Raw genomic sequence first — 57671 nt, forward strand, 5'->3', positions numbered from 1 at the left:
CTGCGACCCGCGCAACTCGTTGGCGGGATAGCCGGCATTTTCCAGCGCTTCCCAACTGACCTCCAGCAACAGCCGGTGCTGCGGATCAAGGCTTAAACATTCGCGCTGCGAAATGTTGAAAAAATCAGCATCAAACTGCGCCGCACTCTCTACAAAACCACCGTGGCGACAATACATCTTGCCCGCGGCGTCCTTGTCGTCATCGTGATGTTCAGCCAGATCCCACCGGTCTTTTGGAACCTCCCCAATGCCGCTGCCACCGCGCAGGATCAGCTCCCAGTAATCAGCGGGCGTACTGGCTCCGCCAGGGAAACGACAACCAATACCGACCAGGGCAATGGGTTCACTCATGCCTGGCCCGGGATTTTTTCGCGCCAATGTAGCGCCGTAAGCAAGCTTCAGGGCAGATGAGCGGGAGGACTTGGACTTCATACATCGGTTTCCATCGAAGTTGGCTGTAACAAGGCGCGGTAAAGCTCGTCGTCACTCATGCTGTCGAGCCGTATAAAGGGATCACATTCTTGATGTTCTATCAGAGGTATTACCGGTGGGAGCTCCGGAGCTGCCGCTATGGTCTGCAACTGTGCGGCGGTAAGTTCCAACAGGTGAGCTAACAAAGCGTCCAGATTGGGATAATCAAATGTAATGGTTGAAGATAATTGGCACTGAAGATCGTTCTGCAGGCGATTGCGCAACTCCACCGAGGTAAGCGAATCCAGGCCCAGGTCAAAAAATCCGGTCCTGGTATCGACCGGTGTACCCGGTGCCATGCCGAGGATATCCACCAACTGTGCCCACAAATGCTGTTGCAGCACCCGGTTGCGGCTCGCGCCACGGGTGCCGGCCAAATCCTGCAGCAAACGTGAAGCTGGACGGGCGGAACCCGGGTTGTTAGCGGGAGACAGGGAACTGTTACGCGGCAACACGCGACCGGGGCTATTGCTAACAGAATGGAAAAAGGCATCGCGCGGAGCCGCCTCTGCAACCCACTTGCTCCAGTCCATCGCCATCACAGGATAGTTACCCTCACAGTCCAGCAAGGCTTCCAGAGCGGCAAAATAGTTTGCATCACCGACAGGTGTAATACCGCGCTTCTGTAAGTAATCCTGTGTTCGCTTATCCAGATTGTCGAACAAGCCTCCGGCGCGCCAGGGGCCCCAGGCGATGCTAAGCGCAGGTAACCCTAAGGATTGCCGATATGTGCAGAAACCGTTCAGGAAACCATTGGCTGCTGCATAGTTGGCAGCGCCGGCAGAACCAATCACCGCCGCCAGCGATGAAAACATCACAAAGCGCTGGATTGGATCCTGCTGTGTAGCGGAGTGAAGGTGGAGAACACCCTGTACCTTGGATTGCAGGCTGCGTTCGAAATGGGTTTCACCCAGCTCTGCCATAGGCGCATCACAGGTTGCCCCGGCGACATGGAAGACACCGGTGATTTCCCCCAGGTCTGTGCGAACCCGCTGGAGCGCGCCTTCCACAGCCACTGCATCGGCAACATCCGCCACATAATGGCGGACATCTGCCGGTTCAGGCCATTTTTCCAGTGCCAGGCTTTCGCTCTGGTGGCGACTTAACAACGCCAACTTGGAGAAGCCCTGCTGCAATAGCCAATGGGCGAGTTTTATGCCCAGGGCACCCGTGCCGCCGGTAATAACTTGTACTCCGTTGCGCGCTGGCGCGACGCCTGTTTCCGGCAGAATAACGACTTTGCCAATGTGCTTCCCCTGCTGCATTTGGCGGAATGCCTGTTCGGTTTGCTGCTGGGAAAACCGGGTCAAGGGTAAAGGGGAATAGCGCCTGGTTTGTATGTGCTGCAGGATGTCCTCTAGCCGCGCCTTTACCAATTCCGGGTGCTGTTCCCAGGTCGCCATCAGGTTGATAAGGTGATAGCGAATATCCGGGCGCTGCGCCTGCATCATCTCCACGGGCCAACCATTCAACCCTATTTCAATAAAGCAGCCACCTTCTCTGATAAGCGGAACGCTGACATCAATAAACTCCCGGCTGAGGGAATTGAATACCAGATCGATACTGGCGGGCGGTATCTGCCTGGCGAACCCGATATCGCGGGAATTAAGGACATGTGCAACGCCCATCTGCTGCAACACGGGAGTCTTATCAGGGCTACAACTGCCGTAAACCTCCGCGCCGATGGCATGGGCAATTTGCACGGCGGCCATACCCACACCACCGGCGGCACCATGGATTAATACGCGTTGGCCCGCACGTAAATTGCCGGCTAGCACCAGCCCTTCGTAGGCCGTCAGAAAGGCTATGGGGATGGTCGCCCCCTCAGCAAAATCCAGTAGCTCCGGTAGATGAACTACCCGGTTAACCGGTACCACAATGCGATGGGCGAGACAGCCAGTACCAAACGCGAGGACGCTATCGCCAGGTTTAAAAGCCGTCACCTGCGAACCGATATTCACTACCACGCCCGTACATTCAAGGCCCCATTCGTGCAGTTGACGGGGGTGCAATCCCAGGGCATCGAACACATCGCGCAAATTCAAGCCGCAGGCTTCAACGCGGATGTCCACATCGTTTGCGCCAAGGCTTTGTGAGGGGCGCATCGCCCATTCCAGGCTGGACAGGTTGCCTCGTTCACGCAAGGTTAATTTCGAATGCCAGACCTGGCGAACATCCCTCAGGAGGCTAAGCCGGGGAACCTGGATCAAACCGGCTTCACACACCAGATGGCATTCATCGCCCAGCAGCCGGGGTTGGGTCAGATAGGGCAGGAGATTTGCCAGGTCCGCTGTGTCGCTCCACGCCATCAGGTAAAGGGCGCAATGGTGATAGGCATCGCGAGCGCTATATAACAACCCGGCCAATGCCTCGACGACAGGATTATTGGCCTGAACCAGTATCACAAAGGGTGATTGCTCTTCAGCGGACAACTGGGCCAACGCATTGATAATCCGGGTGAGCTGGGTCAGGGTTTGCGTGAGTCGCGCGCTGCCATCATCCTCCGGTGACCAAGAGGGCCAGAGATAAACCAGGGGCCTGCTGCTCGGCTGTACCGGGTCATCGGGATTCACAGGAGCAACAGTGACTCCCTGGCGCTGAAGGGCGTCGGTAACAACTTGCCACTGCGGCGTTTGCGGGTCTCCCAGCAGCGCCACATCATCAGTCGTTGCCAGGGGCTTGGCGGGTAAATTGAGCGGCTGCCGTAAAGTGTGATAGATCCCGACTTCCGCAGGTGGAAGGTGCGACTGCCCACGTTTGACAGTCCGCTTCATGATGTATCCCAGCGTCTCCATGACGATATTACCGTCCTGGTCGTAGACCCTTACATCACCTCGCACGGTGGTGTTCCGTTCATCGCTCCCGGGCAATCGGCGGGTGTGTACCCACAAACTCGATTGGCAAGGTGCGCAGAAAGTTGTGCTTTGCTTGCCAAGGGTGACGTACATCTCGTCCTTCCCCACGTCCGGCAATAACATCAATAACAGCTGGAAAGCCGAATCCAAAATGGCGGGATGGAAATAATAATCGCCCAACATCTGCGCTTCTTCTGCCACCATGGATCGAGGCACTGCGATCTGCGCCAGCGCTTCGCCCTCCCCGACCCAAGCCTCACGGACACCCCGGTGATCCGCGCCGTAGTAATATCCCCGCTCATCCAGGGTTTGATAGAAATGTCCCTCATCAAAAGTATGGCGACAGCGCGATTTCACAGACTGGAGTGCAAGGGGCGGCGAATCCCCCCCATCCAGGTTGCGATGGATACTGCCCTCGGCATGCAAGCGCCAATCACCCTCTTGCGCACCAGCCTGACTGTAAATATGGAAGGCCGCAGAATCGTCTGTGAGGTCAGTGAGGGTAAGTTGCATCGTTGCCACCAAACCCTCCTCCAACACAAAGACTTCGTGATAGATGCAATCCTTTAATACAATTTGGGAACTCGCAAATATATCCCTCGCCGCCGCAAACGCAGCCTCTATATAGACTGCACCGGGTGCGACAACCTTGCCCCATACCGGATGGCTGCGCAGGAAGCCAAAACGAGCGAGCGACAAGTCCGCTTCGTAACACACCCCCGTCCAGGCGGGAGACTTTAGGCGTCGCTGCAGGAATGGATGTAATTCCGCGCCCTGTGCTGCTATCAATGGCTTGGAGGTCAGCCACAGCGATTTCCGCTGAAAGCGGTTGGGCGGCAATTGCCAACGAGGCGCAACAGTTGCGCACTCCGGTGCCGCCTCAACAATGATATGGGCGTTGGTGCCACTGAATCCGAATGCACTGATACCCGCCAGGCGGCGCTCCCCGCAGGCTGGCCACTCCGCCAATTCGGTGGGCAGTATGGCTGGGAAATCGGCCCATGGAATCCGTGTATTTTTGGTTGTGCAATGCAGGTTTGCCGGGATTTTACCCCGGGTCAGGCACAGCAGGGTTTTAATAAACCCGGCAATTCCCGATGCGGCCTCTGTGTGTCCGATTGTGCTTTTCAGGGCACCAATCCACAGTGGTTTGTCCGCGCTACGCCCGGCACCGTAAATAGCGCCAAGCGCACCAATTTCAATCGGGTCTCCCAAAGGCGTACCCGTGCCATGGGCTTCAACGTAGTTCACCTCTCCCGCACCCACGCCCGCATTCTGTAATGCCTGTTCAATCAGCTGCCGCTGGGCAGTGCCGTTGGGTGCGGTCAGGTCAAAACTCTGTCCATCCTGATTAATAGCGGAACCGCGGATCACACCCCACACCGGATCGCCATCAGCCAGTGCCTGGTCCAGTAATTTCAACGCGACCACCCCACATCCCTCTGAGCGCACATAACCATTGGCATCATCGGCAAAGGTTTTGCAACGGGCCTCGGGAGACAAGGCGTTTACATGACAGAAATAAATGTAATTTTCCGGTGAGAGTATGATATTCACCCCGCCGGCGAGCGCGAGATCCACCTCACCATGGCGCAGGCTCTGCACCGCTAAATGGAGGGCAACCAGGGACGATGAACAAGCGGTGTCGACCGTAATGTTGGGCCCCTGGAAATCCAGCACATGGGAAATCCGGCCCGAGGCAATACTGGGTGCGGTACCGGTAAAGGAATAGATATCAATATTGTCCGGATTATGGGAATGCAAACTGAAACGGGCGTAATCCTGGGTGCATACCCCGTTGTACACACCGACCCGCTGGCCACGCAGGCCAGCGGGATCACGCCCGGCATTTTCCAGGGCCTCCCAACTCACTTCGAGCAGTAGCCGTTGCTGGGGATCCATCGCCGCAGCTTCTCGCTCGGAAATATTGAAAAAGCCTGCGTCGAACTGGTCGACCCCATCAATAAATCCACCCTGATTGACGTAGATCCTTCCCTTTTTAGCAGGGTATTCACTGAAATATTGCTTATGGTTCCAGCGATGATCGGGGATATCCCCAATACAATCCTTACCGGCTGCCAGGGTGCTCCAGAAGCTTTCCGGGGAGTTGATACTGCCGGGAAAGCGGCAACCGATACCAATGACGGCTATCGGTGCCCGTTGAGCCTGCTGCTGTTGACTCAATGCCTGCTTAAGTTCGCGGATTTTTAACAACGCGCGTTTTTGCTGGTTGTGCGTGTCGTGCCGCCAAGGTTTGTTATCAGTCATTTAATTCTGCTTCCAACAAATCCGAAAGTTGTTCACTGGTTAAGGTATCCAGATCCTGCCACGACGAGGCCTGCCAACCAGGGGCCACTGCGCGAGACGCTGTGTCATGGCTCGGTACTGGGACGGCCTCAAGGTCATCGGATAGCGGCCACTGGCAAATATCCTGATACAGATAATTAGCCATGTCGTTAAGGGTGGGATGGTCGAACACCATGTTGGTGGGTACTGTTGTGTCCATGTCTTTCGATAACACCTTGCAAAAAGACAGGACGATCAGGGAATCCATACCCATTCCACCAACGGGTTGGTCCAGGGGAATAGCATCAACCGAATCGATCTCCAGCAAGTCGGCCACCTTGCCTTGCAAATAACGCAACAGACGTGTCCTGCGCTCCGACAGTGGCGATTGCACTACTTCGTTGAAACCCTGCAGCATTTGCGGGTTATGGGATCGCTCGGTGGGCTTGCCCATGGCGCTAACGGGAGCAGGCGCTTGCTGCGGCACCAATAAGCAACCATCACTTTGCGCCACCAACACCGCTTGCACAGCCTCTGCTTCGCTGTTCAAACCGGGCTGTGTAAACGCGGTAGGCTCCCGGAATCCCGCTACCGAGAGTATTTCTTTCCAGCGCCCAACGGATAGCAAAGGGGTGTGGGGAATGCGCAAGGCGGCATCGCGGGACAACCACCAGGAATCCAGCAAACCAAATGTGAGTGTCCAGATATCACTGCGCGCGGTTAATTCATTAACAACCAACAGCCCACCTGGCTTGATCAGTTGCTTTAGGTTCATCACAGTTGCGTGAATATCACGACACACATGAATGACATTTGTGCCAAATACCATATCAAAGTGTTGCCGTTCATAACCTTGTCCCCGGATATCCTTTTCCATATCCAGGGTAGAGAAGCTCACAAACGGAAACTCAGCGGCGAATTGCTCCCTTGCCAATTGAGTGAAATGGGGGGACACATCGGTAAAAACATAGTCGACCTGCTGAGCAAAAGGCCGCAATGCCTGTAACAGTAAACGCGTAGTGCTACCTGTGCCCGCACCAAACTCCAGGAGGCGGATCACACAGCCATCATCACGATCCGCGCCGTAACGGGTGACAAGTTCACGCACAACGGCATTGAAAAAATCTGAAGCGGGATTATTGCGATAAACCCCCTCAACCAGGGCTATGGATGATTGGGGAAAAAGAACATCTGTCGCCGGTAATGCGTTGCGCAAAACCCTAGCGAATTGCGCTATGGAAGCATCCAGAATCGCAAACCACGTCGCCGTGGAAGGATATGCCTCGACCAGCGCTTGCCTGGCACAAGGATAATCAGCAACCTGGGCGAATGCGTCTACGCAAGCCTGGGTAAATACCAATTCCCTGTCTTTTTCTGTGGCCCATCCCTGTTCAACACATATCGCCGCGATTGCCTCAATCAGAGGAAGGAGCGATTCGCGCAAAGCCTGCTGGCGCATCCAATCATGCGGTTGCCAGCAATGGCCAACACTGAGGGTAACACCCAGCTGATCCAACACGTCCAGCATACGCACACGCGCCAATACATTCACGCGTGTTTGCCAGGGCTCGTTATGACAATCACGCTCATAACCTGCACTAAACTTATCCACTGCCTGGCGCAGTACCTGCATTCCCGGCGACACATCTGCACAGGATGCACGGTGCCAAAGTGCATCCGTTTTTACGCCCAGATGAGCGGCGATCTGCGGTTGGAATTTGATAGGCATCAGCTGCGGGAGCAACTGCCCCAAGCCGGCTTCCACAACATCCATTCCCTCGTGGGTAGTCATGCCCAGGATACCCTGGTGCTCCACCAACTGGCGTATACGTGCCTGGGCGGCGATGCCGGTTTCGCACCAGAACCCCCAGTTGAATATAGTGGTATTTTGGTCGCGGTCGTGTCGCAGGTAGTGCAGGTAATTGTCCTGGAAAGTACAACCCGATACATAATTCGACAATCCATGCCAACCGCGAATCGCATTTTCAGATGAGAAACTGGTGAAGAAATCCAATCCGTCGCTACGGGTGATGAGATCCAGAATCACACTGGCCTTTACCTTGATATCAAATGCAGCCCGAAATTCCTCTTCGGTCATTTTGGCGATGGATTGATCTCGCAATACCAGGGCGGAGTGGATAACGCCATTGGGCGCACCAATGTCTGCCGTGGTTTCACTATGGAGACGCGCCATCTCAGTAAAGTCACAGGCATCAGCACTGAAATACAGGGCCTTCCCTCCCAGGTGGGCAACCTGGTCGATAGCACCCTGAATCTGGTCATTGAGCGGGCGACGACCAATCCAGACAAGTGTTGCCTGGTAGCGCTCAGCCAAATAGTAACTCAGTGCCTCACCGATTCCTCCGGCGCCACCCAGAATCCAGTAGACACCCTTGTGTCGAAATGCTGACGGCTGCGGGTTATTACCCGACGCGCTCGCAATACTTTCAGTTAATTTTTCTGTCCGATACATGTAGCGCCCATAGCAGGCTCCACCTCGGATCGCCAACTCCCTGATATTGTCGGTTTTAGCCAGGCCTTCAATCAAAGCCAGACTTTCGCCCAATTGATCAGACTGAATACATTCGCGGGCATCCAGATCAACGCAGATACTTTTAATCCAGGAGTTTTCCCGCGCAAACACTTTAACCAACCCGGTCAATGCGCCACTGTAAGGGTTGAGTTGTACCAGGGAATTGCCCGGGTCATAAAGATCCCGGGTAAGTACCACCAACTCCAATGCCTGCCGCTGCGCTCTGGTGGGTGCGCGCGCCAGGGCTGTCATCAGCTTCAGTAACGCAAGGGGCCCCCGTGCTTGCGATTGAGCCAGTTGCGCAAGCACATCCTGCGCCGCGCCATTATCAATTGGATAATAGAGCCCGCCTAAAAAGTAAATACGAATACTGTCCGGTAACAACTGCAACACCCGGGCAATATCCCCTGCCTGTGTACAATCAATTTCCACCAGGTCCGGCGTATGCTCGCAATAGCGACTCCCCAACAGTACCCGCTTGATCGGATGCCCCTGCCAATAACCAGCCAGATGGGTTGCAAAAGGCGAATCATCATCGGCGTCCTGGAAGATCCAGATGGTGTCGGGAACCCGGGCAGATGGAAGTACCTCAGGACTCTCCGGTACCCATTTGGGTAGCAGTATTAAATCGCCAATGCCTTTTTTGGGCGCAAGGTCCTGCATTGCCTGCCGGCTCATACGCCAGGTGCGCAAGCCCTCTACGCTCATGACCGGCTCACCATTTGCACTACAGATATTGAGATCGGCAGCGAAGGAATCCCTGGACTGGCTATCCTGGTTTCGCAACTTCGCATGTACAAACAGCTTGGCAGCCGGCAGCGGTAAACCCGATTGTTGAGAGCACGGTTGTTGGAAAAAAGTAACGCGATCAATACTCAGGGGGATGTAGGGTTCATCGCTTACGCCATAAACCGGGTGAGCCAACACCGCTGCCAGATATGGCTGCAAACACACATCCAGGATCGCGGGATGGATACTGTAATCGGCCAGGCAACCAGCCAAGGCCGGGGAATACTGCACCTCCGCCAATGCCTCACCATCGCAATAATGGATAGCAGTAAGCGAACGAAAATCTTCGCGCCACTCAAACCCTTTATGCCAGCCTTCCTCATAAAACTGCACAACCGGATACTCCGTGGTACAACGGTTGCGGATGGACATCAGATCCAGTGGTTCCCGGTTTACCATCCTTGTCAGGACATCGCCCTGGCTGTGCACTTGCAATTCATCGTTATTGCGCTGACTTACCAGACGATAACGGGATTGCCCCTTGGCAAAATCGTTTTCCTGGCCAGGCTCTATCAGTACCTGAACCGCCAATGTATCCTCGGCCTCCAGCACCAATGCCTTGCCAAAAACCAGGTTTTCAATCGTCAGTGCGTGTTTTTGCGGCACGGGATAACGCAATGCCAGTGACGAAAAAACCAATGATAGATGGAACGAGCCCGGCACTATGGCTACACCAAACACCCTGTGATGATCAAAGTAGGCTTGGCGCGCCAGACTGATCTGGCTCTCAAACACTTCGCTCTTCCAAGCGTAAGCAGAGAGATGGCGATGGATCAGGTCAGGCAAACCATCGTTTGGTTTACCTGATATTCCCGCCACTGGGACAACCGCGCTTTCAAAATTAAACATTTGTCGCTGGAACGGATAGGTTGGCAATACCACCCGCTTTACCCCTTCTGGGATCGGCTCCCCGCTCCAGTCGATAAAAATTCCCGCCATCCAGCAGCGCGCGAGCAGCATCGGCCAGACCCGTAACGGATCCTCATCCTGGGGAATAAAAGGCACCTCCGTCGGGGAGGATGAGTCCAGGCTCACCAGCAACACCTCCGGGGTCAAACTTTCCCTATCAGGCAGCTTTGCATGCGCGTCATCCAACCACAGGCTTTCATCACCAACAAATAGCGCAGCAAAAACCTCCTCCAACGAAAGTTCTCCGCTTACACACAAAGCGGCAAGCGCACCCTTGCCCTCACCCGACATCATTAGCGCATCGCCACAGAGTTTCCGCAGAGCCTTACCCAGGGCGATTGACAGCATCAAGGCAATAACATGGGCCTGAATGTTGCCCGCACGCTTGCTATCCAGTGCCGGGAGAAAATCTCCTTCAGACGCAATGACATCGAGAATAGAATCCCACTCCGTGCATCCCGGCATCAATGGAATAGAACCGGTTTGGGTTGTACTCCATTCGTTCCAGATACTTAAACAAAGCGCCATCTCTTCATACAGGATGGCGTGAGGCTTAAGGCACAGGTATAGCCGCTTAAGCTTTGTGATGGATAACTCTGGAACCCAAAGACAGAGCGCGCTCCTGGCTTCATCTGTCATAACCGGTGTATGGGTGAGTAATTCCGTACATTGGGAAACGTCATTAGCGACAAGCGCCACACGGTAAGGCCAGGCAATTCGGCCATGTTTTAACGTGAAGGCCACATCTGCCAATGACAGGGACGGATGCCGGGCAAGGTGATCCTGCATCCTTGAACACACAGCAGCCAGGGCCTCGGGGGTCTTCGCTGACAACAGCAGTAATTCTGCCGAAGCGTCAGGGGAGTAAGAATCAGGCGAGGTATGGGCTTCGAGGATCATATGCACATTAGTGCCACCCACCCCCAGGGAGGTAATACCGGCCCGTGCCGGGGTATCAACATCCGGCAATGGCTGTACATCGGTATTAACGAAGAACGGGCTACGAACAAAATCAATAGCAGGATTTGCCGCGTTGAAATGTAAGGTGGGAGGAACGGAGTGATTCTTTAACACCAGCAGGGTTTTGATAATGCCCGCCATCCCGGCGGCAACATCCAAATGACCGATATTGGTTTTTACCGAGCCCAATGCACAAAATTGTCGCTTGTCGGTGTAATCGCGGTAGGCCTGGGTAAGCGCAGCGACCTCAATCGGATCCCCCATGGGTGTGCCGGTGCCATGGGCCTCAACAAACAGGATGGTATCCGGGTTCACGTCGGCGATAGCCAGGGCATCGCTGATCACTTCCGATTGTTTATCCAGGCTGGGCGCTGTGTAACTGGGTTTAACCGCACCATCATTATTCATGGCGCTGCCTTTAATAACACCCAAAATATTGGCGCGCTCCGCCAGCGCGTCTTCCAGCCGCTTGAGGACAATAACACCTACACCATTGCCAAAAACGGTTCCCTGTGCGCGATCCGAAAACGTCCGGCAGTGTCCATCGGGCGATACCATACTGCCCTCTTTATGCCAATATCCCTGATCCAGCGGATACATCACGGTGACCGCGCCCGCCAACGCCATATCACATTCGCCGTTAAGCAAACTTTGACAGGCAGTGTGAACAGCAACCAGGGACGTGGAGCAAGCAGACTGCACGGTAAACGCCGGCCCACAGAGATTCATCTTGTAGGCAACACGAGTGGCAATAAAATCTTTATCTCCCCCCTGGCGATCTTCAAGGTACTCCATGAAATCGAGATTTAGGGCGACTTTTTTGCGCAACATGTTATTGAGCAAATAGGTATTGCTGGACGCACCAGCAAACACGCCTACGGGATAATCAAATGCTTTCTGGCTGTAACCCGCATGTTCCAACGCCTCCCATGCGCATTCCAACAGGCAGCGTTGTTGCGGATCCATTCTGCGAGCTTCACGTGAAGAATACTTAAAGAAATCAGCGTCAAACGACTCCACATCAGCAAAGCTGGAGGTAACGGGAATATAGCCGGGATTGGCAAGCCACTCATCCGGAACCCCCGCCAGGCGCAGCTCTTCCCGGGTCAAGGTGCGGATTGATTCCTTTCCAGCCCATAGATTGGTTTCGAATTCTTCCACATTTTGTGCACCGGGGAACCTGCACGCCATGCCGATAATTGCAACATCGTTCAAAGTTTGTCTCCCTCAATTTGTCGAATGTAATCCCATCAGTCAGGTGCAACCCGAGCATTTGCAAACAGGACTTAGAAGAGCAACGCTTGTTCAACAAGGCTCCAACCATCACACCGAATGGCTGTATTACATTGTTTTACTACGCCTGGCCTGCAACGCTTTACGTTTCTCAATACGCTGTTGACTTATCGATTTTTGTGAGTGCTCAGCAGGTGACAACGCATCCAGATAACGTGCAGCCTCTGCAATGCAGGGGTATTTAAAAAATTCCACAGCGGTGTAGGGCTTGGCAAAAGTCTCGGAGATAACCTTTACCAGGGTGGGCACCAAAATTGAGCTTCCGCCCACCTCAAAAAAATTGTCTTCTAGCGAAAAATGATCTGCATCCAGGATCTCTGCCCAAATCCCTCTTAATTGTTTCTCTGTAAAATTTGCCGCGCGCACTGAGCGAGCCATCGGTGTCGAAAGATTCAACGCGTCCACATCAACACTGCCATCGTTACGTCGGGGCAAGCCATTAGTCGGCTTATATATCACTGGAATTTTATTGCCGCGATAATCGCATAAGTCAACATGTGGAATCTCACCCATGGAGGATTCGTAATAAATAGCTACCTGACTGGTCGCCACACAATCACCCACTATTTCTCTGGCAACGTAATTTTTGGTTTCATCCAGGCCGATATAAACAACAGGCTCGTTCACCTCAAGTGCAATCAACAAGGATTGGAATCCCTGTCGCGCAGTCAACGCCAAAAACCCTTTGGCGTCGCTATTTTTGTAGCCCCGACTCATTCCAATATCATCCCAGTTGCTCCAGGCTATACATAGGCTGCGCAATTGGCTGTGCGAATGAAGATGACGGGAAAAGGCTTCAAGTGCCGAGTTGACTGCGGTATAGGCCCCCAGTGTCGCCGCACCGAAGTACCCGAAAATAGATGAGAAAGAGATAAATAATCCTGTGGAATTTTTTTCCTGCAAGCATAGGGCGAGATGTTGTGCGGCATGCAGTTTTACACGCGCCTGTTTTGCAATGGATTCCATGGACTCCTGTTCAATAGTATTGGCTTCATACAGCGCTGCCATATGAATAACACCGTCGAGTGCGGGTATCGATGCAAATAATGCTTGCACTTGCAGGGGGTCGGTAACATCCACGGCATGATAATCCACTCGCGCATTTGCCATCCCCTGCAATTGCGCCATTTTACTACGTACCGGCGCAGCATCCGCCGCTGAGCGACCTATCAGAATAAGCTGGCACCCCACTGTACGCACGAGTGATTGCGCCACTTCAAAGCCAATGCCCCCCAAACCACCGGTGATCAGGTAGGTTCCATCCCGGCGCAATGCAGGTAGCAGTTTTTCTTGCGTAACATGAAGACATTCAAGGGACTTTTTTAACCGCTGCTGCCCGAGAAAAGCCACTGAGTCTTCATGTCCAGTAGAATTGACCTCTTGCAAGATAAGGTTAAGCAAACGGTTAAAGTGCGTATCCGCTTCTATTTTCAGGCATCTGGTGGTAAGTCCAGGAAGTTCGTAACGCGCCGTGCGTAGCAACCCCGAGGCCATTTCCACATCCGCGGAAAACAGTTGACTATCGAATTGCTCAACCAGCAAGTAGGTTATATTTTTTTCTTTCGCCAACCTGAACAAGCTTTTCAAGCTGTTTAAGGTTCCAGGCAAAACCTGGCTGTGGGTATCACTATAAAGAGGCCACAGATTTATTACATCATAGCCAGATGATTCGGCTGTGATCTGCAACAATACTTGATAAAAATCTTCATCCTGGCCAGGGCGTACAGCCCATAATTTTTCGGATAACCTTTCACACTCCGCTCCTGGCACAATACAAAACACATTGGATGTACCAGCTGCCTGCAATAACGTCTGAGCGTTATGCCTATCAGTAAAAAATACGAGGTCATTACGGGTCGCAACAGCATGGCTTTTTGCAACAGGCGCCAACACCCATTTATCTGTAAAAAACCAATTCACCAAGGTGTGCTCGTTGCCCAACAGGAGATCCATATCCTGTATGGCCTTACTATAAGCACCTGCCTCAAATGAAGTTTTTAATTGGTTGCGCTGAATCTTACCGCTGGTGGTTTTAGGGAACTCGCTTTCGTTAAGTGGCAAAATATAGCTAGCAACGATACCAAACTCTGCCGTCACTTTACGTTTAATATCCATTACGGTTTGTTTAACAGCATCTGCATCATCCTTAGCCGCAACAAAAAATAGCGCCAATTGCTCCGTGGCTTGATGATTGGTGCGCACCCCGCAGGCCGCGGCAAAAGTAGGCTTCACCCCCTGGATTTTTTCAATGGCAGCTTCCAGGTCATAACAATAATAATTAGCGCCCTGAATAATGATAACTTCCTTGGCTCTCCCTGTAATAACAAGATTATTATTGGAAATAACACCCAGGTCGCCTGTGTCATACCAACCATTATTGAACGAAATCGCATTCACCGCGGGATTGTTCAGGTAACCGGGTGTTACTACATCGCCTCTCACACATAAATGCCCAACCTCTCCCTCCGCACAGAGAAGATTCTTCTCATTGCGAATACTTATTTCTACTCCGGGGATCAACTGCCCAACAGCGACAAGCGTTTGAGGTTCCTTTATATGATTACCAACGTTTATATGATTGCCAACGTTATGCCAAATAGCATCGCGCGACGAAAGTGAAAAATTATTTTGGTAGGTGATGGCTGTGCAGGTTTCGGCGGAGCCATAACAGGGCCTCATGGCATTTTCCCGAATCCCAAAGGATGCTGTCATCGCCAAAAACTCTGCAATCACCCCCAGAGTCACCTGCTCACCGGCATTGAGCATCTCTTCCACATGGGTTAATTGCCATTGCCTGTGGGGATTTTTTTTCAGGGCATCAATCACCAATTTGAAACCAAAATTGGGAGCCCATGTATGGGTTACCTTGAACGACTCCAGATAGTCGAGCCATGCCAAAGGCTCGGACAAAATACGATTGGTGTGTACCAGGACATGTTCGATCCCCAAATAGAGATCTTTAAAATGCATCATTAATATGGGAGCCACATGATCAAGCGGCAACCAATTCAAACCGACATTATCACTGTTATAATTGCTGAATTGCGCAATCGCATTAATATGGGCGACCACACCTTTGTGTGAAATTTGCACGCATTTCGAGTTTCCCGTACTTCCGGATGTTAATTGATGAAAAACCGTAGCACCCGGTTCTGGAATTTTATATTCAATGACAGGTTCAAGCCATGGGAGAGTGTCATAATCAATCACCTGCCATTGGTTTTCACGCACAACATCCAATTGATGAATGCGCTGGGCCAAACCACCTCCCGCCAGAATTTTTGCTTTTCCCAAAACGGTTAGCGCATTGACCAATTTTTCCTGCAAGCTGATTGTGTGAGTTTGCGCCGCACTCGCAACTGTCAAGGGGATCATTCCCCCCAGGAGACATGCCCAGAAGGCAGTTAGGTGATCACGCAAGTCTGTAAACTGCAAAACAACAAAATCACCACCTTGCAGGGCTTGTGCCTTAAGTGCAGCCAATACACATTGGGCCTCATTCAATAATTCGCTATAGGTCTGGCGTTGCAGGCAACCTTTCTCATCAATATAACAAATACCTTTTTGTGGAAATTTTTCCACTGTCCTCAACAGCGCTTCAACCATATTCAGGGGAGCATCATCTGGTAACTTCAGCTCTGCTCCACGCAAGTAGGCATCCAATCTCCGCGTGTTCCCCACAGGCTTAATCGCATCCCTTGCAGCGGAAATATCCTGGACGCCATTGATTTCTATAGCGGAGGTTTCGAAAAATTGGCTGTAACCGAAACGGTCTATATGAATGCGTGCTGGCTGCAAATTTGTAGCAGCCAACGTGACCGCACAATGCACACCGTACTGAATTTGAACATCTTCTTGCCAGCGCTGTAATTCGCCTGCATTCAACGCAGGCAAGGAGAGCAGGCGATCAAGGTTTATATTTCCATCACTATCACGTGGAATTCGGTTCACCGAACACAAGGCTACAGTACACTGAAAAATATCCGGCACTTCCAGATAAGCCTGAATTTTGGCTAGCAATGCAAGATCGGATAATGACGTAGCTTTTACTACATATAGAATACATTCAGAAGCATTATTCGCTACCCAGACATGAGATTCGTATAGCAGCCCATCTCGCTGAGCCCGTCGGAGACACATCATGTACGCAGAATACAAATCCAAGGCTCCATCCAACATAACTATTAATCTCCGACAATCAACCCAACAAGTTGTCCTTTTTAATAATTGTAATGTAAGCGAAGTTTGGATTAGCTCATTTGCGTGCCGCGAAAAACAGCTCCAATCACATCAATTATTTTTATCCTAAAACGGCTCGGGATGCTATCAACATTTTTAAACAACGTCTAGCTTTGCGCAAAAAACCGCATTCATCATGAGATTGCAAATAAGCGCGCCACAAATGTATTAATTGGCGCACAATTCAAAATATTTACAGAATAATTTTATTTTTTAACCTTAATCAACAAAGAAAAAATTAACGATCAATTATTCAAGTGAAATCCTTAACGATTTTTTGGTGAATACTTCACACAATATTTTGTTGTGCTTTTCTGCCACCCTGAAAAAATGATTACTGCGCCACCACTGAAAAACCCACCAACTTACACAATTCATCCCAAAACGTTTTGGATTCACAAACACATAGACATAGGGAAAACTTTTACAATTGCAGCCGTTCTCAATGCATTCGTAAATAGATTACTGGATATTTTTATGGCCCTGCCGTGCAGCGGCAATTAGCAGCTTCACCTTTAACGCATGAAAAATATTCCCGCACCGGCTTAGCATAACAATTTCTTTTACAGCCCATACGTAAACGGGTGTTCGTTCAAATTTCTCGAAATAGATTAAACACATATTGGTATTGAGGATGGACACGACATAATGCAAGTTGAAAACCTGCTACACGGGGAGGAAAAACGAAGGTGAGACTTTAAGTATGCACGGGCAGGCTTAATCAACCGGTTGAGAATGATATGTAGGCGGCATTCTGGTAGTGACAAAGCACCCTGCGCGGGTGCTGATCGCCATGGCCTAAAAGTAGGTTTTCCAGCCCAACTCCACCACATCATCACGGCGCACATCCAGGGGTAATTTACCGGAGGAATAGCTGACAAATAACCCGGATGGCGAAGTAAGGCTGAAGCTGCGCACGCTGTATTTATCTAGCCCAGCGTTGCTGACCACTGTCGCCGGGTCTATCTCACCCCAGTGGCGATAGTTGATGGTAAAAGCCAGGTTTTGGCCAAAGTGCGATCCCACCGGCATCCACAGGGATAATTCGCCGGTATAGCGATAGAACGCCGAATTATCCCCAGCCATAGCGCGCGGTGTTTCATCATTGGGCTCCACCTTATCCACACCCAGGCGAATCGCCGGTGTCAGCCCCAGTGCCCCTAACAGGCTATTGGTTCCCCAGGCTTCATATTGGCCAAAGACAAAGGCACCAAAGCGGGATTGCTGTGCATCAAAGCGCTGGTCGCTCTCATAGCCTGCATCGATACCCAACTGGTAAAACTGGAAGGCATTCAGGTAATCACTAATGTTGTCGAGCAGGGCAAAACCTTTGCGCTTGGCAGCGCGACAGGCATCGCTATTACCCGCACCCGGCCCGGCACACAGCGGCGCAGCAGCAATGGCCGCTTCGGTTAGCGACTGGCCAAATGCATCGCTCTGGATGGGAATACGCGAAGACCAGGCATAGGCGACCGCCAGGCGGGTATCCAGAAAATTGCGCGGGTTTTTGTCGCTATCGCTGGTGAGGGTGCCATTGGCATTGAAGGCGATGGTAGAGCGTGAATTCCACCGCTCACTGGAAGGTCGATCAACCTTGACCAGTTTTTTATCAATCGCATAGCTCAATCCCAGCAAGCTTTCCCCGTCACTGGCATCGAGGTTTTTGAACTCCAATCCGAGCGGAACATCACGCCCGTAGAGTTTGGTGAGCACATGATTGAGGAATTCAGGTGAGTGTAAATCGGTATCCAGGGTGTCCTGCAGGGCCTTTTTGTCAACCTCGCCACCGGTCACCGATTTAACACCGGCTTCTACCAGAGCCTTGCAGCTATTGATCGGCAGATCGGGAAACTTTTCCTGGCAAAACCCGGATAGCCGCTCCGTATCTGACAGGTATTCATCCACAAAACCATCGACCAGGGGATTGGCCAGGGCCAGGCCCGGCATCCATCCCGAAAACATCACCAACAGCAGACGGCATCTGTTCGGCAACATTAGATTTCTCCCAGGAATTTGTAGTTGGCGTCCACAATATCGGCCAGGTCGGCCATGATTTTGCTGCCGTCATTCAAGACCGCTTCCATCTCTTCGATCGCCGTGGTGCGATCCGCACCCTGCTCATAACACGCGCGGTACAGTGCCGTAAATACGCCATCCAACTTTTCGGCATGGCTGCGTGCCTTGGCCGCTTTCAGCTCAGGACTGCCGCCGACAGTAAATTCGATAATAAATGGGGTATGCCATTCACCCACTTCATCAAAACCGGCATCGCGCTGGTTTTTATCCCAGATTTCAAACAGCCATAAACACGCATGTGCGCGGTTGTTACTATTCCAAGCCATATTCCTTCCTCCACGGGATAGAGACCTTGCATAGTAACTGAGATTGTAGATTGATTACCAAAAGGTTATGGCGAAACTTTTGCAGAACAACCTTTTTAAAAGGTTCTCCTTACGTTGACGAGCGCGCCTGAAATTGTCCGGGTGAGACAAGCGCTTGATAGCGGAAATCGCGCAGTTGAACCTGGCCGGAACCCACGCAGTAAATCGCCGGCTTGAGGCTCAGGAATCCGCCGAACACATTATGGTGCAATCCGGAGACCTCCATACGTGTGGGATGTAATTGCCAGCTGCGACCATTATCGCGCGAATACTCATAGGTAATCACATGCCGGTCGTTCGTCAGGCGAATGCGCAGGTTGCGGTTTTTTAAAGGTACGCGAGCCCAGGGATGCTCCTCGGCATATTGATGGGTTTTAATAAAGCTCCCGTTAAAACCTATTCCCACATACGCCTTGTGGTTGTAAAACAGCAACAGTCCCGCCTCGGCATCCCCACTCAATGACAGGCTCAATTCCACCCGGTAGGCGCGATCCACGGCTGTACAGGTCAGTGGTGAACTGTCGGCGGGCGAATGGCCGGTACCGCTCAACACCAGGGCTTTTTCCAGGTACTTCACGCGCGACATTTCCTGCGCGCGCGGCTGATGGAAACTCCAGTGGATACCTAACCGATTGCGAGAGAAGTCGTCTGATAACGCCATACCGGCAGGCCCGGCTTTGCCTTGTCCGGGCTTGGCCATGGGTAATGACAGGTCACCGCCCCGGGCGCGAAACCAACCATCGTCAGTCCACTCTATCGGCTCCAGCAGGGTCTGCCGCCCCAGTGTCCTGAAACCATTTTCGTAGGCGTGATACACCATCCACCAATCACCTTTAGGCCCCTCTACCAGGGTGGCGTGCCCCCTGGACCACCAGGGCTCTGCCTCCGACAGGGTACGCACCAACGGATTGTGTGGACAGTGTTCCCAGGGGCCATGGATAGAGCGCGCTCGCGCCGCAATAACCATATGCCCGGTTACGGGCCCGGCTGTACCACCCACCGCCGTGACCAGGTAAAACCATTCACCGCGCCGCATCAACTTGGGACCTTCAGGAGCAAAATTTTCCACGATCCAGTGGTCGGGATAACGCCAGGGACTGTAGGCATGCTCCAGCTCACCCTCGGTTGCAAGTCCATCATCGGTCAGGCGGATTTTGCGGATGCCATTAACAAAAAGGTAGCGCTTGCCATCCTCGCCCACAGCATGGCCGGGATCGATACAGCCTTCGATGTGCAAATCAATCGGATCACTCCAGGGGCCGCGAATATCGTCGGCCCAGATCACATAGATCGACCAGGGTTTTCCCTCGGCAGCTGCGGGAATGTAGATGTAATAGCGATTGTTGTGTTTGCACAAATCCAACGCCCAGACAGTGCCGATATTTTTTTGCAGTGCCGCCCCGACAGGTGCCCAGTTAACCAGATCGGTGGAGTGCCAGAGCACTATGCCGGGATAGGAATTAAACGACGAAAAAGTCATGTAATAATCCTCACCATCTTTGAGGATGGTGGGATCGGGATGATCGCCCGGCACGATGGGATTTAAAAAAGTACCATCGCCCAGATCCGCCGTGCGCTGGCCTTCGATACCCTGCCCCCAGCGCCATAGCGGGGCGCGAGTACAAGCACCGACCAGTGTCGCCTGCGCAGCCGCCAGGGCAAAGGGCGAGGCCACAGCACCGGCAACACAGGCTTTAAATAAACCCCTACGGGTTGCATCTAACATAATCATCTCCGTTTAACACCTGTGGGTGAGGTGAACCACCGCCCAGAAACAGTTTTCCTGCACGATGATTACTGTCGCTGCAACTCCAGCAAATACACATCGTTTTCACGCAATGGCAGGCTCAGGTTGAATGCGCCATCTTTGCCCACCCGGATTGCCCGTTGCTGCTGCGGCTCACCGGTAGCCTGCGCCTTCAGGTCGACCACTTGCTGGCGCGTTAACTGCGCGGGAGACCCCATATTGATGTAGGCGGTGTAGGCATCATTTTGGCGATAGCCCACCTGTGAAAGGCTCAGGGTATAGCGACCTCTTTTCAGGCCCTTGACCTGGACATTTACATCGCCCTTGTTGGCGGCGGGCAAATCCTTGATGAAATACTGTTGGTTATTTACACCATCGGGCAGGGTGTAGGTGAAATCCCACAGCAGCACTTGCACATTGCCCTGCGCATCGCGCGCGGCGAAGGATTGCTGATCCGCATTGCGCAACTCATCAGGGCCGAGTTGGTTCAGAAATTGATAGGCAAAATAAGCCGGCTTTTTTATACCCTGGGTATTCATCAAACCGAAACCACCATGGAAGGCTTCAAAGCGCGGGCCAGCCTCTTCAAAAATATCGGTAAATACCCAATAGGACATCGACTGGACGGCATCGCCGACCTGTTTTAATTTTTGCAGGATATAAGCTGCCGAATGGTAACTATCGTGCATGGGGTCAGCAGGGGTATAGGAAGAACTCCACTCGGTGTAATGCAACTCCAGGCCCGGCATAGGTGATGCGGCAATTTCCTGGCGATTTTTCAGTACATCGCCACTCACCGCCCACTCATCTTTGGCGAGTACTGTACCGGTGGTGCCATATTCGTCCAGGAATCCCTGGTGTACGCCATAGGCGTGGGTGCTGACAAAATCCAGGGGCACCTTATGCCGGTTGGCATAGGCAATCATTTCCGGAATCCAGGCTGCGCCGGCAGTCGCTGGCCCGCCGATGCGGTAACGGCTGTCCACACGTTTGATCGCGCGCGCCGCATGGGCATAGAGCTTGAAATATTCCGCTTGTGTGCCCGCCCAAAAACCATCGAGGTTGGGCTCATTCCACACTTCAAAATACCAACTGGCCACTTCCTCGGCGCCATAGCGTTTTGTCCAATGCTCAACCAGGGTTTGAACCAGTTTTTCCCACTTGTCATAGCTGTGGGGTGGTGTGACATTGCCGCGCCACCAGAAAATTGTTTTATCGCCACTGGCCAGTGCCGACGGCATAAACCCCAACTCCACAAAGGGCTTCATGCCAATACTGAGGATATAGTCGTAGAGCACATCGACATATTGGAAGTTATATTGCTCGCGCCCCTGGCTATCGATACGGTAAACCCCCATATCATCCGTGAGCAAACCGTGCATGCGGATGAAATGAAAACCGGCATCCTGTTTGACTTGCGCCAGCTGCTGCTGCCAGTCTGCACGCAATCCTTCGTTAGCGCGGCCGGCGCCGACACTGGTTTTAAAAAAGGTATTCAACGGGCCCTGTACCTGGTTGGCATCAAGGACGATACGGCGCTCCTGGGCAACAGCACCCACCGTCACTGTTAAAACGCATCCCAGCAGAAGACGAAAAATAAGATTGATATTCACGTGGCATGTCCTGTGTTTTTTTATTAGCAACCATGATGTTTGGACAGGGTACCGCTACTCACTAACGTGCCCTGCGACTCGGCAATCACGTGTATCCCATCGATTAACTTGCAGAGATAGCTGGCACTGTTTATATCGCCGGATTCGATACTGACTTCGACGCTAATGTCATGCGCCTGCACCGGGTAATACAGGCTGGTTTCACACTCGGCAATATAGCAACGCCCAATGACGTTATGCCCCGCTTTACGCGCGGCATAATCAATCAGGAAATTGCACACACCGGCAGAGTCCAGGTATTCGACAGGTGCCTGGGAACATCGACTCAGTGCCAGGACTAAATGGCCTCTTTCGCACAACCTGATGTTGATATGAAAGAGCGAGGCCACCGGATGGGAGGCCAGGCCATCGTGGATATAGGCGATGGAGTTGTTCATCATTTATTGTGCTCCTGCGCCCTCCAGGAGCGCGTCCAACACCTGCTGGTCGAACACTGTGTTTTGCTGGCGATTAAAAATGCCCGAGCTGAAATTGTCGTTGCCGCCATTGTCCCAATAGAACGGCAGGAGCCCACGCGCCAGCGCTTGTTGGGTCACGTACTTATGGTAGTAGGCGCGCCCGGCCAAATGCAGTGTGAGTGCATCGCCCGTGAGGTTGGTGCGGCGCATGGCAGAAAACTCGCCCAGTACAACCGGAATCCCCTGGTCGACAAACTTGGTTTTCATCAGGTCGAAGAGTTGATCAATCGTTGCTTCCTCGCCCCAGGTAGGGTTGCGCTCGGTGTCGGTGGTGGAGAGGAAGCCCTCACCCCAATAATAAAACTGCTTGCCCCAGCTTTCGTCCTGGCGCATCAGCGCAAAGTTATAGGGGGTATAGAAATGCACCTCGGCCATGAGCCTGTCCGTCGCCGTATCCGCGGGCATGTGCGTCCAGAGTTCATTGGTTTTTTCAATATCGGTTACCGGTCCCTGTAGCACCAGCACACGGTAGGCATTTTTGCCACCAGTTGAGCGAACCGCATCGACAAAGGTCTGGAGATAGGAATTCAGCACGTCCATCTGCTCGGCATTTTCCGCATTGGGCTCGTTAGTGCCGGCAAAGAGCAGGTGTTCATCAAAGTCGCGCAAATGGGTAGCGATCTGCTCCCAGAAGGCTTTTTGCTTGGCGTTATTTTCATCTTTCTTAGCCGGGGTGATGTTGTTTTCCAACCAGCCGCCATCCCAGTGGATGTTGATAAGCACATAGAGCTCATTATCAATTGCCATCTGTACCACCTGCTTGACCCGGTTGAGCCACGCGGCACTTATCTCGGCGCTTTCCTGGTTGGCATATTGGTCCCAGGCCACCGGGATACGCACGGCATCAAAACCACTGTCCTTGACCAGTTTGAGCAACTCGTTGGACACCATGGGATTGCCCCAGGCGGTTTCACCGCCGATGGCCTCCATGGTATTGCCGATGTTCCACCCCAGGCGGATCTTGCCGGCAAGCTGTACAGCCGTGCTTTGCATACCGGTGCTATCGGGGGCTGCCGGGCTGGTGTTGTAACTGGGATAAAGCCCGGCTGAAGACAGGCTGCTGCTGGACGAACTGCTGGAGCTTAGGCTACTGGCGCTTGAAAGGCTGCTGGTACTTGAGGCGCTGCTGGAAAGACTCGACGTGTCGGACGACGAGGGAGTAATAATGCTGGACGAGGCGCCGCCACTGGAGCCGCCACCGGCGCTACCACAGCCTGCCAACACAACCAGGAGGCAGGAAAAGACCAGGGTATTGATTCTGTTCATGATCGATCTCGGTTTTATTGTTAGAAGCCAATTGCGGATGCAACCCTGCCCCCGGTGGGGCACCGCTGCTCCATTGCCGCGAATAAGCCTATTAAAAACAAAGACCTGGCGATAATGCTTTTCCTAAAAAGCTTATTAACTTGCAAAAAGTTGAAGTTTTTTTCGTTTAAGTTGAAGTTTTTGCCAAGCCTTCAAGGGTATTGGGGGACTAGTCATCGCTCGCAGCGGAGGTTTTATCGTAGAGGGCATTAAAGCTCTTGGGGGTACAACCGTACTCCTCCTTGAACAGTTTGTTGAAGTAGGAAACGTTTTTGTACCCCACCAGATAGGCAATTTCAGCGATGCTGACATCCTCTTTACCCGCCAGTAAGCGCGCGGCTTCGGTCAGGCGCAATTTGTTGAGGTAACCGGTAAAGGTGTAGCCCAATTCCGCCTTTAAGATATCGTTGATCCTGGTTCGGCTCACACCAATGCGGGAAACCATGGTGTCCAGGTTTAATTCTGCATTGGCATATTCGGTAGCCATAAAGCGCAAGATCGCCGCCTGCTCTTTATCGCGCTGGGGTTCTACTGACAACTGTTGGTAAGCCACCAAAGGGCGGTCCTTTTGGATCTTGCTCCTCAGATCGCTGATCAGCGCCTGGGAATGCCGACGAAAGAACCAGGCCCCATAACACCCCCATATCACCAGCAAAAATACCCCCAGGAAATACAGGTAGCGCCAATCCCTCCCCTCCAGGGCCAGCTCATTCAACTGTACGCGGGAGGCAACCTCCATGGGGCTCTGGAAACTGGAGCCGAACAGGATTTTGGGCACCTGGTCCAGTCGATAGTCAGTCATGGATAACTTGAGGTGAAACATCTCCAGCCACCATTGCGGTGTCTCAAGGCGGGTCAGATCCAACTCCACCCGGCTCCATTGCTCATCACAGGAAAAAAATGCAGAGGGTGAGCGATAGGTTAAAAAATCTTCAGGCTTGGTGACACCTTCAGCCACGGTAAAGGCGGCAAAGACGAGTACATTGGCAGGTGAACATTTGACCGAGAAAGACACATGGGTAAAGGCTGATAGATCCACCAGGGTGGGTTGCCCACGCTTGTCCTTAAACACCAGGGCAATCGAGGAAAAGGGATGCTTGGCTTGTTTCGATACGCTCAGCTCAAAATCCAGGCTATAACGGGTATCGCCGATTTTTATCGATGAAAAACCACCTTCATAAATATCCGTTTCAGGCTGTGCCTCCCACGGGAAGCGGCTGGTATCTGCCGGTAATAGCGGTATATGCAGAAAGGTGCGCTGCACGCACAGATAGCCAACCAGGATGCTCAGCAACAGCAATCCCAGCAGGCTTACAAGTGCTTTTTTATAGAAATCCAGCATGGGGTTCCTGATAACCGAAAGGCAATGACGGCTGGTTATGATAGGTAAATTGCGAGGGAGTTCAAGGTGAAGATGGAGCGCAAGCGATTCTCGGACAATTGAACATAAACGTCATTTTGCGTCAGGCTTGATAAGAGTTGTTTGAGCATCTCTGCAAAAGTCCTTGTGATTGTAGCTGGGTGATTCCCCAGCGTTAACCTTAGCCCGCTGCCGCAATTGTTGGTATTCGTCAGACAGGCACGTCTGCCCCACCCTATCCCGCCCCTGCCAAAAGATCAATTCCTCCCTTAAAAAGCACAAGGCCCGCTGTTTCCAGCAGGCCTGTTCGAATGGACTCAGGAATAAGGTCACTCAATCAGCGAGGGTTTGCCAAACACCGGCATGCCCTGGTCATCCCAGCGCAAGGGTTTCACAAAGGTGTGGCGATCCGGGTTCCACAGGGGGTCGCCTTCAATTTCGGTGTAGGTGCGGGCGTGGTACACCAGCATCACGGTATCGCCATCCTCTGCGTAGGTGAAGCTGTTATGGCCGGGGCCGAAGATCTTATTGGGGATATCAGAGCAGAGTACCGGCTCGCGCGCTTTGGTCCAGTTGGCCGGGTTGAGCAGGTCGGCATTATCGTCGATCCACAGCAAGCCCATGGCATAGTTTTCGTCGGTGGCACTGGCCGAATAACTCAGGAAAATCCTGCCGTTGCGTTTGACAATACTCGGCCCTTCATTCACCCAAAAGCCGCGGATTTCCCACTCGAACTCCGGTTTGGTGAGCATGACCGGTTCGCCCCCGAGCTGCCAGGGCGTTTCCATGGGGGCAATATAAATATTGGAGTTGCCTTCGATAGCCACATCTTTTTGTGCCCACACATAGTAGAGGACGCCCTTGTGCTCAAAGGTGGTGGCATCCAGGCAGAAGGTGTCTATGCCACTATCGACCTGTCCCATAAATTCCCAGGTACCTTCAAGCGGGTTCGCATGGCAATTGCGGATGCAATACATGCGGTGCTGGAACAGGTTGTATTTGATCTCGCGGCTGGGTGCGGCGGCAAAATAAATGTACCAGGCGGATTCGCCGGTTTGCGGATCCTTATTGAAGTGAATTTCCGGTGCCCATACCAATTCGCTGTAGGGGCCGGTATCCGGCTTGCGCCAGGCATCCACCGTTTGTGCATCCACCAGTCCGTCAATGGTTTTGGCACGGCGCAGTTCGATACGGTCGTATAGGGGTACCGAGGCGGTGAAGTAGTAGTAGCCATCGCTGTGCTTGTAAATACAGGGATCAGCACGCTGTAAAATCAGTGGTTTTAATAATTCAGCCACAATTATTTCTCCATCAAAAATTGACTAATGGTCAATGCGTTTTTCATCAACCATCGTGCGATAGAAATTATCGGTAATACGGTATTTGAACATGACAAAACCCAACAGGGCATGGAAGGCACCAGGGATGATCGTGAGCATCAAGGCAATGCCGGTCAGGGTAAATTCACTTTGGGCTTGCCCGGCCTGGTAATCGAAATACGTGAGCAGCAGGCCGGTGACAAAACCGGCCAGGCCGGCACCGGCTTTTTGGCAGAAAGAAATCCCGCCAAACGCCAACCCGGAAACACGCTTGCCATTTTTTACATGGCCATAATCAACCGCCTCGGCAATGGCAGACCAGAAAATAGGTGCGTGCAAGTCCACAACGAATGACAGCAGTATGTAGAGCACAAAGGCAAACCAGATATCACCCGGTTCAACCACCACGAACATCAGCACACTGATCAGCCCCACCGCAATCTGCGACCAGCGGAATAGTTTTACTTTGCAGTAGCGTTTGGTGACCCAGGTAGAGACCACCATCGACACAATCGATGCGGCGATCCCGGCGCTGGTAAATTTGGCAGCCATGGATTCCGTACCGCCGAGGTAGTAGATAGCATAGTAAAACGCCACACTGCCACGCAGGGCATAACCCAGGGTGCCGAGTACGCAGACAGCGCACAACAACAGCCATTGGTCGTTTCTCATGAGCAAACTGAATTGCTCACTGAGCGGCTGCTTATCAACCTGGTGTTCCACCCGTTCACGGGTCGAGAAAAAACAAAAGAGCAAAAGGCCCACACCCACCAGCGACATAAATCCCATCGCCAGCTGATACCCCTTGGCCGAATCCCCACCGCCCCAGTAAGCGGCAAGATCAGGTACCGAGGCCACAATCACCACATTGGCAATCTTGGCGAAGAACATGCGGTAGCCATTGGCCGATAAGCGCTCTTGCGGATCGGAGGTGAGTACACCGATATAGGAAATATAGGGAATGGCCACACCGGTAAACATCAGCGTGGCGAACAAATAAGTGACATAGGCCCACACCAGTTTGGCGTTGTAGCTGAAATCCGGGGTGGTAAATAACAGGAATACCGAGAAGCCATAGGGAATGGCAAGGTACAGGAAATAGGGGCGGAAACGGCCGTAACGGGTTTTGTATTTATCGGTCAGCAAGCCCATCAGGGGATCGCTGAGCGCATCGATAAAACGCGCGACCAAAAACAGCGTGCCCACATGCGCGGGCTTGAGCCCGAAAATATCCGTATAGAAATACTGCATGAAATAAAACATGGCAGCAATCATGACATTGACCGCCATATCGCCCGCACCGAATCCCACCTTTTCGGTGACCGATAACTTTTGTACCTGCATTATTATTCTTGACCTCGTCTTGGTTAAAAAAAGCGGCCTGTCACAGCCGCTTTTTTAAGGAGCCTGCCAACGCCACCAAGGTGATGGCCAGGACAGGCTGCCAATCTCTCACCGCTCGCAATGACGGTTGTTGTTGTCGATTACAGGAAGTAATCGTTCACCACCTGATGCACTTCCAGCACGTCCACACCGGCCATCCCGGCACTGGCGGCTGCCTGCAACCCCAGTTTGGAATCCTCAAACACCACACACTTTTCCGGCGCTATGCCAAGCAGTTGGGCACAGCGCAAAAAGGTATCCGGTGCGGGCTTGGGGTTGGCAACCTGATCGGCACCGACCACATGCTGCACCAGGTGATCCAGACCACAGAGTCTTAAAATCGTCTCCGCTTCCTGGGTGTAAGCCCCGGTACCCACTGCCATCGGTTTTTGGCCATGGTAGTGGCGGGCAATATCCGCCAATGCCGTAGGCTTTACAAACCGGTGCATGTTTCCATGTACCCACTGCTCTTTAAAATCGTTCATGTCATCCAGGCTGGCATCCACCTGCAGATCGAATTTTTCCAGCAGTATTTCAATCGTGCCCTTGGTTGGCACGCCGGCCAATGAACGCATCAGCGGGCGATCAATCGGGATAGCATATTTTTCCAGTGTGGCCGTCCAGGCATGTTCATGCAGTTGGCCGCTATCCACCAGGGTGCCATCCATATCAAAAATCAGGGCGTCGTAATGGTCGTACATCTTGGGCTCTCGCAATTACCTATCAGAACAGCGATTAGAGCACAAAATGGATTAAACACCATCCTTCAAATGGTAATAGGCCGCGTTATGGCGCAATTCGGTTTTGAAGCTGCGCACCGTGGTATCCGCACCGATAACGACTGCTTCGATACCCGCCATTTCAGCATAATCCACAGCCTCATCTACCGTAATGCCCTGCGTATAGGCACTGTGGTGTGCGCCACCGGCGTGAATCCAGGCAGAAGCCGCGATTTCCAGGTTGGGGCGAGGCTCCCACAGTGCTTTGGCTACTGGCAATTGGGGTAATTCCTGGGGTGGATTTACGGTATCCACCTCGTTGATGATCATGCGGAAACGGGTGCCCATGTCGATCACTGAAATACACAGTGCAGGGCCAGTCTTGCCAGTGAAAATCAACCGGGCAATATCGTTGCGGCAACCAATGGTGTGCAGGTGTACTTCCAGTTTGGGCTTTGCAGCCGCAATGGATGGACAGACTTCCAGCATGTGTGCCCCCAGTACCTGATCCACTGCACCAAAGTGATAGGTGTAATCTTCCATAAAGGAGGAACCGCCCTCGCGCCCCTTGGACATCACCTTGGCGATACGCACCATGGCGGCCGTTTTCCAATCGCCCTCACCACCGTAACCGAAACCCTGTTGCATTAAACGCTGGGTTGCCAGGCCCGGCAGGTTGGTTAAACCGGTCAGGTTTTCAAAGCAGTTGGTAAATGCGCCGAAGCCGCCGTCTGTTAAAAATTTGAGCATACCCAATTCGAGGCGCGCTTCGTTCTTGAGCATTTGGAATTGATGCTCATCATCGAAAATAGCGGGCGACACCTCGTAATCTTTTTTGTAGGTTTCAATCTGTGCAGCCACCTGCTCGTCGGTGACCGCATCCACCACTTTTTGCAAGTCACCCAAACCATAGGCGTGGACTTCATAACCAAACTGGATTTGTGCCGATACCTTATCGCCCTCGGTCACCGCAACCTGACGCATGTTGTCGCCAAAGCGGGCAATCTTCAGGTTTTGGCTTTCGTACCAGCCCATGGCCACGCGGCACCAGGAGTCGATTTGCTGCTGTACCGACGCTGTCGCCCAGTGGCCGACAACGACTTTGCGATCCTGGCGCAAGCGCGTGCTGATATGGCCAAACTCGCGGTCGCCGTGTGCACTTTGGTTGAGGTTCATAAAGTGCATGTTGATATCGCTGAAGGGCAACTCGGCATTGAATTGCGTGTGCAGGTGCATGTAAGGCTTATTCAGTGCACGCAGGCCGCCGATCCACATCTTGGCCGGTGAAAAGGTATGCATCCACAGGATCAGTCCCACGCAATTGGGATTGCTGTTGGCGGCCTGGGCAACGGCCAGGATTTCACCTGGAGACTTTACCGTCTCCTGGGCGACCACTTTAATGGAAACCAGGCTGGACTCTGTCAGGCCTGCTGCAATTTTCTGGCTATTCTCGGCGACTTGCTTAAGCACGCCGGGACCGTACAAATGCTGGGAGCCGGTGACTAACCAGACTTCTTTATCGCCGTACACTTTCATGGAAATTTCCTCGAAAAATCAGATTTTGTTTTGCCCGTAGTAGGCGTTCTTCCCGTGCTTGCGCAAATAATGTTTATCGACAATGCCCTGTTTCAGCGGCGCTGTTGTTTGTTGTAATGTTTTGGTGAGGTATGCCATACGCGCGATCTCTTCCAGGATCACCGCGTGATACACCGCATCGGCGGCATTTTTGCCCCAGGTAAAGGGAGCATGGCCGGCGACGATGACCATGGGCACCTCGGCAGGATTACGCAGCGTAAAACAGTCGGTAATTTGCACACCGGTTTCCTCTTCGTAATCGCGCTCGATTTGTTCATCGCTCATCACGGCCGTACAGGGAATTTCGCCATAGGCATAATCCGCATGGGTGGTGCCATAGCAGGGAATCGCCTGCTGGGTTTGTGCCCAGGCCGTGGCATAGGTGGAATGGGTGTGGGTAACACCGCCAATCGAATCGAAATGACGATACAAATGGGTGTGGGTTTTGGTATCGGATGATGGGCGCAACCTGCCTTCAACGACGTTGTTTTCCAGGTCAACGATGACCATGTCTTCCGGCTTCATGGCCTCATAGGCCACACCGCTGGGCTTGATGGCAATGACGCCCTTGTTGCGGTCGATCTGCGATACATTGCCCCAGGTATACACCACCAGGTTGCGGCGCTGTAATTCCATATTGGCTTCATAGACTTCGCGCTGTAATTCAAGGTAACTCATTGCACACCTCCGCCACTGATAAAGGTGCCGAGCGTTACATACTGGCGATACAGTCCTTCATAAGTCGCTGCGGCCTGTGCATCGGGTTGATAGGTTTTGCACACGCTGGACGCCATGACGTTTTGCGCCGCTTCCACTGTGGGATAGACACCGCCGCACACGGCGGCAAAAATCGCTGCACCCAGTGCACAACTCTGTTCGCTCTCCAGTACTTCGATCGGGCAATTCCAGACATCGGCACAGGTTTGCATCACGAAATCGGATTTTTTGGAGATGCCGCCGATAGCGACAACCGACTGGATGGCCACGCCTTCTTCTTTAAAACGTTCGATAATCGCGCGCGCGCCAAACGCGGTTGCTTCAACCAGGGCGCGAAATACATGCGGAGCCTGGCTGCCCATTTTTAAACCGGCAATGGCCATCGCCAGGGTTTGGTCGGCATCGGGCGTGCGACGACCATTGACCCAATCCAGGGCGGTGATACCGGCTTCGCCGATAGGCAATTCACTCGCCGCTTTACTGAGGGCAACCAGGGTGTTGTTTTCAATTTCTTCGACCAGTTGCTGTTTGGTTTTTTCATCCACCAGGGACGATGCACCTAACACCTGTGCGACAGGCCAGGTAATCAGATTGCGGAACCAGGCATAGAGATCGCCAAAGGCCGACTGCCCGGCTTCCAGGCCAACAAAGCCCGGTGTCACCGAACCATCCACCTGGCCGCAAATACCGCGGATACAGGTATCGCCAATATCCTGATAGCTGGCCACGGTAATATCGCAGGTCGAGGTGCCCATGATTTTGGTCAGCACACCGGGTTTGACATTGGCCGCGACGGCGCCCATGTGGCAATCGAATGCGCTAAAGCCAACGGCAATGCCCGCCGGCAAACCCAGTCGATCTGCCCATTCGGCTGTTAAGGGTCCGCAGACTTGGTCGGAGGTAAACGTTTCTGCCGGCAGGCGATCGCGCAAGCCATCCAGCAGTGGATCGATACCGGCAAAAAAGGCATTGGGTGGATAACCGCCCCAGCTCGCATGCCACATCAATTTGTGGCCGGTAGCGCAACGCCCCATACGCAATTTGCCCGGGTGTGTGGTATCGGTCAGTACGGCGGACATCCAGTCGGCATGTTCCACCCATAAATAGGCCGCTTCAGCAACAGCAGCGTCTTCACGCAGTACATGCAGGGCTTTGGCCCAGTACCATTCGGAGGAATAAATCCCGCCTTCGTATTTCAAGTAATTGGTGCTGGCGGCGTTGGCCGCCGCGGTAATTTCCCGGGCCTCCTTCACCGCCGTGTGATCTTTCCAGAGCACAAACATGGCGTTGGGGTTTTCGGCAAACTCGGGCTTCAATGCAAGGGCAATACCCTCTTTATCAACGGCGACCGGTGTTGAACCGGTGGTGTCAAAACTAATACCGGCTACCCGGGTTGCTGCCCCGGCAGGCGCACGCTCCCAAAGGCCGCGCACCACCTGCTCCAAGCTTTCGAGGTAATCCAGCGGATGCTGGCGGAATTGATCTTTGGCCGGTACGCAATACAGGCCCTGTTTCCAGCGCGGGTAATACACCACATGGCTGGCCACTTCGCGGCCGCTGAGCGCGTCCACCAGGAGCGCCCTGACCGAATCGGAACCATAGTCCAAGCCCAAGGCATAAGACGTCATAACATCACCCACTTTTTATACTATTGCCTCATCAGAGGATATTAATATTGTATGACAATATTATTGGAGTAAAGCCCAGCGCTGTCAATCGGTTTCAGCACCGGGCCCAGGGCTTACTTGGCGGCTTTTTTAACCCGCTCAGGGGATTTATTGGGTGCAACCCCTTCTGTGGTCATCACAATGCGCTTGATGGTGCCATCCGGGTTGTAGAACAGCTCATCGATACTGACCGAACGACGGTATTGGCCGCCATCGGGGCGGCCGGCGCCGGTGTGGTAGATAAAGTAGTGCTTGTTATTGAATTCGATAATGGCCTGGTGGTTAGTGGGCGTATTGCCCGCCACTTCATTCAGGATGCCCTTATAGACCCAGGGCCCCTTGATGCTTTTGCCCATGGCATAGCCGATCTTCTCGGGGAAGCCCATGGCATAGGACAGGTAATAATTGTCCTGGTATTTATGTACCCAGATCGCCTCGGTAAATTCGGGCAGCCCTTCGATCGCCCGGATGGGGCCGTCCAGCTCCACCATATTTTTCTTCAGCTTGGCGTAGCGTGGCCTGGTATTTCCCCAGAACAGGTAGGCCTGGCCATCGTCATCAATAAATACCGAAGGATCTATATCGTCCCAATCGATAGGGGTATCCGTGGTCATATCGTTGGTAATCAACGCCTTGCCCAGTGCATCTTTAAACGGGCCGATGGGGCTGTCGCCCACGGCCACACCAATGGCAAAACCCGGCTTGGTGTCGTCGTGCCTGACGGTCACATACCAGTAAAACTTGCCATTGCGCTCAATCACCTGGCTGGCCCAGGCATCGCCCTTGGCCCAGGTGAAATCCTTGGCGCGCAACCCGGGGCCGTGGGCTTCCCAGTTGGCCATGTCATCCGAGGAATACACCAGCCATTCGTTCATCACAAAAAACGTGGTGTTATCCGGCGCCTCATCGCGGCCGGCGTAGAGATAGACCCTGCCCTTGTGTACCAGGGCCGCCGGATCGGCGGTAAACACATCCGTAAAGATGGGGTTTTCAGCCTGGACCAGGGCACTGCCAGTACCCAGCAACAGGGCACACAAGCGGTGCAACCATAGGCGACGGGAATTCAGGGAGGTTGTCATGTTATTTCCTCTTGTGGGCTCTCTTATTAGGGTCATTATTGATGCAAGCGCAACCATCCATTGGGCTTGATTTATATTGATATTATAATACAATTAAAATCACAACAACCTAAAATAGCGTTTTTGCATGAATTTACCCACGGAGCCCAAGTAAATATCAGTCAAGATTAGCCAGATCCATTGTGGGCTTTAAAAACGACTCTTATATTGTATGACTTTATAAATAACCATAAGACACCTTTACCTTCCCCGGTGACGATCCAAACTCCCAACAACCATGGGGTATAGGTACAAGCAAACACACTATGTGCCTGTCTTGTCTATTCCAACGAACGAATAACACAGTGAATAAAACGAGGAATCACCATGAAAAGCCTATTCAAAACCCTGGCCCTCGCCACGGCCATTGGCCTGAGTGCGACAACACAGGCCCTGACGGTCGGATTTGCCCAGGTAGGATCAGAATCGGGCTGGCGTACCAGCTTTTCAGAGTCGGTTAAAGCCGAGGCCGACAAACGCGGTATCACCCTGAAATTTTCCGATGCCCAGCAAAAACAGGAAAACCAGATTAAAGCCGTGCGCAGTTTTATCGCCCAGCGAGTAGATGCCATCTTAATTGCACCCGTAGTGGAAACCGGCTGGCAACCTGTGCTGGTGGAAGCCAAGCGCGCACGCATTCCTGTGGTCATCCTGGATCGCAATGTGGCAGTGAGCGATCACTCCTTGTACCTCACACGCATAGCGCCGGATTTTGAAGTAGAAGGACAACGTGCTGCCAACTGGCTGACCGAAAAAACCCAGGGCAAGTGCAATATCCTCGAACTGCAAGGCACAGTGGGTTCCAGTGCCGCCCTGGGGCGTATGAAAGGCTTCAATGAAACCATCGCCCACTTCCCCGACACCAAGATTGTGCGCAGCCAAACAGCCGAATTTACCCGCGCCAAGGGCAAAGAGGTAATGGAAACTATGCTCAAGGCCGAAGGCGGTGGCAAGAGTATCTGCGCGATATGGGCACATAACGATGAGATGGCCTTGGGGGCTATCCAGGCGGTAAAGGAAGCCGGCCTGCAACCCGGCAAGGATATTTTGGTTGTTTCTGTTGATGCGGTAGATGATGCGCTGAAAGCCATTGTCGCCGGTGAGATTAATGTGTCCGTTGAATTAAGCCCGCACCTGGGTGGCCCGGCGTTTGATGTGATTAACGAATACCGCGCGGGCAAAAAAGAGTTTGATAAATGGATTCGCATGGGCGGCGCGGTGTTTACCCAGGAGAACGCAGCGCAAGAATTGGCAAAGCGAGCCAGTAAGTAGCTCGTGTGGATGTTGAGCAATCGGTGTGTGTGACACGCTGATTGCTCAACATCCTGAAAGATTGTGCCAAATATCCACTCGATTGTGAGTTTGTCGGGAAGTCATAACAACCATGAACAACAAACCTGTACTGGAACTGCGGGGAATCCACAAAATATTCCCCGGTGTCCACGCCTTAAAAGGTGTGGACTTCACCCTGCGCGCGGGCGAAATACACGCCCTGCTCGGCGAAAACGGCGCGGGCAAATCCACGCTGATCAAAGTCATGACCGGTGTATACCAGCGCGATGGTGGCGATATTGTATTAGAGGGCCAGGCGATTCACCCCAATAACACGGGAGACGCCCAGGTATTGGGTATTAGCACGGTGTATCAGGAAGTGAACCTGCTGCCCAACCTGACCGTGGCACAAAACCTGTACCTGGGGCGCGAGCCGCGCCGCTTGGGCTTGATCCACTGGCAACAGGTCAACCGCGATGCGGCGGCCTTGCTCAAGGGTTATGACCTGGACATAGACGTCACCCAACCCCTATCCAGTTATTCCATTGCCGTGCAGCAACTGATTGCCATTGCACGCGGTGTCTCCATGTCCGCCAAGGTGTTAATCCTCGACGAGCCAACGGCCAGCCTCGACGCCGATGAAGTGCAATCTCTGTTCCGCATCATGCGCGATTTAAAAGCGCGCGGTATCGGCATTGTGTTTGTTACCCACTTCCTCGACCAGGTGTATGCCGTGTGTGATCGCATCACTATTTTGCGCAGCGCGGAACGGGTCGGTGAATTCGAGGCGGCAAGCCTGTCGCGCGCGGAATTGATCGGCCATATGCTCGGTAAAGAATTGGCGGCACTGGGTGAACACAGACCGCAACAAACCCAGGGTGGAGGCGAAGCTTTATTAACCGCCACGGCACTCAGCCACAACACCAACATGGCGCCGATGGATGTACAGGTGCGCAAGGGCGAAGTGGTTGGCCTGGCAGGGCTTTTAGGCTCGGGCCGCACCGAACTCTGTCGCCTGCTGTTTGCGATTGATAAAAAACACGGCGGCACTATCCGGTTTAACGGTGCAGACGTTCACTTTCGCTCGCCGCGCGATGCGATGATTGCCGGCATGGGCCTGTGCCCCGAAGACCGCAAACACGACGGGATCCTCGGCCCACTTTCCATTCGCGAAAATATGATCCTCGCCCGCCAGATCAAACAGGGCTGGTGGAAATACATAGGTCGCAAAGAGCAGGAAGCCATCGCCAACCAATACGTTAAGGAATTGAATATTGCCACCTCGGATATTGAAAAACCCATCGAACAACTCAGCGGCGGCAACCAGCAAAAAGTGATCCTCGCCCGCTGGCTTGCAGCCAATCCATCGCTGTTGATCCTCGATGAACCGACACGCGGCATCGACATAGGCGCACACGCGGAAATTATCCGCCTGATTCGCACGCTTTGCGATCAGGGCCTGGCCCTGGTGGTCGCCTCCTCCGAACTGGAAGAGCTGGTGGCCTTCAGCAATAAAGTAGTGGTATTGCGCGACCGTAAAAAAGTCGCGCAACTGGACGCCGATGACATTAACCCGCAACGCATTATGCAAGCCATTGCATCGGCCTGAGTGACGAGGAATTTATGACATCCCATCAAAACCTGCGCCGCTATCTCTGGCCCTGTGTCGGATTGCTGGTGCTGATTGCGATCAATGCCCTGATCGCGCCGGAATTTTTTCACCTGGAATTTAAAGACGGACGGCTCTACGGCAGCCTGATCGATGTACTCAATCGCGCGGCACCGGTCGCCTTACTGGCCATCGGTATGTCACTGGTGATTGCCACCGGTGGTGTGGACTTATCGGTCGGCTCCATCATGGCGATTGCCGGTGCGGTCAGTGCCTATTGCCTCACCCAGGGCAGCAGCAACCTGGCGTTTATTATCGGCGCTGGACTGGGCGCGGGGCTGGTTGCCGGAATCATCAACGGTTTCCTGGTCGGTTACATGAGTATCCAGCCGATTGTGGCCACATTAATTCTCATGGTCGCAGGACGTGGTATTGCCCAGTTGATTAACGAAGGCCAGATAGTGACATTCGATCACGCCGGTTTTGCCTTTTTAGGCACCGGCAGTTTCCTCGGATTGCCCTTCCCCATTGTGCTGGTCATCATCACTTTTGCGCTTGTGCAATTACTCACTCGCCGCACCGCATTGGGTTTGTATATCGAAGCCGTAGGTGCGAATCCGTCTGCCAGCCATTACATGGGTTTGAATGCAAAGGCGATCAAACTGAGTGTGTATTGTGTCGCCGCACTGTGTGCGGCCCTGGCGGGGATGATTGCCGCCGCCGACATCAAAGGTTCCGATGCCAACAACGCCGGGTTATGGCTGGAGCTGGATGCGATTCTCGCCGTGGTGATCGGCGGCGCTTCACTGATGGGCGGTCGCTTTTCACTGGCACTGGCGATTATCGGTGCACTGATTATCCAGACCCTGACCGTAACGATTATCCTCAGCGGTATTCCGCCCAAGTACAACCTGCTGATCAAAGCTGTTGCCATTATCCTGGTACTGCTGTTGCAATCGCCCCGCTTCCAGCAACAACTCAGCCACTTCAAATTACGCAAGCGATCATCCCAGGGAGCCAGTCGTGCTTAATCGTAAATTTATTCCACTGATCGTTACCTGCTGCCTGTTCTTTTTATTGTTTGGCATAGGCTCCGTACAATTTGAAGGCTTCGGCAGTGCGCGGGTCTTTTTCAATCTGCTCAGCGATAATGCCTTTTTAATTATCGCCGCGGTGGGCATGACGTTTGTGATCCTGTCCGGTGGTATTGACCTGTCTGTCGGCGCCGTGATTGCCCTGACCGGTGTGGTATGCAGTGTACTGATCAGCCAATACCAATGGCATCCGCTGCTGGCATTTCCGGTGGTATTGGTGGGCGGCACCCTGTTTGGCGCGGCTATGGGTGCCATCATCCATTACTACAGGATGCAACCGTTTATCGTCACTCTCGCTGGCATGTTTTTCGCGCGCGGCCTGGCCAGTGTCATCAGCGAAGAATCCATTCCCATTGATCACACCTTCTATAACGACTTTTCGGCATTCGGGTTTGAAGTATTCGATGGTGCCTGGATCGGCAGCTCAACGATCATCTGCCTGCTGGTACTGTTGATCGCCATCGTCATTGCCCACTACACGCGCTTTGGCGGCCGTGTTTACGCACTGGGCGGCGATGCCAACTCAGCCGCGCTGATGGGGATTCCGCTGGCACAAACCACTATCGCTATTTATGCCATCAGCAGCCTGCTCGCCACCCTCGCCGGCATTATTTATTCCTTCTACACCTTTTCCGGCTACTCCCTGGCCGCCGTAGGTGTGGAACTGGATGCAATTGCAGCGGTAGTCATTGGCGGAACCCTGCTGACCGGTGGTTACGGCTACCTGTTCGGCACCCTGATCGGGGTATTGATTATGGGTGTGGTGCAAACCTACATTTCCTTCGACGGTACCCTCAGCAGCTGGTGGACCAAGATAGTGATTGGTTTACTGTTATTTTGTTTTATCGCGCTGCAACAATTGCTGGTCAAAACCAGGAACCCTTAACGCCTCCAGGGCGGCATTCGCCGCCCTTCTATCGCCAAAGTGAAACTGCACTACACTAATCTTGACGATTCAGTTTTGTACCCCTGTAAATGACAGGGGTAGAATCCTGTAAGACCACTACATTGGCTGTAGAGAGCGGCCCTTGAATACTGCCCTTAAGAAAGCACACTGGCTTATCCTGCTGTTGACATTGGTGACTCCCCTATGGGCAGGTGCCGGGCAAACTATTGTCGCCGCCGTCGATGAAGACATTATTCAGGATTACCAACTGTTTGTCGGAACGCGCGATCCCTTAAAGATCACGCACTTCGCCGGCCCGGGTGCGCGCCGGGACGTGGTGGAACTGGTGCTGCTGCAACAGGCATTGCATTTGGGTGGCTACCAGGGAAGTGTCACACTGCGCCCGGAAAACAGTTACCTGCGCATTTTAAAATTGGTTAATGATGGCCAAGTGGCCATTTCCGGCGCCCCCAAATGGCTTGAGGATATGCAACCCTACGAGGACCAGATTTACATTAGCAGTGCAATCGTCCATGAAGGCGATTTTATCGTTGGCATCTATACCCGCCCGGATAACCGCAAAGCACTCGACGCCACCAGCCTTGATAAAGTCCGTCAATTAACTGCCGCATCCAATAGCCACTGGAAAGCGGACGTCAGCACACTGAAATCCCTGGGCATAGGACGAATTTATTACTCCACCTATTGGGTGCAGATAGTGCGCATGGTAGTCGCAGGGCGAGCCGATATCACCTTAGCGCCGTTTCAAAGCACGCCGGGAATGAAAATAAAGGTCAACAACCTTGCGTTGGTCCCCATCCCCGGCATCAAAGTATCACTACCCGGAAGCCGCCACTGGCCGGTTAGCAAACAGCATCCACAAGGTGAAGCTATTTTTAATGCGCTGCAAAAAGGCATTGCCATATTGGAGGCCAATCATATTATTCGCCAGGCTTACGAAGAATGCGGCTTTTTTCATCCAGGCGTACAGGATTGGCAATTACTGAACGCCCCCCATGCATCTACCACACAACCGATAACACATTGAGAACCACCAGAACATTGCGCCCAAGCGATGTTCAGTACATTTCCCTACCGATCTGAAATGGACACATAAAAAAACAACCCCCCTGTTACGACTCGCTACAATTTGCACACTGAATATGGCTTACACTCGCCAGGCGTTATTGTTAGCCATGCCCCAAAAGCCATTAAGGATTCTGTGATGCCGGCCCGTATCGAAGCCCTGATTAACAGCCTCTACCGCAGTGAGTCGCGGCGTGTGCTGGCCAGCCTGATCCGCTTGCTCAAGGACTTTGACCTGGCGGAAGAGGCAACCCAGGAGGCATTTACCGCCGCACTGCACCAATGGCCCCATGAAGGCGTCCCCCAAAATCCGCGCGCCTGGCTGGTATCTACCGGCCGCTTTAAGGCAATTGACCAGTTGCGCCGACGCGCGCGTTTCCAGACAACCCTGGATGATGTTGTCGACGAGTTGGAAGAGGCCATTAGCGATGGCGAGGATTGGGATGAACAGCTGTTTGCCGATGACCAATTGCGGCTTATTTTCACCTGTTGCCACCCCAGCCTGGCTCCCGAAGCCCAGTTGGCCCTGACCCTGCGCGAAGTCTGCGGCCTGACCACCGAAGCCATTGCGCGCGCCTTCCTTACCACCCCCAGTACCCTGGCGCAGCGGATTGTGCGCGCCAAAGCCAAGATCCGCGATGCCAATATCCCCTACGAAATCCCTGGCCGGGAACAATTACCGGAACGATTATCGGCAGTCCTGCGGGTTATTTATCTTGTTTTTAATGAAGGCTATTCCGCCTCCTCTGGCGAGAACCTGATTCGCCACGACCTAACCCTGGAGGCCATTCGCCTGGGACGCTTATTGGTGCAACTGATGCCGGAGCCTGAAGCACAGGGGCTACTGGCACTGATGCTGATCCAGCAGGCGCGCGCCGCGGCACGGCAGGATGAACAGGGGGATTTGATTCGCCTGGAAGACCAGGATCGACGCCTGTGGAACCATGCGCAAATTGCAGAGGGCTCGGCCCTGATCCGGCAGGCGTTTAATCGGGGTGGCGCCGGTATCTACAGTGTCCAAGCCGCCATAGCGGCGGTGCATGGTGAATCACCCAGCTTTGCGCAAACCGACTGGCATGAGATTGTCGGGCTCTACGATTTGCTGCTCCGCCTGACCCCCAGCCCCATCGTAGAACTGAATCGCGCTGTCGCCGTCGCCATGCGCGATGGCCCGGCAAGTGGTTTGAGCCTGATCGAAGCGCTGGCCGAACGCGGCCACCTGAAAGATTACTACCTGTTCCACGCTGCGCGCGCTGACCTGCTCCAGCAACTGGGGCAGCTGGATGCCGCCCAACAAGCCTATCGCCTGGCCCTGGCGCTGACCGAACAGGCGGCTGAACAACGCTTCCTGCAGCGCCGCCTGACAGCGCTGGGAGCCGGATAGGTCAGACATCACGCCCGCTGTAATGGGTAATCAGGATAGCATCCAGGTCTATCCCCTCCAGGCAGCGAATATTGATGGCAGCCATGGCATTGCCTTTGGGGTCAACACCTTCCGCATAGGGGGCAACCCCGCAGACCTGGCAAAACTTATGCTTGATCACATGCCGGTTGAAGGTATAGGTTCCCACCTGTTCCCCACTGGTTGCCAGGTGAAAATGGTCGCGAGGCACAAACCATAATAAGGAGCCTTTACGCTGACAGATCGAACAGTTACAGGAGAGCGCCCCCTCCAGCGCCCCTTCAACATCGAACCGGATATTGCCACAGTGGCAGCTGCCTTGATAAACCATGGGTATTTCCTCTCGGAGTGGATGATTTAAAAAAAATGAAAAAAATTTCACCGCTATTGTCGAATAACCGGGCGTGAAATCGACTAGGGAGAGACAATCACTTCAAGGAACCATCCTTATGCAAAAAATTACGCCATTTCTCTGGTTCAATGACAGGGCGGAAGAAGCGATACATTTTTATACACGTATTTTTAGCAACTCCGCCATACTGGCCCATTACCTGAACTGATAACATCACCACAGGAGAAAGATCATGACTCATTATGTTGACGGTTTTTTACTGCCCATTGCTCCCGAGAAACTCACTGAATACCAAAAAATGGCCGACAAGGCCGGGGCGGTCTGGAAAGACCATGGCGCTATCGCCTATTGGGAGTGCGTGGGCGATGATTTTAATTGCCACGACATGACTTCCTTCCGCCAGGCCGCTGGTTGTAAGGATAACGAGACGGTGGTTATTGCCTGGATTATTTACCCATCGCGCGAAGAGCGCGACCGTATCAATGCGGCGGTGATGGCTGACCCGCGCCTGAGCGACATGTGTAATGACGACTCCATCTTCGATTACAAGCGCATGGCCTATGCCGGCTTTCGCGAGCTTGTGCGTCACGACTGACGCACAAGCCCTGCTAATACACCATTCCTTTCAACAGCTATTGGGAACCTATTGCTTATGAACACGCAAATTTTCGTCAACCTGCCGGTCAAGAACCTGGATAAATCCAAGGCATTCTTTTCACACCTGGGGTACAGCTTTAATCCGCAATTTACCGACCAAAATGCGGCGTGCATGGTAATCAGCGAACATATTTACGCCATGTTATTGACCGAGCCCTTTTTCCAGGGCTTTACCAAAAAGGCCATTGCCGATGCACACACCAGCAAAGAAGTGTTGATCTGCCTCTCGTGCGAGAGCCGCGAGGAAGTCGACACCCTGGTAAAAAAAGCCCTTGAGGCCGGTGGCGGTAACCCCATAGAGCCGCAAGACCATGGGTTTATGTACTATCACGGTTTTGAAGACCTGGATGGGCACCATTGGGAAGTCATGTACATGGACCCCAATCACGTCCAGCAATAAATACCCACCAGCCTATTCAGCCGAGGAAGTTATGAAATACCTGTGCCTTGTTTATTACGATGAAAAGATTATCAACGCCATGACCGCCGATGAGTGGCAGTCACTCAATCGCGAGTGTGTCGCCTGTGTGGAGTCCTTGCGCAACAGCGGCCATATGGTTGGCGGCAATGCCTTGCACTCGATCACCACCGCCACCAGCCTGCGAGTGCGCGATGGCAAACCCATGATTACCGATGGCCCGTTTGCCGAAACCAAAGAACAGTTGGCCGGATTCTATTTACTGGATGCACGCGACCTCAACGAGGCCCTGCAATTGGCCAGCAAAATTCCACCTGCGCGCCTGGGTACCATCGAGGTTCGACCGGTGCGCGAACTGGACCCCGAAAAAGATGAGCGATTCGAACAACAATTTGCATAGCACACAACAAACCTATATCCCTGAACCACGTATTGAGCGCAGTGGGCCATTACTGATCGCAGGTCTGTGCCAGCCCCTGGACAGCGAGGCATTCACACGTATACCGCAACTCTGGCAAGACTTTACCAGCCAGTGGAACCAACTGGCCCAGCGCGTGGGCGAAGTCAATTACGGGCTGTGCATGCGCGCCGATGCCGGTGCTATTCACTATCTTGCGGGCTGTACGCTATGGGATTTCGACAACTTACCCGCAGCCCTCAGCCGTTTTGTAATTCCCTTGCAAGACTATGCGGTATTTCACCACGAGGGACATGTATCCACTATTCGCCACACAATAGATGCTATTTTTGATCGCTGGCTACCCCAAGCCAGGTTCCAATTGGCAACACAACAGTCACTGCACTTTTTTGAGCGCTATGGCGAAGCCTTTGATCCTGTTACCGGTGAGGGCGATATCGAAATCTGGGTTCCGGTGCTGGAAAAAACCTGAGCCATAAACAAAAAAGCGCTCCATCCGGAGCGCCTTTTTACAACGGACACCACCACCGCTATGACTTACGCGCTGGCTCCAGCGACCCTGGAAAATCTGCATTCAGGGAAACGATACGGGTCTTGCTGATCTTGTGACGGTAGATTTCACGCAGGTACTTGATCGCCTTTTTGACACTGGTGCGCGATAAGCGGATATCGTTGATGGAGCAGAATTTTTCCGGATCGTTAATCAACTCGCGATATTTCTTCTCATACATGGGCTTGATGGCATACCAGTTGGTATCCAGGATCTTGGCCGGGTTTTCGTATTCATTCAGCATTTCGTCCACGAACGCCTCATCGAATTGATCGGCACTGATAAATTCCAGCATCGCCTTATCCAGCTGTTCATCAAAGCGGTAATCACTTTTGGCAAAGCAGCGTTTGATAAAGGCCACAATCAAGGTGAGGAAGTCGTCGCTAAGGCAAGGGCTTTTCACAATCAGGGTGGTCAGGGAGATATTGGCCGAGGCACCTATCACCAGGGCATAACGCTTGAGGGTTGTGTTGGGAAAGAGCGCATTCAGGTGCGATTTCAGTTTGTTCAAATCCATGTAAGAGAGCTTGTAATCCTTGGGCAGGGAGACAATCGACACAATGGATGAACAGTTTTTAAAGAAATGCAGCTGTTTTAATTCTTCCGGATCGTAGCTGTTCTGCAGGTAGCGCCCCAGCGCCGCCCGATAGCGATCGGACTCTATAGGCAGGAGGCTAATTCCCTCGATCGCCTGGGTAACCTTGTTGAAGTGTGGCAAATCAATAGAGCGATAGAACAGATCATCAATATTCAGCTCACTGGATTTTTTATCCTGTGGGCGCGACTTCTCACTGTTCTGGGGCAATGCCGGAATCACCGATTCCGCATAGGCCACGGCCACAGGTCCGGCCAGGCTCATAAACAAATCATTGGCATCCAGGCGAATAGTTTCACCAATATCGATACCGGCGCGGCGGAAATAGTTTTCGTCGTAATCGGTGGTGACTGCCTGGGCGGTGAGGATATTGAAAATCTGCTGGGAGATATACTGGTTGGCATATTTCTCCATCGCATTGACATCGATGTGCGGGATATTGCCCTCATCAGTCGCCTCGGCATAGCGCATGATGTCGTTGGAAATTAACATCATGGCATTCCAGGGGCGAATGCGGTGCATCACACTGGCATCGCTGCTGTCTTCATTGTCAAAGTTATAGGAGAAATCCCACTCCTCCGACAAATACTTGCACAGCAGGCGCCCGGCATTGATATGCAGGGCCTCCGACATTTCCACGCCGTGATCGGAAATATTCGGCAATATGCAAATACCGCTGGTGAAGATCGGCTCAAAGACAAACGAGTGGCCGTGGTTGGCAGAATTGTCGTTGAGTGATTTGGTTTCGAAGGTTTTACTCATGTAGGCATATTGCTGGGCCAGGCCAAACTCACTGGCCATCCCCGAGCCGGTACCGCCACCGGCGCTGAAAATATAGAAATACAAGCGCGACTGGTTAGCTTTAATACCGCAGGAGTCAATCAAATAGGAGTGCACAAATTTCCAGTCCGGATTGGAAAAGCGCTGGGTATCCTTGTTGAGGATAATCTTGGCCAGGTACTGGCCGAGGATAGGCGCATTACCGGAGCCCCCGGCATGGACTTCGGACAAGTCCATGATTTTCATCTTGGTGTAATCCTTGAGGAAATTGGAGCGCTCGCCCTTGTGGGAAAAACGGATGCGTCCATCGATATCCTTGTCGAGGTCTCCCAGCATGACCAGCGGCTCAATCAAAAACACCGGCTTGAGCTGGCGACCACTTTTGATATTGAGGCTGCGCTTGATCCAGCGCATGGGGCGCTGGTCCTGCTCGCGAATCGCTTTTTCTTCGGAGAGGAATTCATTGAGGTAAAAATTGCGCGCGTTGTAAACCAGGCTGGCAACATCCAGGGCGATATTGGAACCGCAGCGCCCCAGGCCAATCAGGCACACCGAGGGAAATTGCGGCTGCTTGCGGTTGTCGCTGTCCTGATCCAGATTTAAATGGGGATACACACTGGAGCGCAGGTTATCCAGGTTAAACAGAATTTTGCCCAGGTCGCGCTCGGTGAAGTACATATAGCCAGGGCCTTCATCACTGCGCACCACCTCGGCAACAGATGGATTTTCTTCTGTAGCGTCCAGCAGGGCTACATCATCCTGCTGGCCTTCATCGAGGGTGGATGTCTGACGGGAATTTTTGCGGGTAGCCATAAACAGCATCCTCTGCATGCCTGAAGGGAATTGAAACTCCCATTAACGCTAGACAGGACTTGGCAAAAATACAAATCAGGTCACACTTTCAACCGATATTTAGAGGTTGTCAGCAGGATTTCCCATCAATCGCGGCGATTCAGCGCAGCCAGCAATACCGGATCACGTGCATAAATATCCGGCTTAAACACGACCTTGTGTTCATCGATCACATCCGCCGTCCAATAGGCCAGCAAGATAGGAACACGCCTGGCCAGGATGACATTGCGCGTATTGCCGGTGGCCAATGCCTTTTCTATGGCAGCCGCATCCCAACCGGGGGTATCGCTAAGCAGCAACTGCACCAGTTCCAGGGCCCGTTCGACGCGGATACAACCGGAGCTAAAGGCACGCTGGCTTTTTTCGAACAGGCGCTGGTGTGGCGTATCGTGCAGGTATACCGCATGGGAATTCGGGAAGCGAATGACAGCTTTACCCAATGCTGCTTTCGGCCCGGCGTCCTGGCGCAGGGTGATCGCGCCGGGTCGCTGCCAATCGATACTGGCCGGATCCAACTCCTGGCCCTGCCGATTGAGTACGCGAATCCGGTTATCGCGCAGATAACTCAAATCCCCCTTGCGCAATTTGGGCAGTATGTCTTTGCGCAGGATGGTGGGAGGGACAGTCCAGGTCGGGTTGAGGGTGATGTAATTCACCTCGGAGCGAAACAGCGGCGAGGTGCGATAAGCCATTCCCACCTGCACCCGCGAGCGCCAGATAGGCTGGCTGGCCTTGAAGTAAGTCACTTTAAAACCGGCAATATCCACCAGCACCATCTCGGGAGGAATTGAGTGGAGCAGCCAGCGCGCGCGATCGAGGTTGACACGGATTTGCTCCAAGCGTGTCTTGGCAGAAACATTCAGGGCCGCGCGGGTCGCCGGCCCAATGGCACCATCCACCTCCAGGTATTGCTCGCGCTGGAAGGTTTTAACCGCCTCCACCAAATACTCATCAAACACCTCATCCGGGTTAATCGCCGGCAAGCTCGATACGCTGGCATCGGCTGTTGATGCCGGGGAGGAAGATGCACTGGACAGCAACGCGGACTGGGCATTATCCACATCCACCTGCTCGCCCTGTTGGGACGCCGCACTGCTGGATGGGGCATAAGTTGATGAGGTGCCGGTTTTACTGGTTATTGCCGCGGGAGGTGCAGCAGCAAGGCACTTGCGCACCTGGGGCGGCAAGGAACCAGCCGCACTGTCCAGGCTGGATGACGCTGGGCGTTGATCGGCAACCGGTGGCTGGTATTCACCGCTTACCGCCAGGCGGCGACGCAGTACGGCAATGAGGGGATCAATCATGCAGGGCTTGAGGGTAGGCCCCGATTCCAGCGCAGGCCAGCCACCATCGTCCACCAGCTGCCGATAACGCAGCAATCCAGCACGTAACCCACTGTATATCCGATGCTGCGGGCGCGCCCTGGCAAAGACATCGTCTATAGCCCCACTGGTTACAACCCCGCTAGTGACTGCCGTGGCGATGGCTTGCCGCCATGGTTCGGGCCCCATCGCACTCCATGAAAATTGCCACTGGGGATGCAGCCCTTCGGCATCCACCTTACCGTTATACAAATGGAAGAGTGCGCGCAGGTACGCCGTGGTTGCTGTCAACTCGTCAGCCAGGCGCAATGGCAGTACCTCGGGCGCCATATCACCCACCAGGAAAAATCCCTGCTGCAAGCGGGTAAGCTGGTAATCCTCAGGCTCTAGGCCATCCTCCGCCAAACCGGCAATAGCCTGTATCAGTGCCTGGTATTGATCCCGGCTAACCCACACCGGGCGAAAGTTGCGCAGGGCATAAAACTCGGCAACCGCCAACGGCATATCAGCAGCGCTATTGGTTAAGGGGGAAACGACAGGTTTATCACCCACAGGGGCATCACTGGATGCACTCGCACTGGCCGGGGATGATATAGCAGCCGTTTGCTGTTGGTTATCCGGGGAAACAGTGGGTGGCAGGTAAGGAGTCAGGTGCTCTGCCAGTAATTGACTGAGCCTGATCTCATAGGCTTGCTCAGGGGAAAGGGGCACCGCTGATTGAGCCCACAAAGGCTTAATCCATAACAGCTCGACCACTACCAACAACATCAACCCGGTTTTCAGGCTCCTATACAGCGTGCCAGCGCGCATCCAGCCTCCGGACAAGTTCATCCTGCTACCCACAACCACCTCACAAACAACGAAAACACAACATGTTGGCCTTTGCCAGAGCACCAAAGCAGTGCTAGGATCGCCCTCTGCCTGTTTTTTAGGCAACCCATAAGATCGCAAAGGTTCAGCATCCGGAATCCCGGATCCACAGCAAGGCTGCCGCAACACAACCATCACCCTATCCCGCTAGTGCAAGACCAGGATAACGATATGTTCAGCAAGCCCTTTTTTGTGGCCGCCCTTTTTATGGCCCTCTGTATCCCAGGTTTAACTCCCGCCTTGGCCAGCCAGGCACACGCGCCCAAACCGGCAACCGCAAAATCCACAGCACCCTATCCCAACCTGACCAGCGCTGGCTACCCTGACCTGCTCCAACGCATGGCGCGCGCTGCGCCGGCCGCCAACCCCAGTGTTATCGGCCTGGCCTTAACTGCGCTGGATTGCGCCCTGTCCAATGGTATGACACCGGCACGCAACCTGACCCTGATCGACTACTCCCTGGTATCCACCAAACCGCGCCTGTGGGTGTTTGACCTGAATACCGGCAAGCTGCTCTTCCAGGAGTTGGTCGCCCACGGTAAAAATACCGGAGAGAATGTTGCACGCCACTTTTCCAATACCTATGGCAGCCTTCAATCCAGTTTAGGATTATTCCTGACAAAAGAAACCTATAACGGTGCTAATGGCTACTCACTGCGTATGGAGGGACTCGAAGCTGGCTTTAACGATAAAGCCATGGAGCGCGCCATTGTGTTTCACGGCGCCCCCTATGTGAATTACAACCACATCCGCAAGTACGGTCGCCTGGGGCGCAGCTGGGGTTGCCCCGCGGTGAACAATGGCATCGCACGCAAGGTGATCGATACCATCAAGGGCGAACAGTTTTTATTTTCCTATTATCCTGATCAACAATGGCTGAGCAGCTCCAAATTCCTTAACTGCCCGGCGCAGCAGCAAATCAGTTTGCGTACTGACTAAAAAGTCCGCAAACGATCGCCCCCAGGATAAAGGACAAATACTGTGTGCAAGGCTCAGCCTGGCCGCTCGGATTTTGAATTCTGTTGAGTATGTCCACGTCTTACGTGAGTTTTGTACCTTCGCATAGTGACTCCCTTTTGTTAGGAAAAGGTGCCACTTAATCAGGGGGAGTACACAACGGCTCTGCCACCACGTGGCCTTGCCTGCAAAACGACTGATCAAGCGATGTTCAGCATAAAAAATAAAGGCGCACTCAAACGTGCGCCTTTATTTGCTTTATCGTTGAGTATTATGAATCAATAATGCATCCAGGCACTGTTCAACACATCGGGTTTAAGCATTACACCATCGTCCACAACAGTCCCTGACGGTTTTTGGCTTCCCGATACCGCCACTCCTGGACAAGTGCCATTTTCGCGAAAATACAACGCTGCCGCCAAACGTGCCTCTACTGGATTGCCCAATTCATGTGAATAATCATCAGCCACTATGCATCCACGCACACGACTCTGGCCATCATCAACGGCACTGGGGAAAAAACCCTCGGTGTAATCACCAAAATTCTTGGCGTTTACACCACGAAACTGTACCGAAAAATACGTAGTCCCACAGTTTGACTGTGAATAGAAGCCATAGGGTTTACCACAAGTTGTATTGCCTATCTGGATGACTTGAACATCTATACCGCGCAAGCCGTTCATCAATGCCTCACTCGCCGAACAGGTACCACTACCCGTGAGTACAAAAACGCGAGACAAATTCAAACTGGGTAACGCCGTGCCATACGCCAGGCTAAAACCCAACGCATAATCAAGGAAAGGCTCCGGCGTTAATGCCGCACCGGTAATCGGATTACGGGTTGGATACTTGTCATTAAATTGCATTAATTCAAAGGTTTTGCTTTCTGTCGCCGATGCCCCGGCAATCATGTAGGCTAATTGGCTGGCAATCGCCAAATAACCGCCACCGTTATAACGCAAATCAATTACCAGATCGCTTATCGACTCGCCCTGCAACTGCGCAATGGCATCACGTAGCGCCACCTCGGCCGGTGCGATATGATCGTGGAAAGCAAAATAACCCACTTTACCTGTCTCTGTGTCCAGGGTTTTTACCTGTTGCACAGGAACACTGGTCACGCGCGCCGATTGCATAACAATACTGACGGATTGGCTGGCCCCCGGCTTTTGAATATCAAAGGTATGTGCCTGCCCGGCGGCATCAGGAAACAAACCGCGATTAAGTGTATTGATTCCTGCCGAGGTATTGTTATTAACAAGATCAACGCCATCCACACCCACTATTTTACTGCCCCGGGTGATCGACTGAAGGGCTGCTGGAGATCCTGGTTGAACGTAGATAACCCGCAACTCGCGTGGTGGAACATTGCGAATAAACGCCAGCTCCATGCCATAACTGTAACGAAGCCCGGATTGGGAAAGCGCCGCGTACTCATCGGAGTCCATGCTGTAGTGATACTTATCCTTGTCTGCACCACTGGATGTTTTGGCATTGGTTTTTAGCAGGTTAAAATAATTTTCTGTATCAGGATAGTTGGCAGGGTTTCGATCAACCAACTCCCGATACCAAAGATAAGTATCCTGGCTCCAGGAGCGCAGGAAATTATTCTCATCGACATAACTGCCTTTAGTGTCGGGGTAATTCTGATTGGTTATTGGACTTTTCCCCTGGCGAGGCAGCTCACATCTGTTAATAAAGTTAGCCGCCGGCGGGTATACGCCCGACACCCAGGCTGTGCTGCTCGACTGACCGCCAACCGTTTTTGACTTGTCTGTACCCGAACCTCCACCACCGCATCCTACCAAGGGTAAAACCGCTGCAAACATCAGCCACGGATTAATCATCCTATGCATATTTATAAATTCCAACTATTAAGTGTGATTATGTTATTCGCAATCCTCTGATCGCATGGGGAGAGTAATCAATTAACGAAGATATGGCTATAGGAAAAATCCTGGCCATAACAAAGGGGAAAAACATAGGCAGGAGATGAAGAAATTATCGAACATCAAAATAACGAGGCTTGCTGACGGAGCTCAGCCGAAGCTGAGACTCCTGTCAGCCCACCACCGATCCCGTAAACGGCTCGACCCATAGGGCTTATCGCTGACTACTTCGATACAGGACAGAGACCTAAAGTACGTGACACTTGATAGCACGCAGAATGAACTGAACGTTGGGCGCCTCGAAAATCATAACCGAAGACCAACAACATGCTTATGCGACACAACCTATTGCTACTGAACTTTCTCGTTTCGCACGATATTTTTACGACTTGGGGGCAATCGTGGAACCACACCATTAACCGTTTCGGACCACAGGGGCGTTTCACAGCAGTGGTGCCGTATTAAAAAGAGTAAACAAAACGGCACAATTTTGCAATTGGCTTATTTAAAAATAAGCATGTTTTTTAATAATTATTTGAGATAGATCTCTCTTAGTATATAGAACAATCTATCTTTTATTTCATACATACTTAAAGTTACATCTATATATTCATTAATATCATAATTTTTTAAAAGACAAGATAATATTTCAGTAGCATCTTCAACTGAAATATTACCCTCAAGCAAGCCCAGGAATGCCTCCAGAAACTCTAGTGAAAAGTTATTTCTTGCATAATAATCATCAAAAATGATCAGCCATGCCTCCGGCCAACGCATAAATCCTAATGCCGTGAACAGGGCAGCCTGCTCCTTCGGCTGCGTCTGAGGTGAAAAAATAACCCTTGGCTGCCGCGGGGATAACAACAAGCTCTGTATAGCAATTTTAGTTGCTTCACCAACACTGCCGATTAAGTCTTCTGCCAGTGGCAGAGATAACCAGATTTTCCTATCGATGCAGCACGCCAACAATCTCTTTCGCCAGGCATTTAACTCCCCCAGCGTTAAGTAGCCTTGCCTGGAGTCTGAAAAGTGGGCTTCATAAATTTCTTCCTCCCGTTGCCAATAGCTCTCCCCCTCTTTCTTAAACCCCAGCTCGATTAAAACTGTCTCTAGTTTTTGCTCGGTTTGCAGCTTTTCAAAATCAAGTCCCATTACCAATGGGCAAGTCAAGTGCCGAGGATGTGCTTCCAAGGCTTGAGAAAACTCAAGAAAGCTATCTTTAAACGAAGAAAAAAGCATAAACCACCTGAAAACTTACTTTTACTTGAAGTGTATTCTGAAACAGCACCTATGGTGCAGGCATCAATCCCGTTTTTTGACCATCATTCCCCATAGCAGCAATCACAAACCGCCTCAACCACAGTTCAAACTCTTGTTTGGTTAATGATGCCGGTATAGGGTTTTCTTTAATAACATTCGGATATCGCAGCGCCAGTTCATTCAATACCGAAGGTGCCTCACTCAATGGTGTTGAGTCCAGTATCCCATGAACCATTTTTTCACGTATATCAACATTAGTGCCATCAGGCCCCACTATCGGCCTGTTTCCCATACGACTGGCAAAACCTTCGGTAACAATTCTGACGGCGGCAGGCCAATCAACCCCCATGGAAATCAACAGTGCCAATTCACTATGTGGGTTAATATTGTGAACACCGGGGTTATCGGTAGATACACTGACGCGTAAAACCGGTGGTGGTTTTACGTCTTGCATCATCTTCAATACTGGATGGGACTCCAATCCAAGGTTGTTCAATATAATATTTGATGTAGGCGGCACTTCCAGGGTAATACCTTGATGTACTACACGTTGCAAAGCTTCAAGGCGTCTTTTTTCAAGGCTTTGCAGTTGCCGGGGGTTATAAGACTCACCACCTCGCCGCCACACACCTGCTGCCTGATCCCACTCAAACCCCAACTTGGTCATGGTTGCAGCAGCACCTGATTCACTAAAATCCAGCCCTAAAATTACTCCATGCCCAATCCGATTGGTACCCGACATAATGGCAATTTCTATATCTTCCATCAGTTTGCCCAGTACCATGCTATCCGATTCTACCTTTCGTGCAACCTGTTCACCTGCATGGATTGTCATCCCTACGATATCTAGCACCTCATTATTACCTGTTCTCTTTGCCGGAGAAAAAGCATCCATACGCTGCAAAGCATCTACGAGAATCTTGTTGTAGCGATTTAAGTGCCCCACCGCATTTAATAACTCCATCTGCGCCTTTTGCCTGGCCTGATCCCCATTTGCATTAATGACAGCCACTTCAGCCTCTCTTATCTTTTGCTGTAGATGGGCCACTAAATTTTCATGGACTTTGCCGAGTGGTAAAGGATTGTTATGCTCATCCACAGCCGACATCCCGGTTTCTTTAATTAAAGTATTTAATTGATCAGCAGCATGTTTGTTCATTGCCACATCATTTACAAGTGCCTCGGAAAGATTTTCTTTTTTAATAAAGCCAGAAAGTCGCTCAACATTGTGATTGGCTACTTCTTGAGCCATCAATACGACCCTGCTCAATCGCCCCATTAGGGATGTCTTTTCCTGCCCGGATATATCAAAACCCAAAAACAATAATTTATTCGCTGCATTTTCCAGTGTTTTTGCAAAGGATGTCATGGAGAGACTCCCGCGCGATGACGTTGCAATAACCCCACCCAATAATGTCAGTAATTTCTGGATTGTATCACTGCCTTCCAAAACGCGCGTATGCTCCCCACGCAGTTCTAACACACCTACATTTTCTTCCATATATCGCTTAATGGCGATCTCCATAATTTCACGTAATTTGACAACCCCTTCACCGGAAACAAATTTTTTGAGTGTCTGAAATTGGGCAAAAAATTCTGACAACTGCTGTTCTTTTTGATCAGGATTTATACTCATATCCACAATCCTATGCAGTTCAACCTCGAATAAATGCCTGAATATCGCTGAATCTGGGGATTTATTTTTTAACGCCTCCTGCCAATCAGAAAGGGCCTGTATCAGCTCGGGAGTTAACTTTCTATCAAGTGCCATTTTGGTCAGAAAGGCAGTCAATGCTGAAACATCAGCCACATCAAATTCCTTAAGGTGCAAACTTACCCACTGTACGATATCTGTTACGCTGACCAAACTGGTGGTATGCACATGCAAATCAGCCATAGGCAAGCCAACCAGGCGCCTCATCCCTTTTATAAAATCAGCAGCCTGGACGCCAGCCCGATCAGCAGGACCCTGAACCCGGGCAAGCTGGATAATAATCTCAAGGCGGGGTAACAATTGGCGCAACTGATTGATATCAGCTCCCATAATTTCTTGCAGGATTTTATTTTTCCCTGCTTTCGGCAAGCCATCAATAGCCGTTAAACGAGTATCCAGTGATTTAACAAAATGAATGATACCGAGAAGTTCATTTAAGTCTTTTACTCCAGATGCCACTTTGGCAAGCAGAGGTGCAGCCCTCAACAGATCAACAGTGCCTGCATCTTTATAATGTGAAAGATATACATCAACATTAATGCCACGTGCCGACATTTCCGCTAATGCCTGAACAACCTGTTTTTTGTGCTCAGGGTTTTGATCAAGTATTTTATGTTGCTCTGGTGTAATTTTCTTTTCGACATGCTCTCGACTGATGCGAATATCCTCATCGGTCGGATTCTTAACAGTCTCTGTTGATTCCGTTTTATTAAACAAGCGCGCCGGCTGATCCAGCCATTGTGGCCGCTCGCTGAACCCCGTTTTGATGTTGGCAATATCTATAGCATCCATATTGCCTACTTCACTCATTCGCTTGCTGAGGTTAGTGTGAGCTTGCCGGGTTTGCGCTAATTGACGTTGCAGCGCAGCTTTTTCCTGTGGTGATTTTGCATTGGCAATATCCACTTCAATGGAGCTGATCAGGCGTTGCTGTGCATCCAACTCCAGGGCGACTTTATTGCGGTACAGGATAAGTTGCTGCTCAAGAGGAAGTTGATCCCAGTTGGCAAGATGTTGTTCGTCAAGCGAGCCGATGTGCTTTGCCCACTGCGGATCATTGGCCTGCAAAGCATGGATACCCTCTTCGCGTAACACCCTTGGATTAGCACCTTCTCGCATAACAATGACGGGTTTACCATCGATAATCAGGGTAACAGCCTGCCCTTTACCGGAGCGGGTCATAGCCGCAAACTCTGCATCTGATAACACCATAATAGGGGTATTTTGTATCAAGGTCCGCTGGTCTTCGGGTACACCACTGAGCAGGTGTTTACGCAAGTCCGCCACTTCCGACTCACTTATTCTGGTGGCAGGTTTGGCTGCTATGGCTTGGTCAATGGCATCGCTGAGCTGACGCACATCGATCTCAGGTATCGCTCTTTTTGCCATTTCAATCAGGCGTATTTTTTCAGCGGGCGACAAACTTCCTTCCTGTTGGCGCAACCGTAATTCAACCAGTCCCGCTTCCGGTAAGGCGGAGAGTGTAGCGCGCAGGTGCTCGGGCACATTGGTCATGGCATGTTCACGTGCAACACGCTTGGCATTAGCTTCTGCAGTCAAACGGGTACGCATTTCTCCCGCCGCTTTAGCCATAAACTGATGAAATTGATCGCGGGTAAGGTCAGGATTTTTCGTTTTCGCTGCACGAAAGAGCGCATCCTGTTGCTGTGGGGTACCTGGGTCGCCTGCACGAATCAGGCGTTGGGCTATTGCGATATCGGCATCGTCCATATGCGTGAACACAGGGGCAGCATCGGCGGGGACGAGCTCCAATATTTGCTGCCGACGGGCCTCGGCATGGGTGCGTAAGGCTGTTTGCGCACGCTCTGAATTTTTAACAGCCGATTGCAAATTACTGAGGAAACCGAACTCATCCAATTCAGGATTGCGAGCCTTGGCTGCGCGCATCAGTGCATCCGCTTCGGCACTGTTAAATTTACCGCTGGCAATCATAGTGGCTGCCTGGGTCAACTCGGCATCAGAGAGATGCTGCAAACCATCCATACGCACATCGTCAAGCGCGAATTTCAGCCCCTCATGGAGATTTGACCCCAGCTGTGCTCTCAGGTGATTTTGTTGCGCCACATCCATAGTGGCCTCTGTATCAGCAGGCGTGCGACGACTGATAGCATTCTCCAGCTCCGCCATGAGCGCACGGGTATCCAGCCCTGGAACACTCTCACCTAATTCACGCAGAAATTCGGCTTTTTTACCCAGGTCTTTCAATTCTCCCAAATCAGCACTTCCCAACATATCAACCAGTCGATGAAGTGAGTCGACATCCATGGCACTGGCGTGTTCGCGCAGGCCGGGAGGCATGCGCGAAAGCAGATCCCTGGCTGCGTCCACTTCTCGCCGAATACTGCCGAGGTCGCTGTCATAGTTCATCGCACCTGCCGATATGGCAAACAGGCGAAGTGCACGCAAATCGCCGGCGCTCATAGGGCCACCCCGACGGGCAACATCCAGTAATGTCCTGTAGCGCTCGCGATTGAGGCTGGTTACGCCACCGCGCGCTGCACTGCTTGCTGTCTCACGCAGTGTTGCCATACCGATCTGCTTGAGTGCATCACCGAAGTCGCCGTGGAAATTTCCCTGGGCATAGTCGATAGTGATGCCGACTGCTTCGCTGGCAAACGTGCCGATACCATTGGAAAGTCCTTCACGGATCATCTCACTGCCATGGGGGCCGAGGCTGGTGGCCATTTTTTGCCAGCGGCTCATGTTGGCAGGATCGACATCGCCGACGTTCATCCGGGTATTCAGCTTTGCGGTAAGACTTTCGGATACACCGGTAGATACTGCGGAAACGACTGCACCGCGAATAGCACTGTTTGCCAAACGCCCCAGCCCTGAACTCAAACCGTCTTTCCAGGTGTCATCCTGAATGGCCGTGGATGCCGCACTACTGACCGCACTGACAATGGCTTCCCGTGCAACAGCACCACCAACCTTACCCAGGCGCGCCACCATGATATCGCCAATTTTCGCCAAGCGGCCAGCCATACCAGCCTTGCCCAAACCTCCAGCCAGAGCACCACCAATACCGGCTGTTGCAACCTCAATCGCGGTAGTAGCAACATCGGTTGCGGCCTCTTCCCATCCGTAACGCTCACCGCGCATACCCGCTTTGACAGCAATGGTTGCAGCTCCGGCAATAACAGCGGAAATAATACCTGCGGCAACCACATTGACACCGGGAATACACATCAAGGCAATGGATGCGATCAATGCCAACACCGTAATTCCGGTAGTCAGCATAGACTCCTGGCGATCTATTTCCGCGCGATAGGCATCTGCTGCGTAGCCAATATGGGCCGTTGCATTTTGTAATACGGTTGCACTGCCACGGAAATTGCCTTTGTCAAATGCAGCACCGGCAATGTCACTATTGATCGAACCGTCCGCGTTGAAGATTGCCAACGGATTATCATCAAAACGACCCGCCAATTCCGGGTTGCGCCGGACAGCTTCGTCGAGGATGACGCGCGCCATATCGACCCGGCTGCCGTCAAGGAAACGCTGTTCATCCGTACCGGCCATAGAACGTTCGGCAATGAAGCCTGTACCGCGCACACGCTGGTGCTCATAGCGTAAATTCGCAATGGCAATCCGATCCATATCGTTTTCAGGATTACCCAGCGCCAGAATTTCCAGGCCCATAGCCTGGTCACCGGAGGTTTCCGCTCCGAAGGTTGACCACCAGCTATTTGTACCGCGCAGTGAATTATTGCGATCGCGACCATTGCGCAAGCCCAGCATGGCCTCCATGCTTTCACCGCCGTGCTCATCGGCCCAACGCTGATTGGCAGCATCTATCTCTGCATGGGAGCGATCGGTATAACCGCGCGTGAGCAAATCATCATGCGTACCTATACCATCCGTTGCCAGGGCTACAGTCGCATCCAGCGATGCACGCCCCCCGGCGATC

36 protein-coding genes (2 of these 36 running past the window's edge) are annotated in these 57671 nt (G+C 52.4%); 12 read left to right on the top strand and 24 right to left on the bottom strand.

Translation table 11 applies throughout. The annotated features are described in order from the left end of the window. From CJA_RS18770 to CJA_RS14535, 18 genes are all read right to left on the bottom strand, one after another. Nucleotides 1–432 carry the 5' portion of an SDR family NAD(P)-dependent oxidoreductase gene (locus tag CJA_RS18770; protein WP_012488580.1) on the bottom strand. 13638 nt of this gene lie to the left of the window's left edge, so only the first 432 of its 14070 coding nucleotides appear in the window; it begins with the start codon at nt 430–432; its stop codon lies beyond the left edge, outside the window. After that, nucleotides 429–5594 carry an SDR family NAD(P)-dependent oxidoreductase gene (locus CJA_RS18775; protein WP_012488581.1) on the bottom strand — a complete coding sequence of 1722 codons (5166 nt, stop codon included), beginning with the start codon at nt 5592–5594 and terminating at the stop codon, nt 429–431. The genes CJA_RS18770 and CJA_RS18775 overlap by 4 nt, the downstream gene beginning before the upstream one ends. Beyond that, nucleotides 5587–12018 (bottom strand): L-histidine N(alpha)-methyltransferase, encoded by a 6432-nt coding sequence (locus tag CJA_RS18780; protein ID WP_012488582.1) that lies wholly within the window; start codon nt 12016–12018, stop codon nt 5587–5589. The genes CJA_RS18775 and CJA_RS18780 overlap by 8 nt, the downstream gene beginning before the upstream one ends. A 126-nt stretch (nt 12019–12144) precedes the next feature. After that, on the bottom strand, nt 12145–16275 hold the full coding sequence (locus CJA_RS14455; protein WP_012488583.1) for an SDR family NAD(P)-dependent oxidoreductase: 4131 nt from the start codon (nt 16273–16275) through the stop codon (nt 12145–12147). Between the two features lie 858 nt (nt 16276–17133). After that, nucleotides 17134–18330: a hypothetical protein gene (locus CJA_RS14465; protein ID WP_012488584.1), complete on the bottom strand. Its 1197-nt coding sequence runs from the start codon at nt 18328–18330 to the stop codon at nt 17134–17136. Beyond that, nucleotides 18330–18677 carry a hypothetical protein gene (locus CJA_RS14470; protein ID WP_012488585.1) on the bottom strand — a complete coding sequence of 116 codons (348 nt, stop codon included), beginning with the start codon at nt 18675–18677 and terminating at the stop codon, nt 18330–18332. The genes CJA_RS14465 and CJA_RS14470 overlap by 1 nt, the downstream gene beginning before the upstream one ends. A 109-nt stretch (nt 18678–18786) precedes the next feature. Beyond that, on the bottom strand, nt 18787–20442 hold the full coding sequence (locus tag CJA_RS14475; protein WP_012488586.1) for a family 43 glycosylhydrolase: 1656 nt from the start codon (nt 20440–20442) through the stop codon (nt 18787–18789). A gap of 68 nt (nt 20443–20510) precedes the next feature. Further along, a complete protein-coding gene (locus tag CJA_RS14480; protein ID WP_012488587.1) occupies nt 20511–22076 on the bottom strand; it encodes a GH39 family glycosyl hydrolase in 1566 nt (521 codons plus the stop codon). Nucleotides 22077–22099: 23 nt separating this feature from the next. After that, on the bottom strand, nt 22100–22516 hold the full coding sequence (locus CJA_RS14485) for a hypothetical protein (protein ID WP_012488588.1): 417 nt from the start codon (nt 22514–22516) through the stop codon (nt 22100–22102). Continuing rightward, the gene (locus CJA_RS14490; protein WP_238526774.1) at nt 22517–23860 is read right to left on the bottom strand and encodes a glycoside hydrolase family 5 protein; all 1344 of its coding nucleotides are present in this window, start codon (nt 23858–23860) and stop codon (nt 22517–22519) included. It abuts the gene before it with no gap. Nucleotides 23861–24068: 208 nt separating this feature from the next. Continuing rightward, a complete protein-coding gene (locus CJA_RS14495; protein WP_012488590.1) occupies nt 24069–25241 on the bottom strand; it encodes a helix-turn-helix domain-containing protein in 1173 nt (390 codons plus the stop codon). Nucleotides 25242–25588: 347 nt separating this feature from the next. After that, nucleotides 25589–26557: a glycoside hydrolase family 43 protein gene (locus tag CJA_RS14505; protein ID WP_012488591.1), complete on the bottom strand. Its 969-nt coding sequence runs from the start codon at nt 26555–26557 to the stop codon at nt 25589–25591. 24 nt (nt 26558–26581) lie between these two features. Further along, nucleotides 26582–27922, bottom strand: a complete 1341-nt coding sequence (locus CJA_RS14510) for an MFS transporter (RefSeq protein ID WP_012488592.1) — start codon at nt 27920–27922, stop codon at nt 26582–26584. Nucleotides 27923–28062: 140 nt separating this feature from the next. Next, nucleotides 28063–28662, bottom strand: a complete 600-nt coding sequence (locus CJA_RS14515; RefSeq protein ID WP_012488593.1) for a beta-phosphoglucomutase family hydrolase — start codon at nt 28660–28662, stop codon at nt 28063–28065. Nucleotides 28663–28713: 51 nt separating this feature from the next. Beyond that, nucleotides 28714–30216: an L-arabinose isomerase gene (gene araA, locus CJA_RS14520; RefSeq protein ID WP_012488594.1), complete on the bottom strand. Its 1503-nt coding sequence runs from the start codon at nt 30214–30216 to the stop codon at nt 28714–28716. Between the two features lie 18 nt (nt 30217–30234). Next, a complete protein-coding gene (locus tag CJA_RS14525) occupies nt 30235–30933 on the bottom strand; it encodes an L-ribulose-5-phosphate 4-epimerase (protein ID WP_012488595.1) in 699 nt (232 codons plus the stop codon). Beyond that, nucleotides 30930–32600: a ribulokinase gene (locus CJA_RS14530; protein WP_012488596.1), complete on the bottom strand. Its 1671-nt coding sequence runs from the start codon at nt 32598–32600 to the stop codon at nt 30930–30932. Before CJA_RS14530 ends, CJA_RS14525 begins: the two co-directional genes overlap by 4 nt. Nucleotides 32601–32713: 113 nt before the next feature. After that, nucleotides 32714–33718 (bottom strand): glycoside hydrolase family 43 protein, encoded by a 1005-nt coding sequence (locus CJA_RS14535; RefSeq protein ID WP_012488597.1) that lies wholly within the window; start codon nt 33716–33718, stop codon nt 32714–32716. 366 nt (nt 33719–34084) lie between these two features. Here CJA_RS14535 and CJA_RS14540 point away from each other — a divergent pair, with 366 nt between their 5' ends. The 6 genes from CJA_RS14540 to CJA_RS14565 all read left to right on the top strand — a co-directional run bounded on the left by CJA_RS14540 (nt 34085) and on the right by CJA_RS14565 (nt 41088). Further along, the gene (locus CJA_RS14540) at nt 34085–35029 is read left to right on the top strand and encodes an ABC transporter substrate-binding protein (protein WP_012488598.1); all 945 of its coding nucleotides are present in this window, start codon (nt 34085–34087) and stop codon (nt 35027–35029) included. Nucleotides 35030–35141: 112 nt separating this feature from the next. Next, entirely contained in the window at nt 35142–36638 is a 1497-nt protein-coding gene (locus CJA_RS14545) for a sugar ABC transporter ATP-binding protein (RefSeq protein ID WP_012488599.1), read from the top strand. Nucleotides 36639–36652: 14 nt separating this feature from the next. Next, nucleotides 36653–37669, top strand: coding sequence for an ABC transporter permease (locus CJA_RS14550; protein WP_012488600.1), 1017 nt, complete (start codon nt 36653–36655; stop codon nt 37667–37669). Continuing rightward, on the top strand, nt 37662–38618 hold the full coding sequence (gene yjfF, locus CJA_RS14555; RefSeq protein WP_012488601.1) for a galactofuranose ABC transporter, permease protein YjfF: 957 nt from the start codon (nt 37662–37664) through the stop codon (nt 38616–38618). Before CJA_RS14550 ends, yjfF begins: the two co-directional genes overlap by 8 nt. 142 nt (nt 38619–38760) lie before the next feature. Further along, on the top strand, nt 38761–39666 hold the full coding sequence (locus CJA_RS14560; protein ID WP_012488602.1) for a hypothetical protein: 906 nt from the start codon (nt 38761–38763) through the stop codon (nt 39664–39666). 177 nt (nt 39667–39843) lie between these two features. Beyond that, complete coding sequence (locus CJA_RS14565; protein ID WP_012488603.1) at nt 39844–41088, top strand: RNA polymerase sigma factor; 1245 nt, start codon at nt 39844–39846, stop codon at nt 41086–41088. 1 nt (nt 41089) lies between these two features. On the opposite strand, the gene CJA_RS14570 is transcribed toward CJA_RS14565, so the two are convergent. Next, nucleotides 41090–41437 carry a GFA family protein gene (locus tag CJA_RS14570; protein WP_012488604.1) on the bottom strand — a complete coding sequence of 116 codons (348 nt, stop codon included), beginning with the start codon at nt 41435–41437 and terminating at the stop codon, nt 41090–41092. 118 nt (nt 41438–41555) lie between these two features. Between CJA_RS14570 and CJA_RS19155 the strand changes: the two genes are divergently transcribed. Genes CJA_RS19155 through CJA_RS14590 form a run of 5 tightly spaced genes read left to right on the top strand, consistent with a single transcriptional unit; the run spans nt 41556 to nt 43423 of the window. Further along, nucleotides 41556–41666, top strand: coding sequence for a VOC family protein (locus tag CJA_RS19155; protein ID WP_083766876.1), 111 nt, complete (start codon nt 41556–41558; stop codon nt 41664–41666). A 24-nt stretch (nt 41667–41690) separates the two neighbouring features. After that, entirely contained in the window at nt 41691–42053 is a 363-nt protein-coding gene (locus CJA_RS14575) for a DUF1428 domain-containing protein (protein WP_012488605.1), read from the top strand. Nucleotides 42054–42110: 57 nt separating this feature from the next. Then, nucleotides 42111–42515: a VOC family protein gene (locus CJA_RS14580; protein WP_041551574.1), complete on the top strand. Its 405-nt coding sequence runs from the start codon at nt 42111–42113 to the stop codon at nt 42513–42515. A gap of 31 nt (nt 42516–42546) precedes the next feature. After that, nucleotides 42547–42933, top strand: a complete 387-nt coding sequence (locus CJA_RS14585; protein WP_012488607.1) for a YciI family protein — start codon at nt 42547–42549, stop codon at nt 42931–42933. Further along, complete coding sequence (locus CJA_RS14590; protein ID WP_012488608.1) at nt 42905–43423, top strand: GyrI-like domain-containing protein; 519 nt, start codon at nt 42905–42907, stop codon at nt 43421–43423. Before CJA_RS14585 ends, CJA_RS14590 begins: the two co-directional genes overlap by 29 nt. A 58-nt stretch (nt 43424–43481) precedes the next feature. On the opposite strand, the gene CJA_RS14595 is transcribed toward CJA_RS14590, so the two are convergent. Both CJA_RS14595 and CJA_RS14600 read right to left on the bottom strand, forming a co-directional pair. Then, complete coding sequence (locus tag CJA_RS14595; protein ID WP_012488609.1) at nt 43482–45689, bottom strand: hypothetical protein; 2208 nt, start codon at nt 45687–45689, stop codon at nt 43482–43484. A gap of 125 nt (nt 45690–45814) precedes the next feature. Continuing rightward, entirely contained in the window at nt 45815–47881 is a 2067-nt protein-coding gene (locus tag CJA_RS14600; protein WP_238526775.1) for a L,D-transpeptidase family protein, read from the bottom strand. 210 nt (nt 47882–48091) lie between these two features. On the opposite strand from CJA_RS14600, the gene CJA_RS14605 reads away from it, so the two are divergent. Beyond that, a complete protein-coding gene (locus tag CJA_RS14605; protein ID WP_012488611.1) occupies nt 48092–48859 on the top strand; it encodes a murein L,D-transpeptidase catalytic domain family protein in 768 nt (255 codons plus the stop codon). A gap of 296 nt (nt 48860–49155) precedes the next feature. Here the strand turns inward: CJA_RS14605 and CJA_RS14610 are convergent, their stop codons facing one another. The 3 genes from CJA_RS14610 to CJA_RS14620 all read right to left on the bottom strand — a co-directional run. Then, nucleotides 49156–50724, bottom strand: a complete 1569-nt coding sequence (locus CJA_RS14610; RefSeq protein ID WP_158304072.1) for a S41 family peptidase — start codon at nt 50722–50724, stop codon at nt 49156–49158. A 573-nt stretch (nt 50725–51297) separates the two neighbouring features. After that, nucleotides 51298–52005 (bottom strand): hypothetical protein, encoded by a 708-nt coding sequence (locus CJA_RS14615; RefSeq protein WP_041551576.1) that lies wholly within the window; start codon nt 52003–52005, stop codon nt 51298–51300. 49 nt (nt 52006–52054) lie between these two features. After that, on the bottom strand, nt 52055–57671 hold the 3' portion of the coding sequence (locus CJA_RS14620) for an amidohydrolase family protein (RefSeq protein WP_041551577.1). 3494 nt of this gene lie beyond the right edge of the window; only the last 5617 of its 9111 coding nucleotides appear in the window; its start codon lies beyond the right edge, outside the window; the stop codon is at nt 52055–52057.

Source organism: Cellvibrio japonicus Ueda107, assembly GCF_000019225.1.
Classification (GTDB): domain Bacteria; phylum Pseudomonadota; class Gammaproteobacteria; order Pseudomonadales; family Cellvibrionaceae; genus Cellvibrio; species Cellvibrio japonicus.

Bases quoted from the DNA above. Each gene is read 5' to 3' on its own strand.
- CJA_RS18775 (WP_012488581.1), bottom strand. From the start codon at position 5,594: ATGACTGATAACAAACCTTGGCGGCACGACACGCACAACCAGCAAAAA.
- CJA_RS14455 (WP_012488583.1), bottom strand. From the start codon at position 16,275: ATGTTGGATGGAGCCTTGGATTTGTATTCTGCGTACATGATGTGTCTC.
- CJA_RS14465 (WP_012488584.1), bottom strand. From the start codon at position 18,330: ATGTTGCCGAACAGATGCCGTCTGCTGTTGGTGATGTTTTCGGGATGG.
- CJA_RS14470 (WP_012488585.1), bottom strand. From the start codon at position 18,677: ATGGCTTGGAATAGTAACAACCGCGCACATGCGTGTTTATGGCTGTTT.
- CJA_RS14475 (WP_012488586.1), bottom strand. From the start codon at position 20,442: ATGTTAGATGCAACCCGTAGGGGTTTATTTAAAGCCTGTGTTGCCGGT.
- CJA_RS14485 (WP_012488588.1), bottom strand. From the start codon at position 22,516: ATGATGAACAACTCCATCGCCTATATCCACGATGGCCTGGCCTCCCAT.
- CJA_RS14490 (WP_238526774.1), bottom strand. From the start codon at position 23,860: ATGAACAGAATCAATACCCTGGTCTTTTCCTGCCTCCTGGTTGTGTTG.
- CJA_RS14495 (WP_012488590.1), bottom strand. From the start codon at position 25,241: ATGCTGGATTTCTATAAAAAAGCACTTGTAAGCCTGCTGGGATTGCTG.
- CJA_RS14510 (WP_012488592.1), bottom strand. From the start codon at position 27,922: ATGCAGGTACAAAAGTTATCGGTCACCGAAAAGGTGGGATTCGGTGCG.
- CJA_RS14515 (WP_012488593.1), bottom strand. From the start codon at position 28,662: ATGTACGACCATTACGACGCCCTGATTTTTGATATGGATGGCACCCTG.
- araA (WP_012488594.1), bottom strand. From the start codon at position 30,216: ATGAAAGTGTACGGCGATAAAGAAGTCTGGTTAGTCACCGGCTCCCAG.
- CJA_RS14525 (WP_012488595.1), bottom strand. From the start codon at position 30,933: ATGAGTTACCTTGAATTACAGCGCGAAGTCTATGAAGCCAATATGGAA.
- CJA_RS14530 (WP_012488596.1), bottom strand. From the start codon at position 32,600: ATGACGTCTTATGCCTTGGGCTTGGACTATGGTTCCGATTCGGTCAGG.
- CJA_RS14535 (WP_012488597.1), bottom strand. From the start codon at position 33,718: ATGACAACCTCCCTGAATTCCCGTCGCCTATGGTTGCACCGCTTGTGT.
- CJA_RS14540 (WP_012488598.1), top strand. From the start codon at position 34,085: ATGAAAAGCCTATTCAAAACCCTGGCCCTCGCCACGGCCATTGGCCTG.
- CJA_RS14545 (WP_012488599.1), top strand. From the start codon at position 35,142: ATGAACAACAAACCTGTACTGGAACTGCGGGGAATCCACAAAATATTC.
- CJA_RS14550 (WP_012488600.1), top strand. From the start codon at position 36,653: ATGACATCCCATCAAAACCTGCGCCGCTATCTCTGGCCCTGTGTCGGA.
- CJA_RS14565 (WP_012488603.1), top strand. From the start codon at position 39,844: ATGCCGGCCCGTATCGAAGCCCTGATTAACAGCCTCTACCGCAGTGAG.
- CJA_RS14570 (WP_012488604.1), bottom strand. From the start codon at position 41,437: ATGGTTTATCAAGGCAGCTGCCACTGTGGCAATATCCGGTTCGATGTT.
- CJA_RS19155 (WP_083766876.1), top strand. From the start codon at position 41,556: ATGCAAAAAATTACGCCATTTCTCTGGTTCAATGACAGGGCGGAAGAA.
- CJA_RS14575 (WP_012488605.1), top strand. From the start codon at position 41,691: ATGACTCATTATGTTGACGGTTTTTTACTGCCCATTGCTCCCGAGAAA.
- CJA_RS14580 (WP_041551574.1), top strand. From the start codon at position 42,111: ATGAACACGCAAATTTTCGTCAACCTGCCGGTCAAGAACCTGGATAAA.
- CJA_RS14585 (WP_012488607.1), top strand. From the start codon at position 42,547: ATGAAATACCTGTGCCTTGTTTATTACGATGAAAAGATTATCAACGCC.
- CJA_RS14590 (WP_012488608.1), top strand. From the start codon at position 42,905: ATGAGCGATTCGAACAACAATTTGCATAGCACACAACAAACCTATATC.
- CJA_RS14595 (WP_012488609.1), bottom strand. From the start codon at position 45,689: ATGGCTACCCGCAAAAATTCCCGTCAGACATCCACCCTCGATGAAGGC.
- CJA_RS14600 (WP_238526775.1), bottom strand. From the start codon at position 47,881: ATGAACTTGTCCGGAGGCTGGATGCGCGCTGGCACGCTGTATAGGAGC.
- CJA_RS14605 (WP_012488611.1), top strand. From the start codon at position 48,092: ATGTTCAGCAAGCCCTTTTTTGTGGCCGCCCTTTTTATGGCCCTCTGT.
- CJA_RS14610 (WP_158304072.1), bottom strand. From the start codon at position 50,724: ATGATTAATCCGTGGCTGATGTTTGCAGCGGTTTTACCCTTGGTAGGA.
- CJA_RS14615 (WP_041551576.1), bottom strand. From the start codon at position 52,005: ATGCTTTTTTCTTCGTTTAAAGATAGCTTTCTTGAGTTTTCTCAAGCC.